Source organism: Halomicrococcus pelagicus (genome assembly GCF_050954125.1).
Genome location: NZ_JBPBWC010000011.1, coordinates 57,218 through 114,888, shown reverse-complemented (window position 1 = coordinate 114,888; position 57,671 = coordinate 57,218). Strand labels below are relative to the sequence as shown.

Annotated in this window: 51 protein-coding genes and 3 pseudogenes (2 of these 54 running past the window's edge); 27 read left to right on the top strand and 27 right to left on the bottom strand. The window is 54.9% G+C overall.

What is annotated here, in order from left to right:
* Positions 1-545: the 3' portion of a hypothetical protein gene (locus ACRYA2_RS18000; RefSeq protein ID WP_433631207.1), read on the top strand. Its footprint begins 589 nt before the window's first position; only the last 545 of its 1,134 coding nucleotides appear in the window; the start codon falls outside the window, past its left edge; the stop codon is at positions 543-545.
* A gap of 198 nt (positions 546-743) precedes the next feature.
* On the opposite strand, the gene ACRYA2_RS17995 is transcribed toward ACRYA2_RS18000, so the two are convergent.
* Positions 744-1,019 carry a HalOD1 output domain-containing protein gene (locus ACRYA2_RS17995; RefSeq protein ID WP_433631205.1) on the bottom strand — a complete coding sequence of 92 codons (276 nt, stop codon included), beginning with the start codon at positions 1,017-1,019 and terminating at the stop codon, positions 744-746.
* A gap of 858 nt (positions 1,020-1,877) precedes the next feature.
* On the opposite strand from ACRYA2_RS17995, the gene dndC reads away from it, so the two are divergent.
* Genes dndC through ACRYA2_RS17975 form a run of 4 tightly spaced genes read left to right on the top strand, consistent with a single transcriptional unit; the run spans position 1,878 to position 7,039 of the window.
* Entirely contained in the window at positions 1,878-3,380 is a 1,503-nt protein-coding gene (gene dndC / locus ACRYA2_RS17990; RefSeq protein ID WP_433631202.1) for a DNA phosphorothioation system sulfurtransferase DndC, read from the top strand.
* A complete protein-coding gene (dndD, locus tag ACRYA2_RS17985) occupies positions 3,377-5,461 on the top strand; it encodes a DNA sulfur modification protein DndD (RefSeq protein WP_433631199.1) in 2,085 nt (694 codons plus the stop codon). Before dndC ends, dndD begins: the two co-directional genes overlap by 4 nt.
* Entirely contained in the window at positions 5,454-5,843 is a 390-nt protein-coding gene (gene dndE / locus ACRYA2_RS17980; RefSeq protein ID WP_433631195.1) for a DNA sulfur modification protein DndE, read from the top strand. Before dndD ends, dndE begins: the two co-directional genes overlap by 8 nt.
* Positions 5,844-5,851: 8 nt before the next feature.
* A complete protein-coding gene (locus ACRYA2_RS17975; RefSeq protein ID WP_433631193.1) occupies positions 5,852-7,039 on the top strand; it encodes a cysteine desulfurase family protein in 1,188 nt (395 codons plus the stop codon).
* Between the two features lie 201 nt (positions 7,040-7,240).
* On the opposite strand, the gene ACRYA2_RS17970 is transcribed toward ACRYA2_RS17975, so the two are convergent.
* The 7 genes from ACRYA2_RS17970 to ACRYA2_RS17940 all read right to left on the bottom strand — a co-directional run bounded on the left by ACRYA2_RS17970 (position 7,241) and on the right by ACRYA2_RS17940 (position 14,560).
* A complete protein-coding gene (locus ACRYA2_RS17970; protein WP_433631191.1) occupies positions 7,241-7,750 on the bottom strand; it encodes a hypothetical protein in 510 nt (169 codons plus the stop codon).
* Between the two features lies 1 nt (position 7,751).
* Positions 7,752-9,725 (bottom strand): AAA family ATPase, encoded by a 1,974-nt coding sequence (locus tag ACRYA2_RS17965; protein WP_433631189.1) that lies wholly within the window; start codon positions 9,723-9,725, stop codon positions 7,752-7,754.
* 1 nt (position 9,726) lies between these two features.
* Positions 9,727-9,915 (bottom strand): DNA modification system-associated small protein, encoded by a 189-nt coding sequence (locus tag ACRYA2_RS17960; protein ID WP_433631187.1) that lies wholly within the window; start codon positions 9,913-9,915, stop codon positions 9,727-9,729.
* Between the two features lie 30 nt (positions 9,916-9,945).
* The gene (locus ACRYA2_RS17955; protein WP_433631184.1) at positions 9,946-12,153 is read right to left on the bottom strand and encodes a DEAD/DEAH box helicase family protein; all 2,208 of its coding nucleotides are present in this window, start codon (positions 12,151-12,153) and stop codon (positions 9,946-9,948) included.
* Positions 12,154-12,566: 413 nt separating this feature from the next.
* A complete protein-coding gene (locus ACRYA2_RS17950) occupies positions 12,567-12,911 on the bottom strand; it encodes a hypothetical protein (RefSeq protein ID WP_433631182.1) in 345 nt (114 codons plus the stop codon).
* Between the two features lie 70 nt (positions 12,912-12,981).
* On the bottom strand, positions 12,982-13,569 hold the full coding sequence (locus tag ACRYA2_RS17945; RefSeq protein WP_433631179.1) for a phospholipase D-like domain-containing protein: 588 nt from the start codon (positions 13,567-13,569) through the stop codon (positions 12,982-12,984).
* Between the two features lie 133 nt (positions 13,570-13,702).
* The gene (locus tag ACRYA2_RS17940) at positions 13,703-14,560 is read right to left on the bottom strand and encodes an FRG domain-containing protein (protein WP_433631177.1); all 858 of its coding nucleotides are present in this window, start codon (positions 14,558-14,560) and stop codon (positions 13,703-13,705) included.
* A 267-nt stretch (positions 14,561-14,827) separates the two neighbouring features.
* On the opposite strand from ACRYA2_RS17940, the gene ACRYA2_RS17935 reads away from it, so the two are divergent.
* Entirely contained in the window at positions 14,828-15,742 is a 915-nt protein-coding gene (locus tag ACRYA2_RS17935) for a DUF2971 domain-containing protein (protein ID WP_433631174.1), read from the top strand.
* Here ACRYA2_RS17935 and ACRYA2_RS17930 read toward each other — a convergent pair.
* The 5 genes from ACRYA2_RS17930 to ACRYA2_RS17910 form a co-directional block, all read right to left on the bottom strand.
* Positions 15,734-16,318, bottom strand: coding sequence for a hypothetical protein (locus ACRYA2_RS17930; protein ID WP_433631171.1), 585 nt, complete (start codon positions 16,316-16,318; stop codon positions 15,734-15,736). The two genes, ACRYA2_RS17935 and ACRYA2_RS17930, sit on opposite strands and share 9 nt — an antisense overlap.
* Positions 16,315-18,453, bottom strand: coding sequence for an AAA family ATPase (locus ACRYA2_RS17925; protein ID WP_433631169.1), 2,139 nt, complete (start codon positions 18,451-18,453; stop codon positions 16,315-16,317). Before ACRYA2_RS17925 ends, ACRYA2_RS17930 begins: the two co-directional genes overlap by 4 nt.
* On the bottom strand, positions 18,443-18,646 hold the full coding sequence (locus tag ACRYA2_RS17920; protein ID WP_433631166.1) for a DNA modification system-associated small protein: 204 nt from the start codon (positions 18,644-18,646) through the stop codon (positions 18,443-18,445). Before ACRYA2_RS17920 ends, ACRYA2_RS17925 begins: the two co-directional genes overlap by 11 nt.
* Before the next feature lie 994 nt (positions 18,647-19,640).
* Complete coding sequence (locus ACRYA2_RS17915) at positions 19,641-21,002, bottom strand: GIY-YIG nuclease family protein (RefSeq protein WP_433631164.1); 1,362 nt, start codon at positions 21,000-21,002, stop codon at positions 19,641-19,643.
* Positions 21,003-22,021: 1,019 nt separating this feature from the next.
* Entirely contained in the window at positions 22,022-22,435 is a 414-nt protein-coding gene (locus ACRYA2_RS17910; RefSeq protein ID WP_433631163.1) for a PadR family transcriptional regulator, read from the bottom strand.
* Between the two features lie 130 nt (positions 22,436-22,565).
* Between ACRYA2_RS17910 and ACRYA2_RS17905 the strand changes: the two genes are divergently transcribed.
* The 3 genes from ACRYA2_RS17905 to ACRYA2_RS17895 all read left to right on the top strand — a co-directional run bounded on the left by ACRYA2_RS17905 (position 22,566) and on the right by ACRYA2_RS17895 (position 24,255).
* Entirely contained in the window at positions 22,566-23,114 is a 549-nt protein-coding gene (locus tag ACRYA2_RS17905) for a DUF8170 family protein (protein ID WP_433631160.1), read from the top strand.
* A gap of 24 nt (positions 23,115-23,138) precedes the next feature.
* The gene (locus tag ACRYA2_RS17900) at positions 23,139-23,408 is read left to right on the top strand and encodes a hypothetical protein (RefSeq protein WP_433631157.1); all 270 of its coding nucleotides are present in this window, start codon (positions 23,139-23,141) and stop codon (positions 23,406-23,408) included.
* Positions 23,409-24,051: 643 nt separating this feature from the next.
* The gene (locus tag ACRYA2_RS17895) at positions 24,052-24,255 is read left to right on the top strand and encodes a hypothetical protein (RefSeq protein ID WP_433631154.1); all 204 of its coding nucleotides are present in this window, start codon (positions 24,052-24,054) and stop codon (positions 24,253-24,255) included.
* Positions 24,256-24,361: 106 nt separating this feature from the next.
* Here ACRYA2_RS17895 and ACRYA2_RS17890 read toward each other — a convergent pair whose 3' ends face one another.
* Positions 24,362-27,373: a PAS domain S-box protein gene (locus ACRYA2_RS17890; protein ID WP_433631152.1), complete on the bottom strand. Its 3,012-nt coding sequence runs from the start codon at positions 27,371-27,373 to the stop codon at positions 24,362-24,364.
* 236 nt (positions 27,374-27,609) lie between these two features.
* On the opposite strand from ACRYA2_RS17890, the gene ACRYA2_RS17885 reads away from it, so the two are divergent.
* Positions 27,610-27,894 carry a DUF7344 domain-containing protein gene (locus tag ACRYA2_RS17885; RefSeq protein WP_433631150.1) on the top strand — a complete coding sequence of 95 codons (285 nt, stop codon included), beginning with the start codon at positions 27,610-27,612 and terminating at the stop codon, positions 27,892-27,894.
* Between the two features lie 243 nt (positions 27,895-28,137).
* On the opposite strand, the gene ACRYA2_RS17880 is transcribed toward ACRYA2_RS17885, so the two are convergent.
* Positions 28,138-28,311: a hypothetical protein gene (locus ACRYA2_RS17880; RefSeq protein WP_433631147.1), complete on the bottom strand. Its 174-nt coding sequence runs from the start codon at positions 28,309-28,311 to the stop codon at positions 28,138-28,140.
* 155 nt (positions 28,312-28,466) lie between these two features.
* Entirely contained in the window at positions 28,467-28,694 is a 228-nt protein-coding gene (locus ACRYA2_RS17875; RefSeq protein ID WP_433631144.1) for a hypothetical protein, read from the bottom strand.
* Between the two features lie 402 nt (positions 28,695-29,096).
* On the opposite strand from ACRYA2_RS17875, the gene ACRYA2_RS17870 reads away from it, so the two are divergent.
* The 13 genes and pseudogenes from ACRYA2_RS17870 (at position 29,097) to ACRYA2_RS17815 (ending at position 38,860) form a co-directional block, all read left to right on the top strand.
* A complete protein-coding gene (locus ACRYA2_RS17870; protein ID WP_433631141.1) occupies positions 29,097-29,681 on the top strand; it encodes a DUF7437 domain-containing protein in 585 nt (194 codons plus the stop codon).
* Between the two features lie 14 nt (positions 29,682-29,695).
* The gene (locus ACRYA2_RS17865) at positions 29,696-30,238 is read left to right on the top strand and encodes a PIN domain-containing protein (RefSeq protein WP_433631139.1); all 543 of its coding nucleotides are present in this window, start codon (positions 29,696-29,698) and stop codon (positions 30,236-30,238) included.
* 148 nt (positions 30,239-30,386) lie between these two features.
* A complete protein-coding gene (locus ACRYA2_RS17860) occupies positions 30,387-30,611 on the top strand; it encodes a hypothetical protein (protein ID WP_433631136.1) in 225 nt (74 codons plus the stop codon).
* Positions 30,612-30,617: 6 nt separating this feature from the next.
* On the top strand, positions 30,618-31,061 hold the full coding sequence (locus ACRYA2_RS17855; protein ID WP_433631134.1) for a hypothetical protein: 444 nt from the start codon (positions 30,618-30,620) through the stop codon (positions 31,059-31,061).
* A 157-nt stretch (positions 31,062-31,218) separates the two neighbouring features.
* A complete protein-coding gene (locus ACRYA2_RS17850) occupies positions 31,219-31,932 on the top strand; it encodes a nucleotidyltransferase domain-containing protein (protein ID WP_433631131.1) in 714 nt (237 codons plus the stop codon).
* Positions 31,922-32,413 (top strand): DUF8154 family protein, encoded by a 492-nt coding sequence (locus ACRYA2_RS17845; protein ID WP_433631129.1) that lies wholly within the window; start codon positions 31,922-31,924, stop codon positions 32,411-32,413. The genes ACRYA2_RS17850 and ACRYA2_RS17845 overlap by 11 nt, the downstream gene beginning before the upstream one ends.
* Positions 32,414-32,996: 583 nt before the next feature.
* Positions 32,997-34,244, top strand: a complete 1,248-nt coding sequence (locus tag ACRYA2_RS17840) for an orc1/cdc6 family replication initiation protein (RefSeq protein WP_433631127.1) — start codon at positions 32,997-32,999, stop codon at positions 34,242-34,244.
* A 212-nt stretch (positions 34,245-34,456) separates the two neighbouring features.
* On the top strand, positions 34,457-34,576 hold the full coding sequence (locus tag ACRYA2_RS26670; RefSeq protein WP_472850132.1) for a glycine zipper domain-containing protein: 120 nt from the start codon (positions 34,457-34,459) through the stop codon (positions 34,574-34,576).
* Positions 34,577-34,983: 407 nt separating this feature from the next.
* On the top strand, positions 34,984-35,781 hold the full coding sequence (locus ACRYA2_RS17835) for a ParA family protein (RefSeq protein WP_433631125.1): 798 nt from the start codon (positions 34,984-34,986) through the stop codon (positions 35,779-35,781).
* A complete protein-coding gene (locus tag ACRYA2_RS17830) occupies positions 35,781-36,287 on the top strand; it encodes a DUF8160 family protein (protein WP_433631122.1) in 507 nt (168 codons plus the stop codon). Before ACRYA2_RS17835 ends, ACRYA2_RS17830 begins: the two co-directional genes overlap by 1 nt.
* A gap of 308 nt (positions 36,288-36,595) precedes the next feature.
* Complete coding sequence (locus ACRYA2_RS17825; protein ID WP_433631119.1) at positions 36,596-37,096, top strand: gamma carbonic anhydrase family protein; 501 nt, start codon at positions 36,596-36,598, stop codon at positions 37,094-37,096.
* Between the two features lie 129 nt (positions 37,097-37,225).
* A pseudogene (locus tag ACRYA2_RS17820) lies at positions 37,226-37,330 on the top strand (IS6 family transposase); the annotation flags it as partial.
* A gap of 120 nt (positions 37,331-37,450) precedes the next feature.
* Positions 37,451-38,860 (top strand): SLC13 family permease, encoded by a 1,410-nt coding sequence (locus tag ACRYA2_RS17815; RefSeq protein WP_433631117.1) that lies wholly within the window; start codon positions 37,451-37,453, stop codon positions 38,858-38,860.
* Positions 38,861-38,919: 59 nt separating this feature from the next.
* Here the strand turns inward: ACRYA2_RS17815 and ACRYA2_RS17810 are convergent, their stop codons facing one another.
* From ACRYA2_RS17810 to ACRYA2_RS17780, 7 genes and pseudogenes are all read right to left on the bottom strand, one after another.
* Positions 38,920-40,461 (bottom strand): class I adenylate-forming enzyme family protein, encoded by a 1,542-nt coding sequence (locus ACRYA2_RS17810; RefSeq protein ID WP_433631115.1) that lies wholly within the window; start codon positions 40,459-40,461, stop codon positions 38,920-38,922.
* Positions 40,462-40,948: 487 nt separating this feature from the next.
* Positions 40,949-42,283: a CoA-binding protein gene (locus ACRYA2_RS17805; RefSeq protein ID WP_433631113.1), complete on the bottom strand. Its 1,335-nt coding sequence runs from the start codon at positions 42,281-42,283 to the stop codon at positions 40,949-40,951.
* 89 nt (positions 42,284-42,372) lie between these two features.
* A pseudogene (locus ACRYA2_RS17800) lies at positions 42,373-42,504 on the bottom strand (IS1595 family transposase); the annotation flags it as partial.
* 44 nt (positions 42,505-42,548) lie between these two features.
* A complete protein-coding gene (locus ACRYA2_RS17795) occupies positions 42,549-43,436 on the bottom strand; it encodes an SDR family oxidoreductase (RefSeq protein ID WP_433631110.1) in 888 nt (295 codons plus the stop codon).
* Between the two features lies 1 nt (position 43,437).
* Entirely contained in the window at positions 43,438-44,937 is a 1,500-nt protein-coding gene (locus tag ACRYA2_RS17790) for an aldehyde dehydrogenase family protein (RefSeq protein WP_433631107.1), read from the bottom strand.
* A gap of 40 nt (positions 44,938-44,977) precedes the next feature.
* Entirely contained in the window at positions 44,978-45,190 is a 213-nt protein-coding gene (locus tag ACRYA2_RS17785; RefSeq protein WP_433631104.1) for a hypothetical protein, read from the bottom strand.
* 56 nt (positions 45,191-45,246) lie between these two features.
* Positions 45,247-46,701 carry a YjiH family protein gene (locus ACRYA2_RS17780; RefSeq protein WP_433631101.1) on the bottom strand — a complete coding sequence of 485 codons (1,455 nt, stop codon included), beginning with the start codon at positions 46,699-46,701 and terminating at the stop codon, positions 45,247-45,249.
* A gap of 883 nt (positions 46,702-47,584) precedes the next feature.
* Between ACRYA2_RS17780 and ACRYA2_RS17775 the strand changes: the two genes are divergently transcribed.
* On the top strand, positions 47,585-49,288 hold the full coding sequence (locus tag ACRYA2_RS17775; protein ID WP_433631099.1) for a thiamine pyrophosphate-requiring protein: 1,704 nt from the start codon (positions 47,585-47,587) through the stop codon (positions 49,286-49,288).
* A gap of 293 nt (positions 49,289-49,581) precedes the next feature.
* Here the strand turns inward: ACRYA2_RS17775 and ACRYA2_RS17770 are convergent.
* The 3 genes and pseudogenes from ACRYA2_RS17770 to ACRYA2_RS17760 all read right to left on the bottom strand — a co-directional run.
* Positions 49,582-49,704: pseudogene (locus tag ACRYA2_RS17770) on the bottom strand (biotin/lipoyl-containing protein); the annotation flags it as partial.
* 193 nt (positions 49,705-49,897) lie between these two features.
* Positions 49,898-50,443: a helix-turn-helix domain-containing protein gene (locus tag ACRYA2_RS17765; RefSeq protein WP_433631097.1), complete on the bottom strand. Its 546-nt coding sequence runs from the start codon at positions 50,441-50,443 to the stop codon at positions 49,898-49,900.
* 344 nt (positions 50,444-50,787) lie between these two features.
* Complete coding sequence (locus ACRYA2_RS17760) at positions 50,788-53,862, bottom strand: FAD-binding and (Fe-S)-binding domain-containing protein (RefSeq protein ID WP_433631094.1); 3,075 nt, start codon at positions 53,860-53,862, stop codon at positions 50,788-50,790.
* Between the two features lie 421 nt (positions 53,863-54,283).
* On the opposite strand from ACRYA2_RS17760, the gene ACRYA2_RS17755 reads away from it, so the two are divergent.
* Positions 54,284-54,682 (top strand): acyl-CoA thioesterase, encoded by a 399-nt coding sequence (locus ACRYA2_RS17755; protein WP_433631092.1) that lies wholly within the window; start codon positions 54,284-54,286, stop codon positions 54,680-54,682.
* Between the two features lie 17 nt (positions 54,683-54,699).
* On the opposite strand, the gene ACRYA2_RS17750 is transcribed toward ACRYA2_RS17755, so the two are convergent.
* Positions 54,700-56,130 carry a DUF3179 domain-containing (seleno)protein gene (locus ACRYA2_RS17750; RefSeq protein ID WP_433631089.1) on the bottom strand — a complete coding sequence of 477 codons (1,431 nt, stop codon included), beginning with the start codon at positions 56,128-56,130 and terminating at the stop codon, positions 54,700-54,702.
* A 279-nt stretch (positions 56,131-56,409) separates the two neighbouring features.
* Here ACRYA2_RS17750 and ACRYA2_RS17745 point away from each other — a divergent pair, with 279 nt between their 5' ends.
* Together ACRYA2_RS17745 and ACRYA2_RS17740 are read left to right on the top strand one after the other, a co-directional pair.
* Positions 56,410-56,802, top strand: a complete 393-nt coding sequence (locus tag ACRYA2_RS17745; RefSeq protein WP_433631086.1) for a universal stress protein — start codon at positions 56,410-56,412, stop codon at positions 56,800-56,802.
* Between the two features lie 310 nt (positions 56,803-57,112).
* On the top strand, positions 57,113-57,671 hold the start of the coding sequence (locus tag ACRYA2_RS17740; RefSeq protein WP_433631084.1) for a YjiH family protein. It continues 902 nt past the right edge of the window; only the first 559 of its 1,461 coding nucleotides appear in the window; it begins with the start codon at positions 57,113-57,115; its stop codon lies off the right edge, out of view.

The window sequence follows — 57,671 nt, the reverse complement described above, 5'->3', positions numbered from 1 at the left end:
ACACCTACTGTCTCCACCTCACTGATCGCGTTGCAGACGCCGAGCAGGAGCGAGGGAAAGAGCACATCCGCGAGACGTACACCAGCCTCGTCACCGACCAGCTCTACGAGAACCCGTCACCGACCGCCGATTCGTACTATTGTAGCACGGACCATCTCCAGACGCGGCTGCAGACGGAGATAGACACGGCTCAGTCTGTCGCCGAGCGCGCCGGCACCATCACCGACTTCTATACCTGGAAATCGACTGACGACGCCGACGAAGACGATGAAACCAACAACCTGCGAGAGGAGTGGCAGCGTGAGCTCGCCCGCTGGCTGACCGATATCGCACGCGCAAAACACGCTGGCCGCACGTACGGCACTGAACTCCGGCGCGGCGACTACGAGATCGACGACGCCGATGAGAGTATGACCGCGTTCGACGCGGTGCACGCTCGCCTACACGACGCACTCGAAGCAGTCGACGACTTGCCGACGAATGTGAAGGCCGAACTCATCGACCGACTCGACGACGCCGTTGTCACCGCCATCGCTGGCGACTAACCGAGGAAAGACGACAACGGAGTTCGCCCGAGTGCCCGTAGCGTCAGCGGTCGTCAATATACCGCAGTCTCATCAATGAGTAATCACCATACATCGAAAGGGCACCGATGAGCGACTTCTAAACAGACGTTTCTCTGGACAGAGTCACAACGTAAGAATTCGACTGGATTCGTTGGTGTGAACGGCAGGTGACGACGTCTATTTGAGGGGGTCGATGACTCGGACCGGAATGTCGTCGTTGGCCTGCGAAATGGAGACAGTGACATTGTCGATGTCGAACTCGATAGAGAGACCGGTGGTTTGCTGGCCGCTGAAGAGCGTATCGAGTGCGTCAGGGTCAACCACGTCGTAGAGTCGGAACTCGCTGTCGTGAGGGTCGATGCCATTGTATTGTTCGATCACTTCAATCACGGCGACGCTCGCACAAGAACCATATGAACAGTCAGCCAGCTTCTTAGCGGTTGTAGCGGCCATTACGTATACTCTATTAGTCCCTGTCGCTATAAGAGTGTTGCTCGATGAACACTATAGACTAAACAGACTATCTGTTTATATCCCCCAGCTCACATTTGAACGCGAGCACTGCTAACCGGTGAAGTAATTTCACGATGAGTCTATAGAGAATTATCTAGATAAGAAAAGGAGTGATATCACTGGACGGGTGTCAACAGCGGCCGGGACACCAGCTGTCGAATGAAACCGACGCTCATTACCCCGAGATACCCCCGGTAGCGAGTGATATCACAATCACCGCAGTTGTTCTCGTCCACGCTCCGCCACTAACCCATGGGGCCGGTGGAAGCAACAGGAGACGCTCACACCAGCTAGCCGTCGATTGCACGCAGAACAAGAAATCACATGAAGCGCGGTCGTATCGTCCCGTTCCGGACGACCCAGCGGTCGTCCGTCACTCCAACGGCTGTCGTACGGACGTCTAGAGTCACGAGCCATATATAGATTGCTCATATAGACAATTGAATTAAACTTCTACACACGAGAATAAGCATGTGATTTCGACCAGTGATACTGCAAACGACCGTGGTCAGTGGTGAGGTACACCCCTTCCGGGAGGTGTTGTTGGTATTGCTGGGACGACGAGAACACCTGGGGTTGTGATATCACTGCTAGTAGCGGCTGTCTCAGCGGTTATACAGGCAGCAACGAGTTCTGTTCGTCGACGGTGACAATGATGTTGAAACGGGGCGGCGAGCCAAACTGCATTACAAGCGCTTCCTAACTAGATTGCGGGTGGAGATTGGCAGATCACGTCGGGGTTCCTACTTTTAGAAGGTGAAAGCACTTAAGTGACTGCTCTCTCTAGCTTTGGTTAAGATGGGCACGAGTAGTGATGAGTCCGAGTCCGCAGATGCGAGTTCACAGCCGGACTTAGAGACATCTGTTTTCGAATATCGTGACCTCGATGATATCCGAGAGGAAATACAGGAGACGTATCTTGCCGATGACCGTCCCTGGGTGATTGGGTACAGTGGTGGAAAAGATTCTACAACCACGCTGCAGCTTATTTGGTACGCTATTGACGACCTTCAGGAGAGTAAACAGGACAAACCAATCTATGTCATTTCTAGTGACACTCTTGTCGAAACCCCGAAAATTGTCAACCACATCACATCTACGCTCGATAATATTAACGAATACGCCGAAGATGAAGACCTTCCGTTTGAAGCTCACAAAGTCTACCCTGACGTCTCTGATTCTTTCTTCGTTAACCTCATCGGCCGTGGCTATCCCGCTCCCAATCAGACGTTCCGCTGGTGTACGGAACGTCTCAAAATTGATCCTGCGGATAACTTCATCATGGATAAGGTGTCTGAGCATGGCGAAGTGGTTGTCATCCTCGGCGCCCGCAAAGCCGAATCTGCAACCCGTGAGCAGGTTATGAATCTCCACAGCATCGAAGGGTCGAACCTCTCGCGTCACTCTAAATTCGCCAATGCATTCGTCTTCACGCCGATTGAAGATTGGACAGTCGACGATGTCTGGGATTATCTCCTTCAAGTTGACTGCCCCTGGGGGAAAGATAATCGCGACCTCGCTGCTCTTTACCAGGAAGCTGACGACGAGTGCCCCATGGTGATTGACACAAGCACTCCATCTTGTGGGAATAGCCGCTTTGGATGTTGGACGTGCACTGTCGTCCAAGAAGACAAAGCGATGGAGAATATGGTCGATGCAGGGGACGACTGGCTTGAACCGCTCCTGCAATTCCGTGACCTGCTTAAATCCACGCAAGATCCCAACGATAAGCCTAAATACCGCGAAGTAAAGGGACGGCGTCATGGATATGTTCGTGAGAAGGACAACGGTAGTGATGGAATCATTCCCCGCGCCTATAAACTCGAGTTCAGGAAACACCTTCTTCGGAAGCTTCTCGAGACTGAGAAAGAAGTCAATGACCGGCGCGGAGATGATGAGGGGTATCTTCAATTAATCCGTGATGAGGAGTTGAAAGAGATTCGGCGGATCTGGCGGGAAGAAGAAGCTGACTGGGAAGATTCCGTGCCCCAGATCTATCACGATGTCAAAGACGACGATCTCGATTGGGTCCAAAATGACCTTGGTTCATTCAGTGCTGAAGAAGCAGCTGTCCTGGAGGAAGTTTGTGCAGAACATGACATCCCGCCGAAGCTCATGAAGCGTCTGCTTGACATCGAACTCCGCCATCACGGCATGAAGCGGCGTGCATCTATTTACAACAAGATCGATAAGGTATTTCGCGAAAACTGGCGGTCGATCGAAGAGATCACCGCTAACATCGAGGGTGAAGAGCCCGAACGGTGGGAATACGACCTCGAATACGAGGATCTCCAGCAATGAAGATCAACCGATTGGTGCTCACTAACTATGGCCCGTATGCTGGCCAGAATGAATTCGATCTCCGCACAACAGAGGAGAATCCCATCATCCTCTTTGGAGGCAAGAATGGCAGCGGGAAGACAACTCTATTCAACGCCATTCAAATCTGTTTACACGGCAGAAGTGCCTTTGATAGCCGTCTCAGCCGTAACGAGTACGAAGATCGCATGCAGTCACTGCTGCACGAATCCAGTGGAGAAAAGGCCACTACGGCCTCCATTCGGCTTGAATTCGAGTATGCCGACTTCGGTGAAACCGAGCACTATGCTGTAGAACGCAAGTTCCGAGACCGAGAGAAGAGTCTCGCTGAAACCGTCACAGTCCGCCGAGACGGCAAGAAGCTTAGCGATCTCGAAGAAGATCAGTGGGAGGACTTCCTGAAAGAACTTATCCCTCCCGGGATCTCGCAACTCTTCTTCTTCGACGGCGAGAAAGTCGAAAGTCTTGCGAGCGCCATTGGTGACGATGAGGAATTCACTGACTCGCTGATGTCGCTACTTGGATTGGATTTAGTTGACCGACTAGAAACTGATCTCACGATCTATCGGTCGCAGAAGCTCGACGAAGAAGGCCATGAAGAGCTGGCTGCAACGATCGAAGATGTCCGCGAGCGCAAACAGGCAGCCGAAGAAGAGCAAGACGAGCTCAAGTCGGAGATTAAGGAGAAGGAGGCGCGCATACAAGAGCTCGAGAAGCAAATTGAGCGAAAGGAACAAGCTCTCGCTGAGGAAGGCGGGACGTTCGCGGAGCGCCGTGAAGAGTACAAAGAAGAACGGACAAAGTTGGAGACTCAGATTGAAGAGATCCGGGACGATATTCGCGACCTCGTTACTGACTGCTATCCATTCGCTCTTGCGCCAGATCTTTGTCGAGAAGTTCTCGACCGACTTGAAAAGGAAACCGAAGCCGCGCAGCTCAAAGCCGCCCGCTCAGAGGCGGTAGAGGCCCTTGATGATGTCGCAACAGATGATAGCGTCTGGTCGGGTCTGGATATTTCAGAAGAGTCATCAGATGAGATTGTTGCCGAGCTGCAGGATGCGTTGAGTGATCGGCTTGCGCCAAAAGAGGATGCTGGATACGAGCTTGCAGCGGAGTTCTCTGATCGTGAGCAACAAGAGATGCGAGCCGTCGTAGATGAGGCTCTGAACGATATTCCAACTGAGATGCAGGCGTTGACAGAGGAATTGGAGGAAAAGACACGGCGGCAGCAAGAAGTTGAGAAGAAAATTTCCAACGCACCAAATCAGAGCGTGATCGAGCCGTTGCTCGGCAAGATTAACGACTTAAACAGCGAGAAAGGCGAGCTCGAACGCGACGTCGAATCCTGTAAAGAACGTTTGGAAGAAGTTGAACATAATCTTGGTCGGCTTGAGTCCGAACTGGAGAACAAACTCGAAAAGCAGGATGAACTCGAAGATGTCTCGGATCGCTCTGAATTAGCGGCTGATGTCCGGTCAACAGTCCAAGCGTATCAAGACCGATTGGTGGAAGAAAAGCTGGAGCGGCTCGAAAGTGTCCTTACGGACCGCTACCTGCAGTTATCGAACAAGGAGGACTTCTACGACGGTGTGGTGATCGACGAGGAGGATATTTCCATTCAGATCCGGACTACCCACGGGAGTCTCAAACACCAATCCCAGCTGTCGGCCGGGGAACGCCAGATTTTCGCCACTGCCCTTCTGTGGGCGCTCGCCGACATCTCTGGCCGCCCACTCCCGTTCATTATTGATACACCACTCGGCCGGCTAGACCAAGAGCATCGAGGCAAACTCGTTGAGAATTTCTTCCCCACTGCCGCCCATCAAGTCTTCTTGTTCTCGACGGATACCGAAATCACCGAGGAATACCGAGAGGCCCTACAGGACGATATCGCAGCTGAGTTCCACCTGTCGAATAGCCAGGATACTGGGCAAACGTCGGTCTCTCCCGGGTATTTCGATGTCTCGGCAACCGATGCGGCTCAGGAAACCGATCGCGTCCATGTCGATCACGACCACGATAGCGAGAAACAGATGAACATCGAGGGATTCGGGGATGACTGAAGACTTCAATCGCGTCAGTTTGGACAGCGACGTCACCAATCAGCTTGAAACACTCAAGCGCAACACAGGCTTGACACCGAACTACCTGGCCCGTATTGGCTTGTGTTACTCGCTGAACGAGCCACGCCCGCCTAACCCGGCAGAGTATGATACGGATGGCCAGACAATTAACCGGTATACGCTGCTAGGTGAACATGATGCACTGTACATGGCTTTGGTGCGCAAACGGATGCTGAACGAAGACCGTGATCCAGACGAGGGGCTCTACGATTATTTCCTTGCGCACCTTAACCGGGGCGTAGATCGGCTATCCGGCCGGGTGACGGATCTCAGTGATTTCCATGATCTGATTCCCGAAGATCTGAAAGCCGCCGACGCTTAGGAGACACTATGACTAGCGACGAATCGGACGGGATCTACTTTGATCATCATGCCACGACTCCCGTTGATGACCGTGTCGTCGATGCAATGGCGCCAGTTTTCACCGAAGACTACGGGAATCCAGCTAGCAATAACAATCACCGTGCTGGCGACACGGCCAAGCGTCATGTCAAGCAGGCTCGAGAGCAACTCGTCTCGACATTCAATGCAAACCGGATAGAGGAGATCATTTTCACCAGTGGCGCCACAGAGTCTAACAATCTTGCTCTCAAGGGTGTCATGCGGTATGCTCGCGAACAAGGCTATGGAAACCACTTAATTACAGGTGCAACTGAACATGACGCCGTAATCGATACTGCGGCTGCGCTTGAAGACGAAGACTTTGAGGTGACAATCCTTCCTGTGGACAAGTATGGGCGTATCGATTCCGATGACGTCCGCGATACGATTCGTGACGAGACGGTTTTGGTATCGCTGATGGCTGCGAACAACGAAGTTGGCACAATCACACCTATAGCGGAGATCGGACACATCACGAGCGAAGCCGATGTTCTCTTTCATACGGACGCCGTCCAAGCCGTTGGCTATCTTGATATCGACGTCGAGGAGATGGAGATTGACTTGATGTCGATTTCAGGCCACAAGATCTACGGGCCGAAAGGTGTTGGTGGTCTCTACGTTCGGTATGGTGCAACCCATATCCATCCCCTTGTCCACGGCGGTGGACACGAACGAGGCTGGCGGTCTGGAACTCTGAATGTTCCTGGGATTGTTGGGCTTGCGAAGGCCGTCGAACTCGCGGATGAGAATCGTGAAAGCCGGACTGCGCATGTTGAGCAATTGCGGGATCGATTCTGGGAGCAGCTTGACGAGTGTCTCGACAATATTGCCGTGAATGGGCATCCAGACCGTCGTCTTCCGAATAATCTCAACGTGAGTTTCCTGGGTGTCGATAATCAACGTCTCGTAGGCCGGCTTAGTGATTCTGGACTGTATGCTGCGACGGGGTCAGCTTGCTCAACAATGGAAACCACGGAGTCACATGTTCTTACGGCTATGTTAGAGGACGATGAACGAATTCAATCCTCGATCCGATTCGGTCTTGGGAAGGACAACACTACACAAGAGGTTGATGAAGCCGTAGAGATAGTCACCGAGAACGTTGACCGTCTCCGGAAGTTCAATTCTATGACTTAGGTTACATACAGAAATAGATTCGCTTGCGATTATCCTCGTTCACTAGGACGAGTACGAACAGTGCTGGTCAGGGATGTTTGTATGAATCCTGTGGATTCATGATGTTCGAAGTCGGCAGTACGCAGGTTAATCCTCAAGAGTTTATGGATATAACTTCCAATGATAGTGGAGTCGAAACTCGGGTCCTGCTGCGTGTTGACGTTAGATATGGTCGGCCAGCGCGACCTCAAGCCGTTCTTGCCAGGCGTCGCTATCCATTTCGGTGATTGTTCGAAGGAAATCGAAGTCTTCCTGGACTTCTATATCGGATTCAATCTCTGTGATTCCCTCATCGGCATATTCGAGGACGTGTTCCCAGGCACGCGACGAAAGCCATTCGTCTACTTCATCTACATCGTCTGGAACCTCGAGTGATAGTTCCATCTTTGCCAATTGGTGAAGGAACTCGACAGATTGCCGGTGTTCGTTTGATTCACTCAGGGTCCCGATTCGGAGGATATCTTGGCCCTTGTCGTCAGTTACGGTGAGATCATCCGGAGTATTATTCAAGAATCCAACAACTAAACCAAGACTGAAGAGTTCATATTGGTAATCGAAGACGAATTCACTGGGAATATCCCCAGTTTCTTCTTCGTCATCTTCCTCACTAGTACTCGCGACGAGCGTATTATAGATATCCTGGCGCCCCGTCCGTATCATTGGTGATGGCATCTCACTTCCCCCCGATTAGCAAAGGCTCAAGCGCTTGTGGAACAATTTCCGAGGCTGAGTCCATATCGTCTCGAATCCGTATCTCGTAGTGTTCAGCGACACGGTCTTGCATCTCGTCAAGATCCTCTTCGGACAACTCATTAGGCTGGTAAAGGATCAGCACTTGATTGCTAAACTCGTGATAGTGATCAATAAGGTTCTGCTTGTGTGTCGGGTCCAATCTGCCGATCGGCGTGTCGATAATGACTGGCGCGTCTCTGGTCGTATAGCGACTCAAGCCAGCAATGAAGGCATATGCGATAATTTGGCGTTGACCTGCGCTTGGCATCTGATCGGCGATGTCTCGCTTATTCCCATCGACGAGCAATTTGAGCTCGTAGTCCTCGGTAATGCATAATCCGTCATAGTAGTCAGGCCGGTTGGTCAGTTTCAGGAACGTCTCAGAGGTATGTTTTTCAACCTCTTTCCGTCGGCTCTCAACGAACTCGTCTTTGAGGCTCTCGAATGCTTGTCTCGACTTTCCAGCGATGTTAGTTAAATTCTGAAGCCGTTCCTCACGGTCACTCGCTCCTTCTTGGGAATCAATTCGCTGGCGGAGTTGTCCGCGCTGATTCCGGAGTTCTCCCACCCGCTCCCGTTTTCTGGCCTGTTTGTCTTTTAATTCTTGTATTTCGCGTTCCAATTGATCCTCTCGATTTTTCAATTCCTCGCTGAACTCTCGCTCGATTTCGTTGATTTCGCTCTCCAGTTTCTCTTCACGGTCTTCTAAGGATTCAATTCGGCTGCTGATCGATCGAATATCCGTCTGCAATTCCTGAAAACGGTCAATTCTCTCGGATACTTCTAGCGTAAACTCATCGGCAAATGCGTTGAGTTCGGACATCTCCTGGTTCTCAGGGCTTGTGAGTGTAGTTAGTCGGTCTCGCAGATGATCCATATGTCGGTCGCGAGTGTCGAATTCTTCCCCACAAATGCACTCGCCATCTTCAAGTACGCGACTAATCACTGAGACCTCCCCTTTGACCCCCTCAGCCTGGAATTCCTCACTCACGACGTTCGCCCCACGGGTCGCTGCTAACGGTCCAGCGAGCTTGCGAATCTCGTCTCGTTTTTCTTTTTTGCTTTTGAGCTTATCTCGCTCCATCTCCAGTTCGTCTCGTACTTCAGTGAGCTCTTTACGGTATTCATCAGCATCCTTCGCCTTCGCGAGATTTTCCTGTACTTCTGTGAGTAGGGCGCGTGTGTCCTCGATTTCGTCTTCGATTTCTCCGATGTCACCTTTGGAATCCGCATCGCCCGTCAGGTCGTTCAGTTCTGCGATCACTTCCTGCAACTCCTGTCGCTTCTCGTTGACCTCCTTGACGGTTGACTCGATTTGAGTGAGTTCACGTTCGTACTCACGCTCTCGGTTGTCAAGATCTGAAATGGCGTTTTCTATCTCACGGATTCCAAGTACGGTTTCGATTGCGTCTCGGATCTCAGCGTCGTTCCCTTCCTCAAACCGCTGGAGTTCCTCTGCGTCGAAAAAGAAGTAATCCGCTGCACTCTCTGGGATGATGTTGTTAATGAACGTATTATATTCGTCACCGCTATCATCTGGTGCAATAATCGTTTCATCGGGGGTCTTGACTGACCGCGACCAATCAACGGCCGCTCGATCTGCCTCGTCAGTGACTTGATTGAATTCAATGACTCGTTCTAGAATATAAGTCGTGCCCTGGTGCTGGAAGTCTAGTTGAATACGGGCTGTTCCGTCTCCTTCGACTGCCGCGTCTCGGTTGATGAAACTATTACGCTGTGCTCGACTCTCCGCCCCGTGAAGGCAATATCTAATCGATTTATAGAGTGACGTCTTGCCTGTATCATTCTCTCCCCGAAAGAGAATAATCGGCTTGGCTGACTCCGGCCGTGGGTTTACTTCGACCGTTCCATAGTACGGGCCAAAGTTTTCAAGTGTAATTTTTGTAATCAGCATCTCACTTGACCGCCTCAATATGCTCTTCGAGAAGTTCGTGAACCCGTTTGTAAATCCGCGATCGCCGCTCCATATTCACCACTCGCTGTTCAGCTGCATAGATATTCAGCAGAAGTTCCGGTGGAAGATCAAATTCATCAGCTTTCTCCCTAATTGTGTCCGCAATCTCCTGATCAATTTCGTTGCTCATACATTACTCTCCAATTCAAGCGAAGGTTAATCAATTTACGGCTTCGTCATCGAAATCGACGTACGCTAGTGCCGGAAACATTTCACCATAGCTTTCTAAGGCCTCACCGAGCTGCCGTTCTGCCTGGTTTTTGTTTGTTGCGTGCGCCATCAGTATCTTAGCCCGCCGGAGCTCCTGCTTAATTAGGTTAAACGACCGATCACTCCCATACTCGGCACTAACCCCTGGAAGCACCAGTAGGTCATATATCACCGCATGTTCCTTTTGGTCACTCAACCGCAAGACTCGGCCACGCCGTTGGATGAATTGCCGCTTATTGGCATCGCTCGAAATGATGACCGCGGATTTCGCATCCGGCACGTCAAGTCCCTCATCTAGACAGTTAATCGCTAAAAGATACTGGCAATGGCCCTCTCTGAAATCGTATAGCGCTTGCCCTTGTTCGTTTTCCCGAGCCGAGACGTAGACACCGTAGGAATCCGGATACCGCTTATCAAGTTCCTTTTCGATCGCCTCGAGTTGTACCGTATCCTCGCAGAAGATGATCGCAGGCGTGGGAACACCCTCATCAAGCAGCTGGCCGAACCGCTCCGGCTTCGCTCGGGCGCGTTTCTTGATTTTAGCGCGATCACGGAGCAGACGCTCGAAGCGATCCAATGCCGACGCTGACTGGCTAGTGCTGGACTGGAGTTGGGCGCTCAACTGCTCAATTTTCGTGCTGAGTTCTGCATAGTCCTCATACTCATCGGGAGCTAGATCACAGATGACTGGGTGATACTCATACTCACTCAGATACCCATTTTCGATCGCGTCAACAGTTTTGAACTCGAATGGATCATGACCGCCAAAGTACCGGAAAATGGTCTCGGTCCCTTCTTGATCCCACTGACGCTCGGGCGTTGCCGACAGGCCGATTCGCCGGCCGGCATCAATCTCGAAGATTCGCTGGAACGTGGGGGCACCGTAGTTATGCACCTCATCGGCGATCAGCTGAAGCCTGTGTGAGTCGATACCCTGGACTGCCATTCGGAATGCTTTGGAACCTCCAGTATGTGGGGTCGTCAAGAGTACGGTCGGTGGTCGCTTCCGGAGCTTCTGTTCCGGGGCCGCCCGGTATGGATCAACCACCATCGATATCTCTCGTTTCCAGTCTGTACGCCCACTACACTCGAGGATTTGTGTATCTTCAGGGAAAACAGTCTGGAGATCTTCGCGCCACTGATTGAGGAGTACCTTCTTCGGAACAACGATGACCGTTAGACGCGTATCAGCCCCAAGACGAGCTGCTCGCAGTGCTGTCCAAGTCTTTCCAGTCCCTGTTGCCATCGCAAGAATTCCTCTGAAGTCGTGATCCTTCCACCATTGGATGGCCTGTCTCTGATGCTTCCAGAGCGTAATCTCGTCCTTTTTGGCTGTTGTTGGGTTAGTATCTCCCTGCTGGGAATACTCGAATTCCGGGTCTTGAAAAACTGGAAGGTCCGGTAAGCCATCTTTCGTCCCCGGACTCCGGTCACAGAGACCAATTTCTACCGCCTCGGGGAGGGCACGGACAATAACGTTAGGGTGCTTGTCCGTCCAGAGTCGCTCGAATCGGCCCTCTTTTAGTTCGACACGTTGCTCTTGTTCCTCTGATCCCCAACTCCGGAAGACATCAAACGACTCGAAGTTCCCCTGCCACCCCTTGGCGGTCTCGTTGATAGACCCTGAGAACGCGATGCGGTTCTTTTCTCCGTCTTCGAAGATTCCGAGCTTCTCATGATAAATAGACGCATCGCCAGTGTCCGTATCGGGCATATAGGCGATCCGAATCTCCAAGTAGCCCTGCTCCAACATCCAAGCCAGACATTTGAATCGGTCTTCCGCTAACTCGGAGGCGAACTCCGTCGAGGAGAGCTCTTCGAGAAGTGCTGCTTCTACTACCTCCTCCGCTTCCTCCGGAGTTGTACAGTCCCGTAGCACCTTGAGATCTCGCTCATCAAACTCGTAGCTGCAAATGAGCCGCATTGACCCTTCATTTTGGATAAAATCCTGAATCCCACGGGCCGCGAGTGAGAGTGATCCACTTGTGAAGTAGCCTGCAGCGCGGTCATATCGAGTAGCTCGCGAGAGGCATGGAATATAGAATTCCGAAACAAGGTCATCACCAGTCTCGTATTCGAGTTTAAGCGGAACCTCGGAGAGCAATCCCGGTGATACCCGTGAGTCGCTTGCTTCTGTATCTGGATGCTCCTCGGACATTTCTTACTAATGTGTAGGGAGAACCACACACCTAACTGTTGCTGTGGCTCTCGTCTCCTCTTGGTTTTTGTCATCAACTGTTGGACCTATTCAGCTGAACCACGAACTGGACGGCGTCAAGTTGGACGGCCTGAAGAGAGGTTTCAAATAACACAAACATCAGTCCCATCAGAGTAGAGAACAAGACTCCTCTGAAGAACCTCCAGCCCGAAATTGCGATGTTAGTCTACTGCCGATACTACCGGAAAGATCGTAGCACCTCACGCCTTCAATCCATTTCTGACGACGATGATATCTGGCATAGCGCCATCCGCTTCGGATTCGGGAAAGCCAACACCAAAGAAGAAATCGAATACACCACCGACCAAGTGATCTAAAATGTGACCCGGCTCCGAAAACTAAACTTTTAGCGGTTAGTCGTCGTCGCCTCCGACCTGTTGCTCCTCCGGTGCCTGCCTATTGTGCATGGTAACCACTTCCGTCCGGAGAGTAGACAGAGTGTTGTTCAGCCCCTTTATGACATTGTTGTCGATGTACTCAAAGCCGCCATTAGCGTACTCTTGGGCGATATAAGCGGCCTGCGACCCGTCCTTCAGAATATTCGGGTCCTCGGCCTGCTTAACTGCGACTGACTTGATCACCCACTGTTCATTACTTGTGAGAGCGCTCCACGGTATGCTACCGGAACGAGAGTCGAGCGACTTCTGCAGTCCTTGATCATAGCCGACTCCCAGAGCAAACATGAATAGTTTGCTCATTTGGAGGCCAGCAAACGGCGAGTTGCTGTCCTCGTCCGTCAGTTCCTTGTAACGGTCCCGCTTTTCCTCCTCAATTGCTAGGTCGCGTGGAAGATTCGTCTCGTTCGCATTCCCAATCGCAGAAGACTTTGTAGGATTCGTAGTTGTAAAATCCTTTCTGGCTGTCGTTCTGAGAGCCGTGGAACGCCAGTTTTCCACCTGCGATACCGATGACGATTCCCCATTTGTCGTGGAAGTCGCCCTGGAGGTAGCGGCCGTCTGGGATAGCGAATTTAATTTCGAGAAGTCCGTCGGCAATCATCCAGGCGACGGTGTTCAGGGTGTCTTCTGGTCCTTGTTCTAGTTCTTCGATACTGCGTTCGAGGGATTCGTACATCACCTCGTTTTGTTTTGCTTCTTCGCCCTTCTGGAAAGCTTCCCAGTCGTCTTCCTCTAATATCGGACTGATAATCCATTTCGCTCGCCCACCGTTGGAGGCGAGTCCGGCGATGTCTCGGGCAGCGTTTTTGAGCCAGCCGCTGGTGAAATAGCCGACGCCGCGTTTGTATTCGATAGCGCGCGAGAAAATCGGGTTGTAAAAGTCGTGGATAAAGTCCGTTTCTGAGGTCTCGACTACAGGTGGGAGTTCCAAGTCGCTGAGTTCGTCGCCAGGGTTCATATCTGAGAGTTTCATGGTCCTACCCTTGTTAGTTACCACCGTCTACCCGTCAAGAACGTATAAAACACCTAGCAGAACAAAATAAGTATACTACAATTTGCGTGCCTATATTCTTATTAGCAATATAAGTAAACTAGTCCGGGTTTCGGGTTTCGTTTTCAGTAATCGGGGTATAGTATCGTGTTAGCCAATTCGCAAGCCCATCTAAGCCGGGGAATAATACACGTTCAGTAATATTTGATGCGTCTAATTTATCTCGTATTTCCATCTTGGCATTTGGTTGAATAATTACCTTTTTGTAAAGATTTGGATGTTTATCCAACCAATCGTCGAAATACTGCTCCGAATCAGGAAAAATAGAAAATAACGCGAATTGATTCACGATACGGCCATCAAGTGAGGGTGGCTCAAAGAAAATTGGTGATTCTTTAATACCTTTCTCGTTGAATAAGTCATCAAAGTCGCTGAGTGAGTCGGCGACATCATTCAACTCGTCAATGGTGAATACATGACCACCCATCAGGTCAGCTAGCTCATCAGGAAGCTTTTCATGGACAGCATCAATATTGACGACCCAGATCTCTCCTGGTTCGTCCAGATGTGATAAACCACTAGTTGCGAAATGAAGAGCAACGAGTGGTGAAAACGTCCAATCAAGAATCCGGGTTGGCAACCCGTAGTGCTGGGCCACAGAGAGTTGGTGCCACTCTGACCGTGAGGACAGCGATTCCTTCTTAGCGTATTTTATAAAATTCCGCAAGATATCTGCTTCAACATCAGCTCCATGACTCGTTTCAAAACGCTCTGTCTCTTGTTTTCGCCCAAGCCGAATCAGCGAGGTCGGCAACGAATCATATTCCCTGGAAATCCCGCGGTATGCAAACGGTGGCCGGAATCGATTAATATCATCACGCCAAGAATCAAGAAATAACTCTTCCTGGGCCTCACACCACGAATCAACCGTCACACGTTCTTGAGTAAATGAATCCATACAACATATCTTACGCTAACCCTTAATAATATAATATTCGTTAGTTGGCCTATATTGTAGAATAATTATAAATTTGGCGAGAATGTAGAACAGAACGAGCAGGTTCGTGTTTCGCATTACTAATGACGTCTGATCTTGTCCTTCATCCCTCAAAGATGCTAATATGAATTTCATTTTCAGGAGTATCTACTCGTAGTACTTAGGTATATCCCATAGATCCAGCCGATGCCTAGGAACCTATAATGTGGGACGTCAACCACTTCTACAATGGGCACTGTCGATTCAGAACATCTTGAGGATGTCTGTGAGGATTGGAAGTTATGGCGGTACATGAGCTTCGCCAAGTTCATGAACCTCCTGATGACTGACAACCTCCATTTTCACGAAGCAGCCGATTTCACCGACAATTTCGAAGGAACAGTCCCTGAGGCCGTGAAAGACGCGATGAAGGAGGAGTATGAAGAAGCTGCCGAAGCAGGCGAATTCTCGGAAGACGGGCTAGACGAGCACAAAAGACTGGTCGGTATTCTCCGGAAAAATACGTATCTCAGCTGCTGGCACCACAAAACCACCGAGTCAGCAGCGATGTGGGCATACTACGGGGATCAGGATGGATCTGTCGCGATCGAGACGAACGTTGGACAGCTGAAACGAGCGCTGCTGCCAGCTGACCCGGATATCCACTTAGCGGAGGTCGAATATACCATCTTCAAGGAAGAGAATCGAGACGAGAACGAGGATATCAATGATGTCGATGTGGAAGAACTCAATCCTAAATTCTTCCTCACCCGTGACAAATCGAACACATTTGCCCCATTCCTCTACAAGCGACAGAGCTTCGACTTCGAAGAAGAAGTAAGAGCGATCATCCAAACACCGTCCTACACTGACGATCCGGACGATAAGGACGCCTTAGATATACGAATAGATATCGAGGGAGAAAGCAAATACCTTCTAGACGATACTGACACTAGTCGGAAGGGATACGACGTCGACATTATGCTCGAAGATCTTATCGAGAAAATCCACGTCTCCCCGGGATCCGGCGGCTGGATTCTGGATACGATTCGTGCAGCCGTGGAGGCAAAAGAGGGTCTACCTTCGGATGAGGACGAAATCAAAGACTTGGTTGTGAAATCTCAGCTGGACGAGAACCCAGTATTTGGCCCAGACTCAAAATGACACCGATCTATCTCTCCCCGTCGTAGGTGGCTGAGTCAGGTCATCCTCGAACTCTTCTAACCGATCTGCTACCACGGTTTCTATCGATGAGAAGTACTGTGGGAGATCGAACTTGCCTTTATCATTCCATTCTCCATAGAGTATGACGACTCCTTTGTCCGCATAGGCAACTATATCGTCCCAGGTAACAACGGGTTTCTCTGATTTTTCTTCCTCCTCGGTATCTTCTGAAGCATCGTCTTCCGAGTCGCCCTCTTCTACCTCGGTTTCACGTGCTTTATGTTCCAACTCGATAAGCTTCTCAATCAAATTGATACACGCTTCGTGCTCTGGATTATTCCCTGCAACAGGAGTCAAACGCGTTACTTCGTAATAATCGCCTTCACCGTCGTACTCACCGTCGAATTTCTCACCCTCAATATAGCCGACTACCAATCCTGCTGTGAAGAATTCGAAACCGGACTCAAACGGGTAGACGTCGTGGTCCGGTTCCTGATCTGTTGGATCAGACATATTCTTAACGAGCAATCTGTAGATGGTCTCTCGCTTCGTCTTGATTGATCTGGATCCATTCACGAGGAATCACCACACACGGACTGGTTTTCCGGCAACGGACAGATCTCAGATACCTCTGGATCGTCTCCTTTCCTTATCTCATAGTGGTTCTGTATGATCCCGTCGTCCTCGAAGTCTTGGATGTCACCTTTGTTCATCTCTCGGGGCTGGTAGAGTACAACTATCTGATCGCCGAAATTCGAGAGATTATCAAACAGATTCGTCTTGTGCTCGTCGTCCAACCGGCCGGTCGGAGTATCGATTACGAAAGGAGCTTTCCAGCTCGCAGACCGGGCTACACCAGCGTTAAATGCGTAGGCTATGATCTGACGGGCACCCTGGCTAGGGTCCTGTTCGGACAGGTCCCGAATATCCTCACCTACCTTGAGCCTTAGCTGATAATCCTGGTCAATATCAAGACCATCATAGACACCGGGTTTGTTCGTCATATCCATGAAAAGATTGGACGCCTCGTCTTCCACCATTTTTCGTTGATCATCAACGATATGATCCTTCGCCAGTTCGAAAACGGTCTTCGTCTGTTCTGAGGCGTTCATCAACTGCTTGTAACGCTTCTCCCTATCCGTAGCTCCCTCTATATCATCCAGCCTATCATCCAACTCTCTCAATCTTTCGCGCGCATTTTGGATCTCCACCCGTTTTTCACCCTTCTCTTCCCGGAGACGATCAATCCGGTTTTTCAACTGATCCCGGTGCTCTTTCAGGGCTTCTCGTTTCGTTTGATCCATCGCCTTCTCCAACTCGTTTTCTAAACGGGCAATCTTGTTTTCTAATTTTTCACGTTGCTTCTCAAGATCGGAGTAGTGTTCCCCCAATTGAACAAATCTCTGCTCCAACGCTTGCTGTGACAGTTCATATTCGTCCTCCAGATCCTGGACTTCATCAACAATATCCGAAAGAATCAGAGCATCATCTGTTGCATCCTGTCTCATCTCCTCTAATCTGTCCTTCAGGTCTTCTCTCGTTACATGTGGTCGTCCACAATGATCACACACTCCACCATTCGTCGCGGCTATTTCAATCGATTGACCGCATACATGGCACTCATCAGACCTCTCCATAATTGTTTTCTTGATCGTGTCAGGAACCAATGTATACTGATCGGGGATATCGCTCTCAATAGACTTAGCCGCAACAACGGCAGCGGCTGGACCAAATTTCGAGTAGAGTTTTTGCTGCTGAACCCGGACCTCTGTGATCTGATCGAGAACACAATCATCTAACTCTTCAATTGTCGAACCGTCCAACACTTCCTCAGCGTTCGGAACCTCGTCGAGTCCTTTGAGCTGGACCTTTGACTTCGTCAATCGCTTGTATTTCTCCTCTTTGTTTCCGGCCTCTGCGAGATCCTGGCTGATAGATGAGTGCTCTTCCTCTGTTTCCCGGATATCTTGGTCAATCTCCTCCATCCGGACTTCTAAAGAATTGATTTTCCCCGCCACCTCTTCTCGTTTTTCTTTTGTTTCTCTGTAGACCTCGGCTTCGGATGACGCATCGTTGTAGAGGTCTCTATAATGTGAGATAGCAATGTTGTCCATGTCTTGGATGGCGTATTGAATTTCTCGGATCCCTAAGATCTGTTCGATAGCATCCCTTATCCCTGGGTCTGAGCCTTCCAGCTTCTTAGCAAATTCCTCGATGCGATCCCCGTCAAACATGAAGAACTGGACGGTGTCTTTGGGGAGTAAGTCTGAAACAAAATCTTCAGCGTCGTCTATTTCGTCGTCCTCCTCGGTGTCGATATAAATATATCCGTCCTCAGTCCCCGGAGCGACAACGATCTTCATATACGGGTTTTCCGCTGTCCGGTCTTCGGGTGCCGATACTTCGTCGAAATAATGGCCGCGGATTATCCTGTAGGACTGGCCGTCGTGGTGGACCTCGAGAGAAATAGATGTCTGTCCTGACCCTTGGACAACTGCTTTCCGGTTAATGCACTGGTCGCGCATGTCCTTGGGATCATTCGACTCAAATCCGTAGAGACAGAACCTGATAGCCTCCAAGACTGCGGTTTTCCCCACATCGTTTTTCGCACACACCAGGGTCAGGGGCTTATCGCTGTCAGGATCGAATTCCAACGACTCCGTCTGGTAGAACGGCTTGAAGTTCCGGATGTGGATGCGTTCAAATTTCATCGGTATCTACGTGGGACTCGATTAGCTGTCGGACGGCTCGGGTAATACCTTGCCGTCGCTCCATCGTCGAGTACTCCTTTTCCTTATCGTAGAGCTCCTCGACGAGTTCCTCCGAGACTAATCCTTGGTCCGCTGCATGCCGTTTCAACTCCTCTTTTATCTCGTCCTCCGTTGGTAACCGGCGTTCGTCCATTTGCTAGGATATTACTGAGAGAAGTGTAGAAGTATTTTTGGAAAGGTCGCTTGGTAATTCTATTATAAGTATTAGTTATCCCGGCTTGTGAAACCCGGCGAATAAATGCTTGATACGTGCAATGAAGGGCAGAACAGCACCGTCAACACGGAGGAAGTGTAATCTGTTTATCCTACGTCACCCTAACCGATTGAGTTGGTCCTTGCTGTCAAGCACCTCTTCAAGCGTCATTCACCGGTCCGGTGGTACACCTTTCGCATTTTCCTCGCCTACTACATGATGAGGACGAACGTGATCAGAGCGGAGTAGAGGTACAGTTCTTGGATGGAGAGGAGCATCACGGCATGCGTGCTGCCGCTGCCCCGGAGACCCTCGAGCATCACCTGGAAGACGTACGCGGGCCCTGAGTGGTGATGAAGGCCGCACCGATAGTAATCACCTTGCTCGCATTCTCGCTCTTGACGAAGGGCCGCCAATCAACTTTGCGAGCAGGTACGTGATCCCAAGACGAACGAATCCTCCGCTTCAGGCCCTTTACGGCCAGACACAAAGATGTCAGCTTGAATCCCATCGCCTCACTCCTTCAAACTCTTATCTGAACCGCCCTGTGATTTCGGATGCATCAACTGAAGTTCGCAATCGAGGGCCTTCTCCATAGGAATCGAGTGATATCCGGAAGTCCGGACCCTAATCCGAGAATTTCCATCTCGTGGATATCAAATGTAGTATGTAAAATCGGTCTACCAGTCAATACCAGTAACTAGGACACGCTCCGTACCAGGGATACAAGTATATTAAACGTTCAGACGTAACATAAGGAGTCACGGGAAGAAAACTCCAGTGACAGGGCTTCATCCGCTGGAATCCACGCCCACGGTCACAATTGGGTGGGTACCATTGACGGCTCCTTATGAAAGGAGACTTTCGGGCCGAGGAAACACGGGACCTTGGACTCTTCTTCGGAGAATCCTCGCCCGTCAGGACGGGGAGGGTGTCAATTAGATGCAGGTCGAAATCGGAACTCCTCCTTGTTAGCAGGCGCCTCACCTGGGACTTCGTTATGATTGAGGAGGTGATGGGGGTGCGTTTCGTAGACCAATCCAATCAACAGCGCTTCCACTTCAGCTAAATATGCTGAATAACAGTATGGGTCGGGGTATTTTTGCAGGTCCCATGCACGTATCCACAGATACGTTTGTTCTTTGAGCTGGTGTGTCCCCTGTTCGAACAGCTCGCTAGCCCAGCTGAGTTTCTTCGAATCTTCACCAAACACTGTCTCTGATAGCTCCCCGACGTGCCAGCAGCTTCCATCACCCCATCGAGCGAAACTCCGTGTTCCAGTTCGATCCTTTGCGATTTCCTCGAAGTTTGCACTTAGTTCGTTCTTTTTCCCGTATGCCTCTGATTTGCCGATATATCGAGGGATGATGTCCTCTGGTGACGGATCGTCGGATGCAAGTTGGTACATGACGTACAGCAATCCATTGGGTCCGTCTTTCACACCATTTCTGTGGACACAGCGCTTCCCTTCTTGGCGGATACGAGTATCGATTGCGTCACTCCGCTTAAGTACCGTAGACGAACCTAGATCCGTGAGTTCAACGACGAGATTTCCGTCTGTTTCGAAAAGCGGGATCGGGTCCGCCTCACTGGAGTCGTGAATCTCCCGATAAATCGTTTGTTCAACCCAGTCGTACCAGAGATCTGCTTTACTTTTGCCGCTCAGGTCGTGACCTACTTTGTCAGCAGCTATCTTCGCTTCTTCGTTCGGTTTATCGTTCTCCAGATCGACCCATTCGAGCCCCACTTGCCCCATCTCGTGTGGGACCCTGTTCGGAACGAAATCTCGGTTCGCAAAAACCCGATTGAATTGCGGATTCGAATGGACGAGGCCGACGGTCTTCGCCTCGAGCTCTTGTCGATAAGTGGGATACCCGTACGGGCCAGTGTCGATCTCGTCGACGTCAACCACCCATGCATAAAGCGGTGAATCCGCTCGATCGTATACCGTCGCGATGTGATCGTACTTCCCGTAACTCCCCCACGATCCATCGTCTTCCCAGTCTGAGATCGGAAGAGCATCGCGTACTTTCCTGAAATGGTCCATGAGTCGGCTTGCAATACGACTCGTTTCTCCGATATAGACTGGAATGATATCAGACGACTTCTCGACGGGATCGTCGAGGAGATACAACAAATACAGGTAATCGCCACTGCCCCGCCCCAATCGGTACGAGTCATATGCATCAGTCATCTCGAGCTCTGCACCGGAATCGTCGATCATTTGGACTGGGTCCGGAGTGTCAACTGCATCGATGTCCGCGAGGACAGTCTGTGAGACCCACTCGTCCCACACCCCAGTTTTCGTTCGATGATTCGTCATTGGTCGGTTAACGGAAGTTGAACAGAAACGCTACCTCAAAGTATCGATTTCACCTGTTGCAACATACATCCGTTGTATCTATCGACTTGCTTTACAAGGTGGCGTAACCCAGTTGTGCCCATCACGATACCCGCTGGATCGCCCACGCTGCTCGTTCTCTGACCGTTTCATCTGGGTCATTCGTCCGGAGATCTCGGAGTCGTTTGCGTCGAAACCGGTGCCTCAGAATTCGCGATGAGCGCACAGGCATTCGCCCGCACCTCGGGACTAGCGTCGTCCAGCGAAGCCTCCAACTGGTCGTGTTATGTCCGGACAGCCTCCGGATCGGCTTCTCCGGCGCGGAGGAGGGCAATCGAGGCGTTGATACGAGCTTGGGTGTGGGGGTCGTCAAGCCGTTCCGCGAGAGCGTCGGCGGAGTCGATTACGGCAGTCGAATGTTGTTGGGCGATATCCGCTAGGAGGCCGACAGCATTGTTCCGGACACGTTCGGCATCGAGGAGGTCGGCGAGGTCGCTGACAATTGGCTCGGCCGCGTCCGGGTATGACGAGGCAATCCGCCTGAGGGCCGTGGATGCATTCGTCTGAATCGTGTCGTCATCTGCCCAAGACGTAGAACAAGAATCAGCACGCAGAGCGGCGGTGCCGTGCCGTTCCGGACTCCCTGTAGTCGTCCGTCACTCCAATGGATGTCGTACGGACATCTAACTTCACGAGCCGTATAAAGATTTCTCGTATGGATATTTATATTAAATTTATATATATAGTAAAATAAACGCAAGATTTCGACCGGTGGTACTGCAAACGACCGTGGTCACCGGTACGTTACACCCCCGCCACGGAAGTGTTGTCGGCGTCACTGAGACGACGAGAACACCCGGGGTTGTGATATCACTCTCACCACCGGTGGATAAATATCGCTGGCGTGGGTCCAGCTTAAAGAGGTGAGAGAACGAGCGATCGAACTGTATCAGCAATCGTGACGTCGAAGCGGGTTACTTTGGTTGAGGACGAGGAGCGTTTTCGTATTTGATCATCTTGTCGGGTTTATCGGAGATTGTGTCGTAGATTCGCTGCAGCGTCTCTTCGGCTGCGAGAAGATTATGTTCCCCGAGGAAGTCGCGACCATCGTCGGTGAGTCCGTAGAATTTCCAGGGGTAGCCTTGTCGACGGTCGTCGGTGGAGAGAGCAACCTCCATCACAATGCCGGCGTCGATCAGCTTCTGAATATGCTTGTAGACGGTGGCGTCACTCACGCTTGGATTGAGCTGCTCGAGTTCGTACATCGAGGGCAGTTGCTTGGGGTGCTGGAGGATATTGTTGATGAGCGCGAATCGCGTCTGTTGGGTGACGAAGTGGACGAGTTCGCGGGTTTTCGTTTCGTCAGCAGTCCCCAGGTCAGTGCTCATACGACTACCTACGTTGTGATGCGTGAAGTAGTTTACCCTAGAGTAAACTACTGTAGAGTAAACTACAGCGATTGTTGACTTGGTAATTCACTTGGTAAACTATATCCTAAGTCTGTGAGAACCAGCGAACATGTCCGATGAGGAGTCGCCTGTTCCCGAGGAGATCCTCACAAGTGCCACTGACACCCTTGATCAAGAGGAGATCTCATTAGCAGACAACGAGGAGATATTGTATTCGCTGAGCGAACTCACACCGATCTACGAAAACGATCGGTCGTATTTCGTCCTTGGAAACTACGACCGGGAGCCAATTCGTCGACTGAATCTCGTAGTTGACCGTCTAAACCGGCAAGCAGACGCCTATGCGTTCCGAATGGTCGATATTCGAGGTGAATGGGATAACAGTATTCAGAAGTTCTGTCTAATTGCCGATATTGTCTCGTATCTCGTTGGTGTTGCTGAGAAGGAGCCAAGCGATTTTCTTGTAGAACAGGGCTTACTCGTTGGCACAACTGAATACTTCTCGAAGAGTTACGTCCTCAAGCGAGAGTACGTGAACGAAGAGCATCCGTTCGGTTGGATGCAAGATGGCGTCTTTGACCTGTTTGACCGAGAAGGCCGGCTATATCGATGGCAAACTGAAGACGACCTCGTCAAAGTGACTGACGAACTACCGTGACGATAGATCATACAGCGGTTTCAGATGGAACTCCCAACACACCAACAGTTGACGTCCACTCTCGACACACCACAAACTCGCCACTGTGAGCCTGGCCGCACGTACGCCACTGAACTCGGCCGGGGCGACGACGAGATCGACCATGCCGATGAGAGTGTGACTGCATTCGACGCGGTGCACGCTCGTCTGCACAATGCGCTCGAAGCGGTCGAGGATCTGTCGGCGGATGTGAAGACCGATCTCATCAACCGGATCGACGACGCAGTCGTTGCCGTCATCACTAACAACGACTGATCGAAGACGCTACGCCACCGGAGTTCACCTCAGTGCCCGTAGCGTCAGCGGTCGCCAATAAAACGCAGTCTCAGCGATATGTACTTAGAGTACCTCGACGGGCACGGATGAGTGACTGCTGCAGCGACGTGTCGCTGGACAGAATCACAAAGTAAGGGTCCAGTCAGAGTTGTTTGTGTGAACGGCAAGCGGTGTCATTCGAGGGTGTCGATGACTCGGACCTAAATATCGTTGTGAGCCTGCGAGATGGAGACAGTGACGTCGTCGATGTCGACCCCGACAGAGAGGCAGCGAGGGCGGCGGACCGTTGATGGCGGTGGTCAGTCGTACGTAATTTGTTCGGGTACCCTCGCTATGTGGTACAATACTACTCATAGGTAAATAATTTTGGGTAAGCAATGTAATATACCTAGTAGCGCTTCCATGGAACTGTTTACTTCCTAGGAAAGCCCCGACTAGTTTAGAGACTGTTTTGCGTATTATTTTTCTGATTAAGATCGAGATATTAAAACCCGGGCAGGCACCCCAAACCAGTTGCTATCTTTAAGCCAATTTGCCAGAAGAGGGTCCATCTTCGGCGGAGATAGCGGTTGAATGCACGAGAACAGAGCATCAGTCCGGTATCACCGAAACAGTTGCCGATATGGCGGGCCAGAAGAATCCGGACGACCGCCCGGGAACGGTCTGGGACGAGATCCCGCTTATTGAGGAAGATCGGGAAGAGGGGGAGCTAACGGCATATGGGCGCCTGCTCGCCGAATCCATGTTCGATGAACGCTATGGTCTCGGGGGAAGTGATCTGACCGATGATGACGTTGAACGCCTCACTCCAGCCTTGGAGTACTAATTGTAGTTCGCAAAAATTCCCATACTTTCGCTGGAGTCCTACTCAGTGATTGGTGGCTCAGTCGTGCTCATACAGGGAGCGTATTCATCGCTTTGGCCTGAGGCGATTACGCCGGAGTCTCGGACGAGAGTAGCGATTTAAACACCTTCTGTTCGGCTTTCCGGAGGTGCTGAGAGAACGTCGGGGGCGCGATCCCGAGTAATTCGGCGAGCTCCTTTCCAGTCGCTTTACGCGGCCACTCGAAGAAACCTGAATACACGGCCACCTCAAGCGTGGCCCGTTGGCGGTCGGTCAGGTCGTCAGTTACTGCTCGCTGGACCTGCGTGAGCGTGTCGTCGCTTCGTGTGATCTGTCGACGTTTCAGTAGGTTGGCCGTCGGGTATGCGTCCTTGACTTTGTCGATGACTTGACGGGCGGCAACGGTGGGGGGAAGGTGGATTCCTATGTAGAGGTCGCCGTCCTCGATCCTCGACTGCTGCAGATACCCACCATGAGCCGCCACGGCCGACACAACTGGGGGTTCCGACAGCCGAAGTTCGAACTGGGCCGTGTCTGCCCCCCGGTCGACGATTGTCATCTTCTCGAAGTGAGAAAGCTGATCGACGAGTGCCTCCAAGGTATCAATCGCGTCCTCGTCGACGGTCCCGTACTCAAGAAAGTCCCCGTCACCGATCGGCACCGTCCTGTCGAACGTGATCGTCCCGTCGACATCTGAATCGAGGCCGATGGTATCGAGAATGTCGAAGGCAGCAAATTCGAGCGCGGTAACCTCGTCGCTAATCAGAGCCTGTTTGCGGTCGACAGCTGCGATGGCGTGGCCAACGATCTCTCCAAGTTGTGCGATTACGTCCCGCTCCTCGCCATTGAACGCCTTCGGACGATCTGCGTAGACCCCAAGCACCCCGTAGAGGGTGTCATCGTAGACGACGGGAATCGCAGCCGACGACCGGTAGCCGTACGTCTTCGCGGACTCGCGCCAGATCTCAAAGCTGGAATCTGTCAATGCATCCTGGACAACTTGTATTTCCTGTGTCCGAATGGCCCTGCCAACAGGTCCCCGTCCTGCCGGATCGTCCGCATCCATCGAGAGAGTAATCTCCTCGAGATAGCCGTCAACGCCAGCCTCGACGCGTGGGATAATCGACTGTGCGTGGAGGTCCACCTCGGCGAACCAGGCGAACTCGTAGGAGTCCACGTCTGCGAGGCGCTCACAGACGACCGCCTCGATCTCCTCGCGAATGGACTGGTCAATGACCATATCATTGATGTCCCGGACGACATCGTTGAGGTTGTTGAGTGCGGCCAGTTGCTTGCGCTGACGTTCGAGTTCCCGTTCGTGCGCTTTGCGCTCGCTGATATCCCGGACGACGCCCACATGTCGGCGGTCCTCGCCGGGAAGCATCGCGAACGTCGCCTCGGCCAGTATCGTCTCCCCATCGGCCGTCTGTACGTCCACCTCCAGACTCCCGCGCTCGCGCTCCCCGGCCATGAGTTCCGCCTCGAGTTGGCCGGCGGCCGCCTGCGTCTCCTCATTGACGACCATCGCGGCCGACGACCCGAGCAGGGCCTTGTGGTCGTAGCCCGTCAGCTCGCAGAACGCGTCGTTGACCAGAATGAATTGGGCCTCGGCATCGAGGACGTACACGCCATCGTTCACCGTCTCCACGATGGTCTCGTACTGTCGTAGTTCACGTTCGCGCTGTTTGCGCTCAGTCACGTTCCGGAAATACACCGACACCCCGGATTCTGAGGGATAGATGGCGTTCTCGAACCACGCGTCAAACGGCTCGTAGTAGTCTTCAAAGACGACCGACCGCCCCTCCTCGACGGCCTCAACGAGTGACCGTTCGAACGAGTCTGTCAGGTCGATTTCGTCTCCCACGTAGCTGCCTATCGCATCCGATTCGGACAGGTCCAGCAGTTCTACCGCGTGGTCGTTGAGATAGCTGAACCGAAGGTCGCTGTCAAGCCCGTAGAAACCATCAGAGATCCGATTGAACACGTTCTCGAGTTCGCTTTCGAGGTCATCGCGCTGGCGTTCCAGACGGTGGGCCTGCTCTTTAAGCGGGGTAATATCCTTGACGGTGGTGATAATCTGGTCAATTTCGCCCTCTGGGCCTTCCAGCGGTACGGCATTCATCGACAACCAGCGGCGGTTACCGTCCGGATATTCGATCTGACACTCCCAGTTGAATACTGGCTCACCAGTTTCCAGTACCTGTGCATACGGCCGCTCGTCTGGAGGTACTAGATTGTCGTCGACGTCGTATATGTTGCGCTCTCCGGCCCTGTATTCGTCGACTTCGTCCTCAGCGATGCCCAGAATCTCAATGGCCCGCTCGTTAGCCTGGATAATATCTCCAGTGGTCGAGAAGAGTCCAATACCGACTGGAACGGTTTGCAAGACCTCCTGGAGGCGGTCCCGCTCATAGCGGAGTTCCTGCTCGTGCTCCCGTCGGTCCGTCATGTCACGTGTGACCTTCGCGAATCCCTCCAGGTCGCCATCGTCGTCGCGGATCGCCGTGATGGTGACATTCGCCCAGAAGCGTGCCCCGTCGGCGCGAACGCGCCACCCCTCGTCTTCCACCGAGCCTTCTCGAGCAGCGGTTGCCAAATTGTGTGCCGGAATGCCTACCGCCTGGTCTTCGTCTGTGTAGAATGTCGAAAAATGCGTGCCCAGAATCTCATCGCCGTCGTAACCCTTGATTTGTCTCGCCCCTGGATTCCACGTCTGGACGTGACCCTCTGGGTCGAGCATGAATATGGCATACTCTTCGACCGCGTCGACGAGGGACTTGAACTGCTCACGGTCCGTCTGATGGGTACTCTTCTCCCATGTCTGGTCGGACATGTCGTCGGTCAGGGTCTCGGCTGCTGCCTCTCCGTCGGGACTAGTGCGGTCGCGGTCCTTGCGCGGTCGCCACCACACACGTCCATTCCCCCCGACTTTCTTGGTATTGAGTCGACCTTCATCGACGAGACGCGCCAAGCGTTCGTACGTGCTTCGTCGGCCAAGGTCAAGGCGGTTCGCTACCTCCGTCGTCGTCTGTGGAACTCCGCCTTTCTCGAAGAGCGCGAGTGTTTCCCGAAGCGCCCTGGTTAATGAGTCTCTGGCCATTGCACCGTTTATCACAGTTTATCCGTATCAATCCTCCGGTGTTGGAGGGCAAATTATTATCAAAAAGGTATTAGTCGTGTTTTGATCTAATATAGTGGGTACAAGCAGGGGCAGTATGTATTTTTCTTTATCTAAGTATTATTAGATACCTAATAATGTAGGCGTCTACATTATGCGTAACAGGCTTCAATTGAAGGCTACACCAGCCATCCCCGGCTGAAAGGGAGGATCCCACTATGAACCAGTTAACCGACAGCGAGTACTTCCAATTACTCTCGGCAGACCGACGGAGAGAGACGCTCGATGTTCTCGCGGAACGGACCGCCCCTATCGAACTCGATGCCCTGGCGGCGGCTGTCGCTGCCCGAGAAAAGGACGTAGATACGGTTACCGAAGAGAAGGTAAACCAGGTTTCATTAACACTCCACCACGTTCATCTTCCGAAGATGGCTGATTTCGGTGTAGTGGACTACGACTCAGACGCATGCCGTGTCGAGTCTTGTCCGTCGAACCGCATCTGACCGAACTCAAACCGGCAGTTCACGGCGTTTGTAACGCAATTGTTTCTCCGGGATTCGCTACTTTGGTTTGGTGATGAGTTGGCCGCGGTCGTCCCAGTCGTCAGGATCGAAATCCGTGTTCTTCGCCCAGGATACTCGGATTCCCGTCCACTTCTTCGGGTCTTCAGTTTGCGGTGGGAACGCCCGTGATGGGACGCCTGGGTTGCGGTCTTTCAGATCGTCAATCACGTCTCCATGAGAAGATTATGCATCGGAGACGATGGCTCTGTCTCGCTCCTCATCGCGAAGCTGGGCGACCTTCTTCAGGCCCATCCATTCGCCCGTGACGCGAGTCCCGTTGTAGAGTCGTTCTTCGACGACTTCGATCGCTTCCTCGTAGGTGGCGTCGTCGGGAATGTCGACGGATGTCGAGACCATCATTAATCCATGCCCAATCGACCACGAAATAGATTCGGCTGAGTATAGTCCACACCGGATTTCCGCTGCTTTCTTCATTGTTCGAGTCAGTGGTCGGCCAGCCTGTACAGTCGCAACGTAGAGCCCTATCTGATGGTCATTCGAGTGTCTGCCGATTACGGCTCGGTGAGCCGAAGCTCGCCTTCAACCTCATAGAGATAGCCCCGCATGAGCAGCCGTTCGAGGATATCGTCAGCGGCAGGGTGACTCAGATCTTCCGCTTCGGCGAGAATCGTATAGGCATGGTCGTAGCTGAAACTGTCGTCGTGCGGCGCGGCAGAAATGAGTGCATCAAGCGCGTCTTGGGCGAGTGGTGATAACGACGGTTCACCATCCGAGACCATGTATATGTCTATGTGCGAGAAGCCAACGGGTAAACCCTCGGTCGCAGTCAGTTTTTGAACGAGGATCATACGCTAAGACAAGGGAATCAGAACCAGACGACATGTCATGCTGAGCTTGGGTTGGCTACGGCAGTGTCGTCTGGTATGCCACGGCGACTGCATTCCACTGTTTGAATCCGATGGTAAAAGACGTGAGCCAGCCAGAGCAAAAGTGAAACTATCCCCTCTACCTGCTAGCGATGAGAAAGCACGGGCAAAACTCGGGTGGTTAGTATACTATACTAACCGCTAATAACCTTGGACACAGCTGCAGTAAGGCGACTGCAGTGACGACGGAAAGTACATTCTCGGAACTCGGTCACTCCCGAAGCGTTATTACTCATTACACGAATCATGTATTGTATGTCGAAGGCGACGGGAGACCCAGAACGTGCGATCAACGGCTTTCTATCGGTGGCACAACTCCTCGAAGAGCCACGGCTCGCTCGTCTCTACACGTATATCCTCCGCAACGGCGAAGTGACGATCGACGATATTGTCGCCAACACAGATACGCCTCGGACGACCGCGTACTCAGATACAGGAACGCTTGTCGACCTCGGCGTCCTCAAACGCGACGAAGCAGAGAAAACTCACACCTATACGGCCACGCCGATCACGCTCACTGCCAACCTCGATGGCGACACGTACACTATCACGCCGACGCTCATCGAGGTGATTGGTCGGTCGCCACAGGATCAGGATCTCGACCTCCTCATCGAGAAACATGGCATCGGGAAACTCGCGGCAGCACTCACGTACGCCATTCCGTATGTGGAGGGCGGCATGACCGAACGCGTTGCAGCACGCGAACTCGGTCTCCAACCGGCGTTCGGGATTGCAATCCTCCAGGCACTCCGCGAGGTAATCCTCGACATGCAGGAGGATGATCCCTACTTCGACCAGATTCGGAATGCCCGTGACGAGCCGATCACCGAGGACGCGTAGAAACCGCTCAATCCATGGAGGAGACGACTCAGTCGATCCCTGAGGATGCGGTGTGGGTTGCTGACTCAGGAGTCTTCATCGCGTGTGGCCGCCAGCAGGGAAGCAAGTATACAGCGCTGGAGCGATTCGCCCAACGGAATGGAATCACGTTCGTGATTCCACAGCGAGTGTACGAGGAGCTTGGCGGTGCGCCAGAACGGAGTACACCCGGCCAGTCGCCGATCAACAGTGCTATCGACAGCGGCTGGGTGACCGTCGCTGATGAATTAGATTACACGAATGCGACGGTGTCAAGTGTGATGGACGATATTCGGAGCTTCATTGCAAGTAACTCAAATCGCTCTGAGGACGCTATCGAGAAGGCGGATACTGCACTTGGTGGTGTTGCAGCCCAACTCTTAATCAGCGAGAGCGCCTCCGCTGTCTGTATTCTCACGACAGATGTCGATGCAGGGACCGGTGTCGTGGCTGTACTCGAAGCTCACGGATTCGAGGGTCAAATCTCGTTCAAAGATGGATTTGAGCTGATTGCGGAATTAACCTCCTCCACGCCGTGAACGACGTGGAATCCGGCCACCGGATTTCGGCGGTTGAAGCCTTCGAGGTTCCAACCCGCACTCAGAGGGAACCGGCAACATAATGCTAAATACACTCCTGATCTCCACCTCAAACTGGCATTTCACTGTCTCCAATCGACGAAAGAGTATGACAACAGCAGATGATATTCTTTATACAGACGAGTTCACGCTTGCCTATGACCACGAATGGACAAGCGCCTCGTTTCAGGGTACTTCGAAGTGTGAGGAAGGAATCTCTGAAAGAGATTTCTCAGGACAAATTCTCTATGACTTCACAAGCACGGACATGTGGTCCACTATTGCTGCAGAACGAAGGCGAGACCAGGCTTCATTAGTTAGTAGACTGTACTAACATCTGATGGCGAACCAGATTAAGGAGTCCGGGAATGGTCTCGCCCTCCAGGTCACGAAGCCGGCCAGAGCAGCCGGACTTGTGGAGGAGACCGAAAATGGCGACGTAGAACGGCGTGCTGACGTCCGTGTATTCGCGTTCGACGACCTCCTTCTCATCGCGGATACTGATCGCGTTGATGCCGATGAGATGGCAGAGTTAGCGACGTCTGCCGCGCGCGACACCTCATCGGTACATCGGGCAATGGACACCTCGATTCAGATTGCCGGCAACGGCTATCAAGTCCAACTTCCACCCGCTGCAGACGCCGGGTTTCGCGTCGGTGATCAACCAGCCTGCACGGCTGCACCCAACATGCTCGTGCTCGCAATGCGTGACACGGAACGGTTGGCGTCGGATCTCGAGACGATTCGGCACGAGCAGCTTGTTGAGGCGAACAGTGGCGATTAGCATACAGTACTAGCCTCAGTGAGTCAGTTGAGGGAGAAACAGGTGCTACAACTACCAGGTTGAGACTGATCAAACAAGAGCGGATACGGTGCGAGTATTTAGCGTCTTGGCAAGATAGCATATAAAGTTTTTACGTATGTGGATACTAAGGGTATCTATGGGTAGTGAGAGTAGCCAAGAGTCGATTTCGACGACAGAAGGAGAGGCGTCTATAGCGACGATAAAGGTGCCAGTGCCAGCAAATGATCCGGATATATACCGGCATACGGCGACGGACGAACTCCTACAGTTTTTAATCGACCGCCCCTTCAACGAGTATACGCTGCGAACGTTAGCGTCGATCGTTGGCGTTACGCACCGAACTGTTGGGAAGGCAGTTGATGTTCTCGAAGCCAACGGACTCGTCATAGTCCAGCGTGAAGGCAACAAAAAACTCGTCCAAATCAACCGTGATCGGGTAACAGTTCCCGACGATCCCTTACTCCGTATCCCCCAGTCGGAGTTCCACAGACCCGTACAGACCGCTCTTAAAGACCTTCAGGATGAACTCGATGACATTCTCGGCATCGTCGTCTATGGAAGTGTCGCACGCGGTGAGGCAGATCGGCAAAGCGATATCGACCTCTGGATTCTTATCCGAAACCATCGCGGTCGTAATCAGCGGCGAGCAACACAAATAGAGAACAACCTCGCTGAACAGCCAATCAACGACGAACGGTACGACTTCCACATCGTCGTAGAGTCTCCCGACTCCGTGCCGGCACATACAGAAGATATCGCAGAGATCGTCGTGTCCGGCATCACGCTCATAGAGACTGAAGAATTCACGAAATTCCAGTCGATCATGGAGGACATGGTCGATGACGAGTGATCCGGATGCTGTCGCCGATGCGCTTGCCACGGCGAGTCAGGCCTTCGAACGTGGCGGAACCCCTGAAGACGGACTTGCCGAACTATCTGAGGACGAAGCCCAGCTCCGGAAAGCATGCCGTCTGATAGCTGCTGCACGGACACTCCAGAACCACAACGGCTACCACACAGCTGTCGTCGAGCTTACGTTCGGTGCAATCGAGCGCTCCTTCGAGTTCTACGCGATTGCACTGGGCAACGACGCTGTCCGCGACTTCATGGACCACGAGTACGCCTACCAGCGCGTATTCGAACTTGGTGCAATCAGTGAAACACTGAAAGAGGACTTTCAAGCGCTCTACAACGAAAACCGGGCGGCGTCATACTATTCTGGCCGAGCGGTGACCGCCGAACAGGCGAATGCTATGCTCGGACTCGCTGTCGAGGCGCACGAGTTCCTTCGCGATCATCCCCGGGACCATTTCAACTGCCTCTGCGAGTAATCTGTAGTCGTTATGCGGCCTTGTGCTAGAAAGGACTGTGACAGCGTTGTTAGTTCGTCAACTGCTTTCAGGTGAATATCTTCTCTAGAGGGGGAGAGAGAGTGGCGTTTCCAGTGCTTCGAATCTAGGGCAACCGATAAAGCTCGAAGCCAGTTATTAACACTATCTAATCCACGGAAACTATACCTATAGTTGTAGTGCGGACTAATACAATAGCTTCACTATTAAACCTTTCCGTCGTACAGTTCGATATCTCGAGTCCCAGTTCAAATAGAGAAAAGCACTGGAAACACCACTCTCTCTGTGTGGGTTGACCACCGAGCAGAAATCACGGAAAATCTATATCCAGTATAGAGCAGCTCTACTTTCCTATAGCCTCGGATAGCACTGGAAACACCACTCTCTCTTCCACCCTATACTGCCCGAGCACTGGAAATGGTGGTGGGGTAGAGCACTGGAAACGGTGGTGTCTGACGGAATGAAAACATCTATTATCTCAGCACTGGAAACGATGGACTAACCAATAGCACTGGAAACCCCGCCCCCAATATAGCACCGGAAACCCTGCCACTACGTCACAACAATGAACGAGATCAGCTTCGAACCCGACGATTCACTCTACAAAAACCGCGACAGTCTATCAGAAGACTACACGCCCAACACGATTGTCGGGCGCGATGAAGAAATATCGCAGTATCATACAGCCCTCCAACCAGTCATCAACGGCGAACGACCAAGCAACATCTTTCTCTATGGCAAAACTGGCGTCGGGAAAACCGCCGTAACGAGTTATCTCCTGAACCAACTAGCAGATGACGCCGACCGGTTCGACCTCGACCTCTCGATCATCTCGCTCAACTGTGAAGGTTTGAACAGCAGCTACCAGGTCGCGGTCAACCTCGTGAATCGAATTCGATCACCAGAAGAGCAAATCAGCAAAACCGGCCACCCCCAGTATGAGATCTACGAATTCCTCTGGCGTGAACTCGACAATCTCGGCGGCACTGTACTCCTCGTGCTTGACGAAGTCGACAACATCGGCGAAAACGATAGCATCCTCTACCAAATTCCACGCGCACGAAGCAACGGCAACATCTCGGACGCAAGAGTCGGCATTATCGGCATCAGTAATGATCTCGCGTTCCGCGAAAACTTATCGGCGAAAGTGCGATCATCGCTCTGCGAGAAATCGATCTCATTCCCACCCTATGACGCCACCGAACTCCGCAGCGTCTTAGAACAACGAGCTGACGTTGCCTTCCACGACGACGCGCTCGAAACCGACGTTGTCCCTCTCTGTGCAGCATATGGCGCCCAAGATGCCGGTGACGCCCGGAAGGCACTCGACTTACTCCGCGGCGCTGGCGACATCGCCCGAGCAGATAACGCCGACATTATTACTGAAAACCACGTAAATCAGGCTCGAGATGAACTCGAGCGCGAAGAATTAATGGATGGCATCGCTGATCTGGCTGACCACCAACAACTCGTCCTGTACGCTCTCACCACACTCGAAGCGGAGGAAGAAACACCTGCCCGTTCCCAGACAGTTTTCGAACGGTACAAACAGCTCTGTACGTTCGCTGGCATTGAAGCCCGGACAAGCCGTCGTGTTCGCGATTTCCTTGCCGACCTTGCAAAGCTCAGTATCATTCTTTCCTCGCAGCGGAACGACGGCCTCTCCGGCGGCCAATATCGCGACCACGAACTCGATCACGATCTCACCACTATATTGAATGCCATGAGTGAACTCATCGAACGAGTGGGCATTCACCAAAGCGTTCGTCCACATGTTCAGGAATCAGATAGCATAGTCCTCTCCTCCGAATAATCCCGTTTCTTTTGGCCTTGTTGAAACCCTCAATCGGTAACCGGTTCCAGGAGTCATGCTGAATAGATAGTGCGTGTCTTCCAGTGTGGCGATGTAAATCGCTCCCGTCGTGGTGAACGTGTCTCTACTCCGTTCACAGTGTTTCCGGTGATCAACCGAACTGGGGAAGAGGGGCCTTCCAACGAAAGATCAGCAATCAATCGTCATCGCCATTGCTCTCGGGGGCGGGTATCGGGGTTGCGCTCGGAACTAGGATGGATAATCTTGGATTGGGGCTGGCGATCGGGATTGCGGTTGGAGTCGCTATGGGTATCGCATTATCTACTCAATGAACAGCGATACCAGCAATTCGGACGAACTCTCCCATCTAGATCAGTGTGCGCTGAGCCTGTATTATCCATTCAGAACTCGATACTGACGCATGGATTCTCCGTCCAGCACCCGGCTCCTATCAGCTTTAAGTGCCCCAATAGGAAATATGACTTACTATTATAATACTAAAATAAAAGTAACTGGAGGAATAGGACAAGTTCCTCGGGGCTTGATCCTGAAGCGGTTCACCCTGTTCGACGAGTCTCGCATCTTCTTTCACATACGGCAGGTATCTTAGATATGTAGGTTCTACAGGGTACAGTAGATACATCAGATACAACAGACTGCCCAGATATAAATGATATCCTAGATACGTCTGACATACTATTATGGGAATGGGATAAGATACGTCAGATATAGTTGGAACATGACTCAGGTACTGGCCGTCTCGAACCAAGCCGGTGGTGTCGGAAAGACAACAACCGCAATCAACGTCGCCGGAGCGTTGAACGAGCTTGACTACGATGTCCTCCTGGTCGACGCTGACCCGCAGGGAACTGCTACGGAGGGCGTTGGGTTCCGCGAGCTGTATAATCAAAAGATTCCGAGCTTGCATCAGGTAATGGTTGATCCATCCCGGACCAGTGAGATCAACGATATTATCCAAGAACACGAGGAGTTCGACGTAATCCCGTCGAACAAGGCGATGGATGCCTTGAAGGATATGTTGCTGACGCAGGTAGCAAATAGTGAAATGCGGCTAAAACTCGCATTAGCCGAACTAGATACAGACTACGATTACATTATTATCGACTGTCCACCCGACCTTTCGCAGATACTGGATAACGCTTTGCTAGCAGCTGAGAACGTGGTGATCCCAGTTGAACCAACCCGTCGCAGCATCCGTGCCATTGAGAAAATGAATGAGGAGATCGACTATCTGGAGTCGAGCTTCCCCAGTCAGATAGATCAGATACAGATCCAAGGTATCATAGTGAACTCAGTCGAAAGCACACCGAACAACGATACAAAACAGATGTTGGAGTTCTTCAGTGATGCTCCATACCCTGTTTTTCAGGTGCCGGAGCGTGTCGCTATCCGTCGAGCGTGGAATAACGGCGTTTCCGTATTCCAGCATGATGATCCGGCGAAGCTCAATGATGCCCGTGACGCGTACCTCTCAATTGCCGAGGAACTGACAGCGGAGACGGAGGTGACTGCGTGATGACAGACGATCTTGACGAACGGAAGGAGGAGACATGGGGAATGAGTGAAGTACGTTCAACCGGGGCAAGCTCAGAAACAACAGATCCGTCACCCACGTCAGATACAACAGACACGGAAGATCAACAAGATAGTTCAGACACTCAAGGTACTGATGATGGCTCGGATACAGAAAGCAGCGCTGATGCCGAAGACACCGCGAACACCAAAAATACAGAACAGAGATCAGATAGCACAGATACATCAGATATAGCTAAAGGCGACACTGTTCGAGCGATGGCGGTTGACGCCGAAGCGAAAGGGTTCGCTGTCCGCGATCTCCACAATGTCAACGTCTATCTCTACGAAGACATCTATCAGGAGATGATTGCTGAATTTAAAGATCTGGATTCGGAATACTTCCAAGAGCACGGTGACGAACTCTCGAAAAACAAGGAGTTCTTCAATGCAGTGTTCCGAGCGGGGCTACAGAGCTCACAGCTACGAGAAGAACTGGAGTTAGAGTAGGCGTTCACGACGAACGTCGAAAAGTAGTTCACGATCGGGTATATACCCAGTTCTAACGGTTTTACGGCTAACTCGTAGGAGACGGCGTGCTCCCGTTTTGTGCTGTACTCGGACAACAGGATGGTTGCAACGCTCGTCGTGCTATCACTCTCCTTCGGAAAGTCGATGCTTTCGCTCGTGAATTCAAGGGCCGTGATTCACGTACCGCCCACCGGATACGTAGCTTTCTTTCTGACTTCGAGATACTCAGTCTCACCTCCCAGCGATGGAATAGTAGTTTTATGATGCCTGTCCGAGAGTGGTGAGATATGATACGGTCGTTTGAAGATCACACGCCAGAAATAGCGGAATCGGCGTACGTCGACGAGGCGGCAGTCGTGATCGGTGACGTCGTAATCGAAGCCGACGCGAGCGTGTGGCCGAACGCAACGGTTCGAGGTGACAGTGGACGGATCGTCATCGGGAAAGGGGCAAATGTCCAGGACAACGCGGTCCTGCACGAAGACGTGGTCCTCGAATCGGAGACGACAGTCGGTCATAGCGCGATTGTCCACGCGGCAACAGTTGCAGAAGGTGCACTCGTCGGCATGAATGCGGTTGTCCTCGACGACGCTCACGTCGGTGAAGAAGCGATCGTCGGGGCTGGTGCTGTCGTCACTGAGGGGACCGACGTCCCACCCAGCGCACTTGTAACAGGCACACCGGCTGAACTGAAAGCCGAACTGGACGATCTAGATACCGCAGCAACGGCCGAACATTACGCTGAACTCGCAGCCCGACACGAGAATACATCTAAACGGATCAAATGACACCGAGCAATATCAGATCAGACGTGAATAAGAGTTTTACTAGAGAAATTAATATTGTGACTTCCTCAATATCACTGGCACTGTTCAGATACAGTCTGAAGACGGAGACGGTTGGAATTCTAGGTGTGCATGCCAGAGTTCGACCGCCTCACCGATTTTAGAGACTGGATTGAGTTAGAGTTTGTTGAGCGAGAGGCGACACCGGAGCCGCTGATGAAGTTCGGTATCCACCTCCTCGACCGCTACGGTTACGTCGACCGTTGGTTCCGAAGATCGCATCGGCTGGAGACTCTCGGGTGCCGGAGAATTAGTCCAAAAGAGTAATTGCACTCAGCCGTGAGCACCAATTCACCAATGGCAGACGGAATACGCCGGTTCGAGGCTAATACTTCTAATATCGATCCCGCGTGGCTGTCCCTCCCCGCCGGACTGCTTGCGGCCGTCGGTATCTTCCAGTTCGCACCGCTAACGGCCGACACGGCGCTCATGCTCGCGATCACGGTGTTCTGCGTCATGTTATGGATCGGATCGCCCGTTGAGCCGTGGTTTACGGCCCTCATCTGTATCGGGTTGATTGGGGTCGCGTTCTCGTCTAAACTGGCGTTGACCGGTTTCCGCTCGCCGGCTACGTGGCTGGTTGTTGTCGGGATCCTCATTGGTGAGGCCGCCCAACAGAGCGGACTGGCGGAACTGGTTGAGCGACTCGCCCATAACCGGATGTCCGACCGCGTCCTGAGCGATGCCGTGGTCGCGTACCGCTATTTGCTCGTCGTCTTCTGCTTTGCCAGCCTTGGGCTAGCCGTCCTGATCCCTTCCTCGCTCGTTCGGGTGCTCATCCTCGGTCCGATCCTGATCTCGCTGGGCGACCTGTTCACTGAGCGCCGTGCGAAGGTCGGTCTCTTTCTCGGACCGCTGTTCGCAACGTTCTACGGCTCCTCGGGCGTCCTGACGGGGTCGCTTGCGAACATTATCGTGACCGGGTTAGTTGAGTCCAGCGGCGGACCCTCAATCTCGTGGACCGAGTGGCTGCACTGGCTCGGCCCTGTGATGGGCGTCGGCCGGGTCCTGCTCGTCGTCGGCATCACTTATCTCCTCTACCGGCCGCGCGAGCGGGACGGCATCATCGCCCCCGAACGGACCGAACGGGCGACTGTGTCCGCGGACGAGTTGCGCATGTTCGGATTCCTCCTCCTCGGAGTGGTGATCTGGGCAACAGATTTCATCCATGGCCTGCATCCACTGTTCGGCGCCCTCGCGGTCGCACTCCTCGCGTTCGCTCCCCGAATCGGCGTCGTCAGGTCCGATGCCGTCAGTGAAGCCGACTTCTCGATTCTCTTTTTCCTCGGCGCAATTTTTGCGATCGCAGAGGGCCTCCAGCGGACCGGATTCACCGACCTCGCGGCTGGACAGTTGCTGTCGTATCTGCCAAGTGACGCATCGCTGCTCGTCGTGCTCGGGTTCGTGGTCGTGGTTGCCCAGCTGCTCACGCTCGTGATGGAGGGGCTTGCTGTCGCGAGTGTCCTCACGCCGGTTCTCATCTCCTTTTCGACCGGGGCCGGCGTCCCGCTCGTCCCCGTGGCGATGATCGAGGCGGCGGCGCTCAATACCTACTTCTTCCCCTACCAGTCGGCCGTCCTCGTCGCCATCCTCGGAATGGACGTGGTCAACAGCGTGGAACTGACGCAAATGTCTGCTGCCGTCGCCGTCACTACGCTGCTGCTCCTCATCCCGATCCAGATCAGCGTGTTCGTCGTCTTTTTCTGACCGCCACCGTCCGTCGTCGTGATCGATGATCAACGGTGGGAAATCCGGTGGGGCCCGATTCACTCAAAGTACTGCTCGATGAGTTCCTGCCGGGCAACCGTCCCAGTGGCGGTCTGCGGGAGTGGCTCCCCGATAATGCAGTACTCACGCGGGCGCTTGAAGTTCGCTAGCCCATCGCTCTCCTTACAGTGAACCGAGAGATCGTCCGCCGAAAGATCCGCCGAGGTGACGACAGCGGCGGTGACGACCTCTCCCCAGTGGTCGTCGTCGAGTCCGAACACGCAGCATTCCTCGACGTCGGGGTGTTCCTTGAGGGTACGCTCGACCTCTGCCGGATAGATGTTCTCACCGCCGCAGACGATCATGTTGTCCACACGATCGATGATGTGAAGGTAGCCGTCCTCGTCTACTCGTGCAACGTCACGGGTGCGAAGCCAGCCGTCGAAGTAGGTCTTCGATTCGGCCTCATCGTTGTCGATATAGCCGTCGGACATCCCGGGGCCGCGGGCGATAATCTCTCCCCGCTCCCCGGGATCAACCGTCGCCTCCGGATCGGGGTCCTCGTCGAAGGGCGTCTCCTCAACGATTCTGATCTCCCAAGTGAACGCTTCTTTGCCGACCGTTCCCGGACGCTCCTTCTGGACGCTAGGGTGCGCGAAGGTCAGGTCCGGCCCCGCCTCGGTCATACCATAGGTGTTCCACACCTGATCAGTGAGTTGCTCGGACGTCTCCTCGATGAGGTCCTCGCTCACGATAGAGCCGCCGGTCCGGATGTATGAGAGGCTGCCGACATCGTAGTTGGCTTTCCGCTGGACGCCGTTTATCGCGCTGAGCTGGGTCGGCACTGCGAGCAGACCTGTAATCTCATACTCCTCGATGAGTTCGAGGGCCTCCTCAGGATCGAACGACCGGTGGAGGACGACGGTCGCACCGGCGACGAAATGGGGATAGAGCCAGGCGTCGGTCGTCACCATGTGGTGCCACGGTGTCGTGCATAGCGCTGTGTCGGTCTCGTCGATACCGTGCTCCATCACGCCCTGGACGGCACCGTACCACAGTTGCTCCTGATCGAACGAGACGGCTTTCGGCGTGCTCGTCGTCCCGCTGGTGTACAGCACCGCGCACTCGTCGCCTACCGGGAGGTCGTCGTCGAGCGTATCCGCTGCTTCGGCGAGCACAGTCTCATAAGAATCCACACTCTCGTGGTCCACGGATTCGGTTCCGGCGTGGATCGCCGTTTCGAACAATCCACAGTTGAGCATCTCCAGCGCTGTCTCGGCGTTGGCGTCGTCGAACACGAGCGCGCGGGCGGCGGCGACCTCGGCCATCTCGACGAGTTCGGCCGTATCCGCCCGAAACGAAAGCTGCACCGTCCCGGCCCCGCGCTTGTCGCCGGCGATCATCGACTCTACTGCGGCCGGAGAGTTCAACGCGAGGACTGCACAGCGGGCTGATCCGATCCGCTCGAAGAGGGCATTAGCCAGCTGTGTACTCCGGCGGTCAAATTCCGCGTAGGTGAACTCGCGGTCGTCGTCGGTGATGATAGCCGTCTTCCCAGGGTAACACCTGGCAGTCCGCTTGAAGGCCTCTCTGAGTTTCATTGTGAGACACGGGATGTGATATCTGGTACCAGACTAAGTACAGTATTAATTGTTGTGGTGACGGTTGAACTTAGTCGGACTTGACGACCGATATCTCGCGACGATCTCATACGACCGGTCGCGGCTCAGACACGCGTGTCCAACGCCCTAGGGAAACGGCGGTCATGGACCGAATCCCGGTCGCCGGAGTGTTTGCAGCCGCCCCCGACGTTCGTGCTTCCGGCGGTCAGCACGTCGCTGTATGGTGGGACGCTGACGCCCCAATTCGACTTGCGAACCGGCCTTCGTTCACGGGATAGCCGTTGCGGTCCCGCTGTTCATCGCGTATCTTCGGGATGGGCTACGTCAACGGGTGCGTCCGCAGCGAGAGACTGCCAATCCCCCGGTGGACATGTTGTACCGCGACGTCCGCGTCAGCACTCCCGACGACGTTCGATATCAGCTAACGAAACGATCGAGCAGTTGAACTGGCTCACCGTCGAGCTTTCTACACATTGTCGGCGACTAACTCGATTAGCGCTGCGACCGCGCTCGCCCCGCGTTCCGGTGCTTGGAACGTCGGGATGCCGGCCTCCTCCATCTGCAGCCGTTCTTCTTCGAAGCTTTCCGGGCCGGCCACCGTGAAGATGATCGGCTTGTCGATCTCTTCGGCGAGCGTCTCCAGTTCGTCGACCGGGTAGCCCAGCGAGTCCTCGTAGATCTCGTAGACAATAACGATGTCGACGTTGTCGTCGCGGGCGACGGCGTCGATGACCTGACCGAACTCGGGCAGCGGTCGGCCTGTGTCGACCGGATTCTCCGTGTAGGTGATCCCCTGCAGCAGATCGTCGACTCGCTCCTGAGTCTCCTCGTCCAGCTCGGGTAACACGGCGCCGCACTCGTTGAGTTCGTCAGCGATGATGATCCCCGGGCCGGCCTGGGCCGTAACGAGGCCGACGTTTTGCCCTGCCGGGATCGGCGTGTCCGCGATCGCACGGCTGGCATCGATGAGTTCGGTCACCGATGAGACGAAGACAACTCCCTCGCCGGCGAGGGCGTCTTCGTAGGTCTCGCGAGCCTGAATCGGTGCACTGGTATGTGACTCGACGAAGTCACTCAGCTCCTCGCTACCGGCCTTGTATGCGACAATTGGCGTCTCCGCCTCTCGGCAGACCTTGAGGACCTTGTCGATATCTTCAGTACCCTCAATGTGAAGTGCGATCGCGTCGGTCAGTGGATCGTCGTCGAGCACCGGAACGAGTTCGGCAAAACCAGTGTTTGCTCGGTTCCCGAGACCGAACATGGCCGATACACCGTACTCTTCACGGTCCAACTGAAATGCGGAGGTGATTCCGACTCCAGCGCTTTGGGTGAGTAGGGCAACGTTCCCTGTCTCGACGTCGCGTATCTCTGGGACGAACGAGCCATAGAGATCCAGATGCGGGATACAGTATCCCGCTGTGTTGGGCCCGAGAATCGTCATGTCGTATTCGTCTCCGATACGAACGATTTCGTCCTGGCGTTCTTGGCCCTCCTCATCAACTTCTGCGAAGCCACCGGCGAAGATCACTGCCGCACCGATGCCTGCTTCACCGCAGTCTTCCAAGACCTCCGGTACAATGGGACTGGGTACACAACATAGGGCCAGATCGGCGTCAACCTCATGGACTGATTCAACGAACTCGTAACCGTAGACTTCCCCTGAACTGGAGGGATTGACCGGGTAGACATCTCCCTCGTAGGAATGAATATTTGTCATCGCGTCGTTCCCGAGCTTCCCCGGAGTTTTTGACGCGCCGATGACGGCAATTCCGTCCGGATCAAAGAGGTCAGTTACACCCATATTGGAGTATTATCGAACTTTGTAATATAAATTGGGGGGATAAGGATTTGATATCACAAAATTAGGTACACTCTAGACTCTTGCATAACTCAGCGAAACACGTTGACGACGAAACAGTCAAGAAGTCCGTGTAGCGGTGCTCCAGCGAAATTCAACGACCGTCCGAACCTATGGGTTCGAACGGACTGCTCTAATCCGGGCTTGGAGAGGCCCCGGAAGCGGGTTTCGACGAAATCACAAGCGAGAGGTCGCCCTACCGGAGCACCTAGAAGTAGTTCTCAGTCCGCGTCAGGTCCGCGTCGTCCGCCACGTCGTCGAACTGCTCCGCTAGGTCCGATAGCGACCACCCGCCGGGGTTCACGCCGACTTGGTCAAGTTCTGGATCCGAGAAGACGCCGATACGGTCGCCGCCCGCGTACAGCGTGCAGCCCGTCACGTCCGCCGCGGCGTCACTGGCGAGGAAGGCGACGAGCGGCGCCACCTTCTCGGGCGGCATCTCCTCGCGGGTGTACGGCCGGTGCTCCTCAGGGACGGTCTCAGTCATCCGCGTGTAGGCGTTCGGCACGAGCGCGTTGACCCGGACATCGTGACGGTGCATCTCCGTTGAGACGGAGCGCACCATGCCGAGGATGCCGGCCTTGGCGGCGGCGTAGTTCGCCTGCCCGAGGTTCCCCTTCGCCGCGTAGGAACTTGCGGCGAGGTACGACCGCTCCGCGTCGAAGCCGTCCTCGCCGGCTGCCTCCCGCCAGTGCCGGCACGCCGCCCGCAGGAGCGCGAACTGGCCGGTAAGGTTGGTCTCGACGACGTCGCGCCAGTCTGCCTCGCTCAGCTTGTAGCTCATCCCGTCACGGAGGACGCCGGCGAAGTTCGCAACGAAATCGAGGCAGCCGTACTCGTCGACCGCGTCCGCGACCAGGTCGACCGCGTAGTCGAAGTCGGAGACGTCGCCGGCGTGAGCGACGGCTTCGCCCCCGTCCTCACGGATGTCGGCGGCGACCGCTTCCGCCACCGACGGGTCCTGGCCCTCGCCGTAGACGTCGGTGCCAAGGTCGTTGACAACGACACGAGCGCCGTGGGATGCAAGTTCGCGCGCGCTCGCCGCACCGAGTCCGTTTCCGCCGCCGGCGACGACGCAGACTACATCATCGAGCATCCTAGAACGGGAACTCGCGGGGCTCGTGCTGGAGCGAGATCCACTTCTTTTCGGTGACCTCGTCCAGGAAGTCCTCGCTGTTGTAGCCGCCTAGGCCGGACGCGCCGGTGCCGCTGAACGGCACGTGCGCCTCGTCGTTGATGGGCTGGTCGTTCACGTGGACCATTCCTGTCTCGAGACGCTGGGCGATGCGCTTGCCGGCGCCCACATCGCCGGCGTGGACCGACCCGGAGAGCCCGTACTCGGTGGCGTTGGCCAGTTCGACGGCCTCATCGGCATCCGAGACGGGAATCACCGGCGCGATGGGCCCGAAGTGCTCGTTACAGGCGGCGGCCATGTCGTTCTCGACGTCCGAGAGGACTGTCGGCGCGACGACCAGCGAGTCGTCGACGCCGTCGACCGGTACCGTCTCGGCGCCGGTCTCCAGCGTTGCGCCGGCCTCGACCGTCCGCTCGACGTACTCCAGCATCTCGTCGCGCTGGGACTCATCAATGATCGGGCCGACGGCCACCTCCTCGTGGGCGCTGCCGGCGGGCAGATTCGCCGCCCGTTCGGTCAGTTTCTCGACGTACTCGTCATACACGTCCTCGTGGACGAGGTGGCGGTTGATCGAGATACATACCTGACCCTGATGGACGAAGCTTCCGAACACGGCGGCGTCGACCGCCGCGTCGACGTCGGCGTCATCGGTGACAATGTGCGCGTTGTTCCCACCGAGTTCCATCGCCGGCACCGCGAGGTTCTCGCCCGCGGCCGCGGCGAGCCGCCGCCCGACCTCGGTCGACCCCGTGAACGCGACGACGTCGCTATCGGGGTGGCTCGCGACGCGATCGCCGATCTCGGAGCCGCGGCCGGTGACGACGTTGATCACGCCGTCGGGGAGGTCGGTCTCCTCGAACAGGCGCGCGAACAGCAGGCCGCCGACGATCGGCGTGTTCGTCGCGGGTTTGAGGATGACGGCGTTCCCGGCGGCGATCGCCGGTGCGACTGCCCGCATCGTGAGGTTGAGCGGGAAGTTCCACGGGGTGATCACCGTGACGACTCCCTGCGGTTCGCGCTGGACAACGTTCTCCTTGCCGGGGATGTTCGACGAGACGTGCTCGCCTTTCATCCGCCGCGGCAGGGTCGCGGCCTCGGCCGCCTGGTCGGCGGCGAGGTGGATCGATGTCTCGCCCATCCCACGAGTACCGCCGGCCTCGTGGGCGAGCAGGTCGATGATCTCCTCGCTGTGTTGCTCCAGCGCGTGGAGCAGATCCTGAATAACTTCCTCGTGAGCCGCGGGCGGCGCCTGTTCCCACTCGGTCTGCGCTTCGACGGCCGCCTCGTAGGCGGCGTCGACGTCCTCCTCGGTGCCTGCCGGTACGTGCGCGACCGTCTCCCGGGTCGACGGATCCTCAACCGCGATGGTCTCGCCGTTGGACGCCTCGCGCCACTCGCCGCCGACGTACAGTTCATTCCAGTCTGCGTCGATACTATACCGTGACTCGTTCTGCTGTGCCATGTAATGGCGGAGCACTCGGTCGATATTGAATCTTCGGGAACTAACAGGACAATATAGCGTGGCAGACCGACCGCTGCTCGAGGTTGATGTAGTGGTCGCATGTCTCGCTAATCCGGTCCAGCTGATCGTCGAAGAGTGGGGACGTCTCCGCGGGGGCGCTGTACGTGAGGAGCCTCTCCGGTACCGTCTGGTCCTGCAGGACGACGGCGTTAGCGGCGACGATGCAATCGAACTCCACCGTGGCACTGCCCATCACGCAACTCCCCCATCCCGATGAAGGAGTGGTCCTCCTTGGAAGAAAAGTCGGTGTCAGGAGAGGAGTCCGAGCATATTGAAGCCGTGCATGAGGACTGCAGCAATCGGAACCAGCACGGCCGTCCGTAGACAGAAGATGACGACGAGGTCACGGAACCGGATGGGGATTTCTTTGAACATGTCGACCATCATCGGTGCTGATGCGGCAAAGAAGATGATCTGTGAGATAGAAACGACTACAACGAAAAACCGGGTAAGGGTATCTGAACCAGCAACGACCGCGGCAGCCGAGATCTGTTCGACGCCGCTAATGAGAATAGCGGATGCAGCCAACGACGGGTTTGGAACACCAAGAGCGGAGAGTACTGGTGTGATTGGTGCCGATATAAGTTGGAATACGTTAGTTTGATCGATAAGAAGCAGGGTCACTGTGCTGATGGTAACGACCGTTCCGAGGATAACTGCAATGACTTTAACTCCATCAATGAGGCCTTGGATTGCGGTCGTGATTATTTTTCCATCCTCAGCTTCGTCCATCGCCTGGCTGAAGGCGAAGCGGACGTATTCGAGAGGGGAGCCAGTAAATACGGTTTCTGGGTCGGGTTCGGTAATATACTCCGTTGAGATGCTATTCAGTGGCGGAATTCGAACCAGAATAGCGCCCGTCACGACTGTCGCGATTATCCATGAAAGGAGGATGAGGGGGAATATATCTAGTAATCCAAGCGTTGATACGATGACGCCAACGAACCCGATACTAACTGGGGCAAAACAAGTAGTGATGATGAAGACGTCTCGTTTGTGATATCCGCCGCGGTGGAAAACATTGTATGTGACATAGTAGCCGACGGTGAATGCACCGATCCATGAGGCCAGCGAGTCAAGGGCTGCCCGACCAGGCAAGTTGAAAAGTGGACGCATAAACGGGCGGGCGAGCGTGCCGACGAACTCGAGCCCACCGAGTTCGACGAGGAGATTTACGAAGACAGCACCGAGTGGGATGATGACTACGATACTTAGGACGATTGTGCCCCAGACGAGACCCCCAATGTTTGGTTTGTGAATGACGCTTGGACCGAGATTGAGGAACAGGATACTACCGACGAGTAATCCTGAAATGCGGAGTGTGAGGAACAGCGGTGAGGTTTTCCAGTATTGGAGGTTGAGTCGAGTTATCGTCTCTTCGTTCATCGAGAGCATACCACGCCGGTAGAATTCGGCCATTATCGACATGCCGGCTCCGAGTGCGAGAATTGCGATACCGACGGCTCCGACTAAGCTGGGAAATCTTGCAGTGATTGTGCTAGCCGCAACGTCGAACGGAACCGTGATCTGTCCGTTCCATGTGACTGGAACGAGGAAAAAGAATACGCCGAGCCCGAACGCGAATAGGAATCGGAGTGCAGGAAGCAGCTCGAATCCAGCTAATTCGATATCTTGGATTGTCGTTGCATTCTCTGGATTCAGGTCCTGCTGGTTCGAGGACTGCAATGATTGTCCATCAGCCATATGGTCCCTCTTTAGCTTTATGATATATAAGTGTATTCCCAGTTCAGAGTTGGTGCTATCTAGGGAGGCAGTGAAAAGTAGGATCTTTGATGCGTTCTTAGAGAGCATGAAACAGTCGGCAGAGAAGAAACTCGACGCGCTAGTGCCACTCCCGCTAACCCACTCTATCCATGGCGGGTTACGAAGCTACGAAGGGACGCAACTGGTCAAGCAGCGTCTTTGTTCCCACTGCGGGGAAAGCGGTTGCCACAAGCACGATACACTCCCATGGCGGTTTGCCGTCCTCATCACTGAGGACGGCTTCGAGGACGTGACAGTCTCCGTCTAACGCTACTGGTGCAAGCAGTGCGAGAAACCGGTTGACGCAGACATGTCCGAGCGGTTCTACGAAGACTGTCTCTACGGCAACCGGTCGTCTATCTCTGTCTGTACCCAGCACTGTGGGACGAAAAACGGAGACATTCAGTGGTCCAGTCAGTATGAACGCAATCGAGGGCGGCAACTAGCGGGTGAAGTACGGGTTCCAAACGCCGTACGCGCGGTGCCAGGGGGCACTCGCGCGTACGGCGCTATTTGCACTCCACGATTCGATGTACGTGTCCCACAATAGGCATCCTCACGTGAATTTCGCCCGACGGTTCGGAACCTCTCCTATGAGGACGTGATGGGCCAGTCGGTGGCGCCGACTGGCCCGACTCTTCGACACCGTCACACGAAAGTAGCAGCATAACGGCCTGGATCAATCAAAAACAGGGAGACTAAACTTTCCACCAACTGTTATTGCACCACATTCTCCCTCCCCAATGGTTATATAATCTCCCTCTGAATCTGGCAATACCTCGCGAGATCGAGTACCGGGGCCTCTAAAACTTGACTGATCGACATGACGCACACACCCGACCTCAGCGACAGTAGTGATAGCACAGTAGCCGAGTCCGTACTCCACGCTCTTCGCGACAACGGCGTGGACTACATCTTCGCGAACTTCGGGACCGACCATACGCCGCTCATCGAAGCGGCTGCGCGCCTCCGGGACGACGGCGAAGAGGACTCGTTCCCCGAGTTCATCCCCTGTCCCCACGAGTACGTTGCACTCTCCGCCGCCCACGGCTACGCAGCAGTAACTGGTGACCCGCAGGCCGTCCTCGTCCACGTGGACGTCGGGACTCAGAACCTCGGTGCGGCGATGCACAATGCCCACCGTGCGAACGTCCCGATATTTGTGATGGCCGGCCTTTCGCCGGTTTCCGACGCTGCCGGCCTCGGCGGCCGCGACCATCCCATTCACTACTTCCAAGACGTATTTGACCAGACGAGCATCGTCTCAGAATACTGCCGGTGGACGAAGGAATACCAACCGCCCGCCGACCCCCGAGAAGTCGTCCGCCGCGGTCTCGAACGCGCGGTCTCAACGCCCTCCGGTCCGACTTATCTCTCGTTCGGCCGCGAGGCCTTCGAGGCGTCCGTGCCCGAACCAACGCAGGAGATCGGAACTGTCCGACAGACGCGCCCCACGGGTGCGGACCGCGAAACCGTCGCCGACCTCACAGCACGAATCGAAGCGGCTGACCGTCCCCTCGTCATCACCAGCGACTCCCTCGGTACGGACAGCGTCAATACTCTCGTTTCGTTCGCGGAGGCGGCCGGCGCGGGCGTCGTTGAACACGTCCCGTCTGCGCTCAGCTTTCCGCGCAACCACGACCTGCACGTTGGCTTCGACGCGACAGAGGCGCTCGCGCATGCTGATCTCCTTCTCCTCCTCGAGACCGACGTCCCATGGGTACCCTCAGAAACGGACGTTCCGTCAGACCTCAATGTCGTTCAGATCGATACGAACCCAACCAAGGCCGCGTACCCGCACTGGCCGTTTGTAGTCGATCATACCGTAATGGCCGACCCCGGTGAGACGCTTCGAGCCGTCACCGGCCGAATTGATGAGGCTGCCGACGATTCGGTCTGGCGTGAGATGCACCGAGAGCGCGTTGAGGCAGCTTCCGACCGTGTTGTTTCTGACCGCGCCGACGGTCGGCTGACGCCAACCGTTCTCTCGAACGAGATCGGCGAGTACGTGGACGAGGACACTATCGTAATGGAGGGGGTTGTCACAAACCGGCGAGCGACGCTCCACCAAATTCCGCTCTCCGAGCCGGGATCGTACTTCTGGCGCGGCGGCGCTGGCCTCGGCTGGGCTGTTCCTGCTGGCATCGGCGCGAAGCTCGCCTCCCCTGAGAGCCGCGTCATCTCCCTCATTGGGGACGGCGGATACCTCTTCAGCAATCCCGCATCGAGCGTCATCGCCGCCGAGAACGCGGCCGCGCCAACGCTCACCGTTATCTACAACAACGAGAGTTGGGAGGCAGTTCGCGAGGCGACGCGCAGCCAGCACGGAGACGGCACGTCCGCCACGCACAGTGTCCCGGAGGGGTCCTACGGCCGTAGCGTCGATTTCTCACGCATCGCGACGATGAGCGACGGGTACACTCGTGCCGTAGACGACATCGCAGCCGTCTCGGAGGCTCTCAGCGAGGCCGTCGACGCTGTCGATAACGGCACTGACGCCGTTCTCGATGTACGCCTTGACGAGTGACTGCTTTCCGGGTGGCACTACGGATCCCGATTGATGTGGGGATGATCGTCTTTTAGTTTCTCTTTGACGACCGAACGTTCCCTGCTCACGAACCCCATCTATTATTACCCGAATTCCGAACAGGATGTTATGATCCCACAATGGCGGACACTTTGAGACCATGGGATCACCGATTGTCTTCGCTGCGTCCGCATCGGCAACCACTTGGAATACCCGCGTCTCGGCACCGTCTCGGCGAGCAGCCATGTCCCATCAGTCTCGTTAGCGCCGTCCGCTCGTCCTCCGGGCGGCCTCGCCTTGTCGGTCTTGACTTCCGCGATCGGTTGGTCTTCTTGGACGTAGTCGCCCGGCTCGACAAGCCAAGTGACGAGTTTGCCCTCGGCGATACATTCGCCGATGTCGGGAAGTGCAAACTCCGTTTACACCATATACCACCCACTTTCACCCACTTCTGTGAGAGGTAGGTAGCGGCCAACAGTTGTGGCTGATCACGGGCGCTGTCAACCGGTCCCGAAGTCAGGGAAGCCGATTCATGAATGTCAAGAAGCTCTCTCGGTACGACGTGGTAGATACACTGACAAGCCACGTTCCACCGTGTGGGCATTTGACTTAGTCCTCATGCTCAAGGTACTGTCGTCCCTCTTCTGTCTCTGCGAGAATATCGTCGAACACTGCTGCCTCAGTTCGGAATTTATGGACACTATGGAGCATTGTATTGTGGAAGTCGGAAATTAGATCGCCATGGGATTCAAAAAGCTCGTGCACCCAGCGCTCCATATATTCGTCCGATCGGAATTGGGCAATAGCGTGCCACTGATAGTCGGTGTCTGCAGTGAAGAACATCAGAACATGGGGATCATTCTGGAGTTTATCGTAGCCGTCTCGCCAATTATCCTTGAAGTCCGGGAAGTTGAATGAGATCCGAAATAGGTAGTGGCGGAACATTTCCCGGTTTGGAAGAACCATCTCGCGGAAGATTTCCTGCTCAGACATCATTCGTAGAATCTCGTTGATTCGATTGTGGGAGAGTGAGATTCCGTACTTCTCTTCGACAATCTGACTAAGTTCCCGCGTGGACAAGGTCGGGTTATCCACTCTCGCTTTCAGTATAGCGATATCACGGGGAGAGACATCGAGGGATTCGTCTTCAACCATTGTAACTGTCTGTGCGAGATACGTCGTAAAAAGCTTACCTGATATCTTACGAGAGCAGCAGTGGATTCGCCAACGAGAAGCCCACCGCTTGGCGACCTTCGCCTGCGGGAAACTCGCAATGGTTCGACTTCCGATTCGACGTATCTTCGTTTCCGTCCGCGGGGTATCGGACAACGAGACGTGAGACGGGTACGTCAAAACCCTACCGTGCCACAGTCGTTATCGGATTCGACTGAGTTCTCGCGACGCGTGAATACGGCTCTCACGCTATCGCCTCGTACTACTTGACTGAGTCGTTACGGAGTAACAAGGCGAATTCCCCCGCCTTTAGGTGCAGGAGGAGGTCAACGCGGGAGCGCGTAGGATAGCAGTTCGACCGGAGTCGGTGGCTCCTCACTGTCAAGTCTACTGCCGGCAAGTGAACTCTCCGCTGGGACCGGCTTGAGACGCTTGTCACCGAGCTGAGTGCGACAGGAAGTTCCTGGAGCAGTAACGACGGTCGCGTCGCTATCCTCGATCTGATCGACGAGAATTTCACCAATCGACTGGCTCAGTGAGTAGTGCTCGGTCTCGTAACCGAAACTACCGGCCATGCCACAACAGCCAGAGTCGAGTGGATCGACAGTGTAGCCCGCGCGTCGAAGTACGCCGACAGCGTGGTGGTCCTTCTTTGTCGCCTTCTGATGGCAGTGACCATGGTAGGCCAGCGATTCGGACGGGGCGTTCCAGTCGATGTTCTCGTCCAGACGGTATGTATCGAGGTATTCACAGACGCCATACGAGTTCGACGCAACGGATTCGACGCCCTTCCCGCTCAGCAGATCGAGCGCGTCGGACTGGAACATCACCGCATCTGAGGGCTCCGCGAGGACAACGTCCCAGCCTTCGTCGATACGGGGGGCGAGTTCCGTGACGTTCGCCCGCATCGTTTTGCGAGCCTCGTCGACGAACCCCTTCGAGAGCGCCGGTCGGCCGCTGTCAGTCCGGCTCGCAAGGTCGACGTGAACGCCGGCGGCCTCGAGGACGCGGACTGTCGCTTTTCCGACCGTGACATGGCTGTAGTTGGTATAGGTATCCGTGAACAAGACCGCCTTCCGCTCGGCCTCGGCTTCGGGGACTTGTGAGCCATCGCGAGCCTCGAACCAGTCCTGAACCGTCTCACGGTGGAACTCCGGCAATGACCGCTCACGGGCGATGCCGATGGTCTTCTCTGCGATAGTCCCGGCACCGGGCAACGACTGGACGAGGTTCGAGAGGGGAGCCAGCGCACTGCCGAGCGGCGCGAGGCGGTCGAAGTTGGCAAAGAGCTTATCTCGAAGGCTGGCACCGTGTTCCTGGTGGCGGGCGTGCATGATCTCCGTCTTCAGTTTGGCCATGTCGACCTCGCTCGGACAATCCCGCGCACAGCCCTTGCAGCCGATACAGAGGTCGAGGACCTCCTCGACGAACTCATCGTCGGTAGGATTGTCGGGCAGATCACCGCTCATCGCGTTCCGGAGGAGGTTCGCGCGGCCCCGCGTGGCCGTGATCTCTTCCTCGGCCGCGCGGTAGGTTGGACACATCACGCCGCCGGTGGTCTCCTGACTGCCGCGACAGCCGCCGCAGCCGTGACAGAGTTCAACCATCCCCTGCATGCCGTTCTCGTTATCCCAGTTCAGCGACGGCTCGAACCCGGCGTCGTACTCGTATGCGTCGTCGTACCGGAGGTTCTCGGTCATGTCGTGGTCGCCGCAGACGTTCCCCGGGTTCAGCAGCCAGTCTGGGTCGAATGCCGTCTTCAGGTCGCGGAACGTCTCCCAGAGGTCCTCACCGTAGAGCTTGCGGTTCCACTGGGTGCGGGCGTGTCCATCGCCATGTTCACCCGAAACCGAACCGCCGAACTCGACGACCATATCCGTCACCGCGTCAGCGATCTCAACCATGTCCTCACGGTCGCGGTCCGCTTTCGTGTTCACCAGCGGCCGAACGTGCAGCACGCCTGGCCCGGCATGGGCATAGAAGGCTGCGTCGACATCGCGGTCCTTCTCGACGAGCAGCGACTGGAACCGCTCGACGAATTCGGGGAGGTGTTCCGGCGGGATGGCGCAGTCCTCAATGAAGCTGATGTGCTTCTCGTCGGACGTCCGCGAGAGCAGGATTGGCAGCCCCGCTTTGCGGAGCTTCCAGAACTTCTCGCGCTCAGCGTCCGCGTGGGCCTCGAGGCCCTCGAAGGCGTGGGTCTCCTCGATAGTGGGCCGGTCATCAGGCGGCGCCGCTTCACTGTCGCTGCCCGGAACCCGGTCGGCGAGGAGGCCGGCAGTCCGTTCCCGTCCGTGGTCGTCGGCGGCGGCGTAGAACTCGACAAGCAGCGCCGCCTGCGCGCCCTCGGGGACGAGCGCTGCGATCTCCTCGAATTCCGCGGTCTCGCGGGCCAGCCCGATGAGCACGTCGTCGATCAGTTCGACTGCTGCGGGCTCGTGCTCGAGGACGTGCTGGACGTCCGTCACGGCCTCGAGGCCGCTTTCGTAGAACAGTAGCGAGACTGCCTTCGTCTCGGGGACTGGCTCGAGGGAGACCTCAGCCTCCGTCACCACAGCGAGGGTGCCCTCGCTGCCGGCCAGCAGCCGCCCGAGGTTGACGGTACCGGTCTCGGCCTCCTCGACGAGCATATCGAGGTTGTAGCCGGAGACGTTACGCTTTAGATCGGGGAACCGCTCACGGACCGCGTCGGCCTCCTCGTCGATGATCCGGATGACCTCCGCATAGACGCGCTCGAGGAGGTCGCCGTCAGGGTCGGCCCGCTCGCGAAGGTCATCGACCGCGATCTCGCCGAATGTTGCAACAGTGCCGTCGGCGAGAACGACCTCGCACTCCTCGACGTAGGCGTCAGTCTTGCCGTACTTCAGCGAGTGAGCGCCTGTCGAATTGTTCCCGATCGCGCCGCCGATGACGCTGCGGTTGCCCGCGGCGGGATCCGGCGCGAACTTCAGCTCGTACGGGGCCAGCACGTCGTTGAGTTCCTCGAGGACGACCCCTGACTGGACGCGGGCACGCCGGTCGTCGGGTGCGACCGAGACGATCCCGTCCATGTGGCGGCTGAAGTCGATGACGACAGCCTCGTTGACCGCCTGGCCGGCGAGGCTTGTTCCACCGCCCCGAGGGAGGACCGGGACTTCGTGTTCGGCGCAGTAGGAGACAACGGCGGCCACATCCTCGGTCGACCTTGGGAAGACGACACCGATCGGAGTCTCCTCGTATGCGCTCGCGTCGGTCGCGTACTGCTGTCGGGTATAGGTATCGAACCGCACGTCGCCGTTGATCCGCTCGCGGAGGGCGACGACCAGCTCCGGCCGTTCCACGTCATTAGAAACGTAGTCGTACGTCGCTCGCTCGTCGGCGTCCGGTGCGTCGACGTCGAGGGTGTTGGGATTCGCAGTCATAGCTTTTCAGACGCCTGTCCCAAAAGAACCATCAGGGTTCTCGCCGCGATCGCGCATTTGAGAAGGTATCAAGCTGTTCCAGTGAGAGTGATTTACGACAGCCGGTTCGGAAACAGCACAGGTATCGTTGGCGATTTCGGTTGTGGATACGTTACCAGATTTCTCCGTCCGATGTGTCTCGACCCATCTATCGATGTCCATTCGTCATCACCTATTTGAGCGCTCCTCCTCATGAATGTTTTCTCGTAGGACGATATCTTGCACTTCGATTCCTTTGGGACTACTGAGAGCGTGAAAGAACCCACTCGAGATACTCAAGACGATCTCGACCGGTCGCTGTCATCGAACAGTGAACGAAAGACCGGCAAGTGCGAAGTCGGAACTACCTTTATATTATTCGGCACACTCGTCCCGGAACGCCATGAGTTTCACACGGATTTGGACCGTCAGATTCTCGGATACGGACCCGTTCGGTATCGCGCACTATCCGCGAATAGTCGACGCGATTCACGAAACCTCGGACATGTTCATGGAGGAAATTGGATGGCCGTTCTGGGAGCTAACGGAGGAACATGGCGTCGGACTGCCGCTCGTCTCGATGGACTTTGACTTCGAGGGACAGGTCGGCGGCGGCGACGAGATCGCGATCAAACTGACACCGGATGTCGGGGAATCGAGCGTCCAATTCGATTATCGGGCGATCCACGACGGTGAAGTCGTCTTCAGCGGGACCGAGTTCCGCGTCTGCGTCCCCGTCGACGGCAACAGCAGCGTCCCGATCCCCGATGAATTGCGTGACGCACTCGAAACGAGTGTCTAATTCCCCCGTCGTGACGGCTAGTTTGGCCCCACGTGGACCGTCTCGTACTGTGCCCGAAACGCAAAGAAGAGCCCGTGACGACCGGAGAGACGAGAGAGTCGTTGGTCGTCGTCTTCGCTGATGAGTGCCTCGCGCGTGAGCCGCCAGCGCGTCCCGTCGTTGTCGACAAGTGTATCGCCGTTGCGGTCGACCGGTGTTGGCGGCGCCTCGTAGACTGCGACGTCGTTCGTCTCGTCCCGGAGTACGACGACGGATCGATCATCGATCTCGCCGGTCTCGACGGCGTCGTCACCGATTTCGCTGACCGGATAGACGTGGACTGTCGATCCGTCGTTGGTCGTCACGCCATAGACGTCGGTCTTCTCCGGGAGTTGCCCCTCGTCGGTCTCGACGCCCGGCTGAACGGCGTCCGCGTTATTCCAGTAGTGGCGGAAGAAGCCGATGTCGTCCTCGTAGAAGTGATAGTCGTAGTCGTAACCGGTATCGATATCGAGCGCGAGGCTCTCGGGATAGGCGTCACGCCACTCCGCCCACGTCGTCTGCGTGACGGCGCGGATGTCGAGTCGCAGGTCGCCCTCGCGCTCGAGGTAGTCACCGGCGATCGGCACACCGCGGTGCTGGCTCCACAGGCTCTCCGTCTCTTCGTCGAACATGACCTTGTTCCCCTCGAGGAGCATCCCCGTACTGGAGAAGGTCAGGGTGCCGTCGCCGGCGCGCCGATCGTACAGAATCGGTGCGTTACAGAGCGTACAGTAGGTCAGCGAGAGCGGCGTTCCCTCGACGGTGAGATTCGCCAGCTCGTGGGGGAACAACACCCATCGCGGAACGGCGTACGCAGTGTCGTTAACGGTGAATCCGAAGACGGTGTCGTCCGACTCGAGATACCGCTTGTCCGCGTTCGTGTCGTCGCCTTCACCGTCGACCGAAACGGTGTCGCCGGGAATGAAGTCCGGTTCGTTGCACGCCGTGAGGAACGACGGGTCGCAATTTCCCCAGCGAATATCCTGCAGGTCGAACGTCCGCGGTTCAGTGTCGAGTAACCGCCCCACCGGCGGGAGATACGACCGATAGAGCTGTAGTTTCCACCCGTCGAACCCCGCGAGCGGCTCGATCTCCTGCTGAGAGTACCAAGTCTCCCACTCGACCCAGGCGTACTCCGAGTCGTAGTCGGGCTCGGCGATGGCCTGGATCGTATCCCGAATGCCTGGCCAGCGCGCCTCCGGAAGCTCGAGATACCGAGGTGGGCTGTGGTCCCGGAGGACTTCCGGAAAGCCGAACTGCTCCCAGTTACTGGTGATCTCGTGGATCATCAGTACCTCGATCAGATGCGGGATCGCGCGCCGATCCTTTGTCGTCGCGATCGCTTCAAGCGCCGCTTCATGAATGTCCGCGTCGCGGACGAGGAGGTCTGCGACGAGGTCCTCAAGGGGCTCGGTACTGGATGACATACGCGACCATGGCACACTCGCCTACAAAAAACTACGCAGAGCGGCGAGCTTCGACATCCGCGGCGCCGCGTTCGGCGTTCCATTCACGGTGGCTGACCGAAAGTGGGGGTGGCGACCACCTCTCGTCGGCGGAGTCGCTCACCGAGGGACTGTGACAAAAAGGATATAATGGTCCGAATTAGTGGTACACGATACCCCGACTGGTCCAACGACGATGACTCGATCGGTAATCGACTCGTCGACCATGCCGGGAGCGATCACCGCGCACTCAATCCCACCATGAAAACGGTATTACTCTGCATCGACACGGACGTCAAACGGGCGAGAGAACAGGTCGCGTCGCTGACTACGCTACCGCTTGAGGCCGACCAGGTTCGCGTCGTCGTCTACCATGTCTTCCGAGCCGACGACAAGGGCGTGAGCGCCAAGAACCTCAAATCCGTCCAAGAGGCGACGGAGCGACTTGAGGCAGCGGACTTTACCATCGAGGTCGACCAGTCGAGCGGCGACGCCGTCCAGAATATTCTGGACAAGGCCGCGGAGATTGACGCCGACGTACTCAGCCTGGCTGGTCGAAAGCGATCCCCCACCGGCAAGGCACTGTTCGGGAGCGTCACACAGGACGTGATCCTGAAATCGAATCGCCCAGTGTTGCTGAGTACGACTGAGTGACGACGGTCGGGAGGCCGGATTCCACCGCTGCCAACCTCATTTCGCCCTGGCCGCGATGGATTCGACGGTACGGCTACTGGCCGACGGAGAGCATCTCCTCGGACATCGCCTGTCCTCGAGAACTCTGGGTCAGTACGTTCGAAGTTGTTTTGCCGGGACCACATCTCTGACGGTATCTCGCCTGTTATCCCCGCCTGGTTAATTATTTCATTCTAATCTCTAACGGTATCATATGTATCATTATTGTTTTTCATACTTATCCATACATATAATCGGTATTTTTAAGGTCTATGCTAAGATTTGTCGAACCATGTTCGGTGGTCAGAGCTGGGAAGATGACGATCACATATTAGGGGAATCGGTAAGCCCCGAGCAGAAGTCGATCGACGACGTGAACATGGGCGAGAAGCAATTGCGACCAACGCTCAAATTCCTCCTAGCGTTCACGACTGGCGCCTTCTTCTTCCTCTTCCCGGTTCAATATCAGGGACAGACAACAATTCCGCTCGACGTTCTAATAGGGTACATCAAGTCGACGTCTTTGCTCGCCGTCGAAGTGTTCGCGCTGCTCGTGCTGTTTGCCGGTGGGATCCTGACGACGATCACCATGTTACACTATCAAGGCGTGATCACGCTGAACGAACGCACGCGGAGCGTCGTCCAGCCCCAGTACTGGCAGACGTCGAAACCGTTCTGGGCGTTTCGTGTGATCGGGGTCGGTCTCGGGCTCTTGATGTTCTTCAGCGTCGGTCCTGACTGGTTGCTCTCCGACGCTATCGCAGGCGTCTCCTGGGACGTGCTCATGGTAACTATCGTGCTCGTGATCCCGGTCGGCGGAATCTTCGTCAATATGCTGGCTGAACTCGGTG

Bases quoted from the DNA above. Each gene is read 5' to 3' on its own strand.
- ACRYA2_RS17895 (WP_433631154.1), top strand. From the start codon at position 24,052: ATGGCGGGCCAGAAGAATCCGGACGACCGCCCGGGAACGGTCTGGGAC.
- ACRYA2_RS17965 (WP_433631189.1), bottom strand. From the start codon at position 9,725: ATGCTGATTACAAAAATTACACTTGAAAACTTTGGCCCGTACTATGGA.
- ACRYA2_RS17780 (WP_433631101.1), bottom strand. From the start codon at position 46,701: ATGGCTGATGGACAATCATTGCAGTCCTCGAACCAGCAGGACCTGAAT.
- ACRYA2_RS17975 (WP_433631193.1), top strand. From the start codon at position 5,852: ATGACTAGCGACGAATCGGACGGGATCTACTTTGATCATCATGCCACG.
- ACRYA2_RS17860 (WP_433631136.1), top strand. From the start codon at position 30,387: ATGACAACAGCAGATGATATTCTTTATACAGACGAGTTCACGCTTGCC.
- ACRYA2_RS17875 (WP_433631144.1), bottom strand. From the start codon at position 28,694: ATGGTCTCGGATGGTGAACCGTCGTTATCACCACTCGCCCAAGACGCG.
- ACRYA2_RS17920 (WP_433631166.1), bottom strand. From the start codon at position 18,646: ATGGACGAACGCCGGTTACCAACGGAGGACGAGATAAAAGAGGAGTTG.
- dndE (WP_433631195.1), top strand. From the start codon at position 5,454: ATGACTGAAGACTTCAATCGCGTCAGTTTGGACAGCGACGTCACCAAT.
- ACRYA2_RS17945 (WP_433631179.1), bottom strand. From the start codon at position 13,569: ATGAACCCTGGCGACGAACTCAGCGACTTGGAACTCCCACCTGTAGTC.
- ACRYA2_RS17750 (WP_433631089.1), bottom strand. From the start codon at position 56,130: ATGTCATCCAGTACCGAGCCCCTTGAGGACCTCGTCGCAGACCTCCTC.
- ACRYA2_RS17890 (WP_433631152.1), bottom strand. From the start codon at position 27,373: ATGGCCAGAGACTCATTAACCAGGGCGCTTCGGGAAACACTCGCGCTC.
- ACRYA2_RS17790 (WP_433631107.1), bottom strand. From the start codon at position 44,937: ATGGCACAGCAGAACGAGTCACGGTATAGTATCGACGCAGACTGGAAT.
- ACRYA2_RS17815 (WP_433631117.1), top strand. From the start codon at position 37,451: ATGGCAGACGGAATACGCCGGTTCGAGGCTAATACTTCTAATATCGAT.
- ACRYA2_RS17940 (WP_433631177.1), bottom strand. From the start codon at position 14,560: ATGGATTCATTTACTCAAGAACGTGTGACGGTTGATTCGTGGTGTGAG.
- ACRYA2_RS17865 (WP_433631139.1), top strand. From the start codon at position 29,696: ATGGAGGAGACGACTCAGTCGATCCCTGAGGATGCGGTGTGGGTTGCT.
- ACRYA2_RS17805 (WP_433631113.1), bottom strand. From the start codon at position 42,283: ATGGGTGTAACTGACCTCTTTGATCCGGACGGAATTGCCGTCATCGGC.
- ACRYA2_RS17900 (WP_433631157.1), top strand. From the start codon at position 23,139: ATGGAACTCCCAACACACCAACAGTTGACGTCCACTCTCGACACACCA.
- ACRYA2_RS17855 (WP_433631134.1), top strand. From the start codon at position 30,618: ATGGCGAACCAGATTAAGGAGTCCGGGAATGGTCTCGCCCTCCAGGTC.
- ACRYA2_RS17755 (WP_433631092.1), top strand. From the start codon at position 54,284: ATGAGTTTCACACGGATTTGGACCGTCAGATTCTCGGATACGGACCCG.
- ACRYA2_RS17955 (WP_433631184.1), bottom strand. From the start codon at position 12,153: ATGTCCGAGGAGCATCCAGATACAGAAGCAAGCGACTCACGGGTATCA.
- ACRYA2_RS17840 (WP_433631127.1), top strand. From the start codon at position 32,997: ATGAACGAGATCAGCTTCGAACCCGACGATTCACTCTACAAAAACCGC.
- ACRYA2_RS17825 (WP_433631119.1), top strand. From the start codon at position 36,596: ATGATACGGTCGTTTGAAGATCACACGCCAGAAATAGCGGAATCGGCG.
- ACRYA2_RS17950 (WP_433631182.1), bottom strand. From the start codon at position 12,911: ATGAGCAAACTATTCATGTTTGCTCTGGGAGTCGGCTATGATCAAGGA.
- ACRYA2_RS17925 (WP_433631169.1), bottom strand. From the start codon at position 18,453: ATGAAATTTGAACGCATCCACATCCGGAACTTCAAGCCGTTCTACCAG.
- ACRYA2_RS17995 (WP_433631205.1), bottom strand. From the start codon at position 1,019: ATGGCCGCTACAACCGCTAAGAAGCTGGCTGACTGTTCATATGGTTCT.
- ACRYA2_RS17795 (WP_433631110.1), bottom strand. From the start codon at position 43,436: ATGCTCGATGATGTAGTCTGCGTCGTCGCCGGCGGCGGAAACGGACTC.
- ACRYA2_RS17850 (WP_433631131.1), top strand. From the start codon at position 31,219: ATGGGTAGTGAGAGTAGCCAAGAGTCGATTTCGACGACAGAAGGAGAG.
- ACRYA2_RS17745 (WP_433631086.1), top strand. From the start codon at position 56,410: ATGAAAACGGTATTACTCTGCATCGACACGGACGTCAAACGGGCGAGA.
- ACRYA2_RS17775 (WP_433631099.1), top strand. From the start codon at position 47,585: ATGACGCACACACCCGACCTCAGCGACAGTAGTGATAGCACAGTAGCC.
- ACRYA2_RS17845 (WP_433631129.1), top strand. From the start codon at position 31,922: ATGACGAGTGATCCGGATGCTGTCGCCGATGCGCTTGCCACGGCGAGT.
- ACRYA2_RS17765 (WP_433631097.1), bottom strand. From the start codon at position 50,443: ATGGTTGAAGACGAATCCCTCGATGTCTCTCCCCGTGATATCGCTATA.
- ACRYA2_RS17910 (WP_433631163.1), bottom strand. From the start codon at position 22,435: ATGAGCACTGACCTGGGGACTGCTGACGAAACGAAAACCCGCGAACTC.
- dndD (WP_433631199.1), top strand. From the start codon at position 3,377: ATGAAGATCAACCGATTGGTGCTCACTAACTATGGCCCGTATGCTGGC.
- dndC (WP_433631202.1), top strand. From the start codon at position 1,878: ATGGGCACGAGTAGTGATGAGTCCGAGTCCGCAGATGCGAGTTCACAG.
- ACRYA2_RS17810 (WP_433631115.1), bottom strand. From the start codon at position 40,461: ATGAAACTCAGAGAGGCCTTCAAGCGGACTGCCAGGTGTTACCCTGGG.
- ACRYA2_RS17835 (WP_433631125.1), top strand. From the start codon at position 34,984: ATGACTCAGGTACTGGCCGTCTCGAACCAAGCCGGTGGTGTCGGAAAG.
- ACRYA2_RS17905 (WP_433631160.1), top strand. From the start codon at position 22,566: ATGTCCGATGAGGAGTCGCCTGTTCCCGAGGAGATCCTCACAAGTGCC.
- ACRYA2_RS17970 (WP_433631191.1), bottom strand. From the start codon at position 7,750: ATGCCATCACCAATGATACGGACGGGGCGCCAGGATATCTATAATACG.
- ACRYA2_RS17880 (WP_433631147.1), bottom strand. From the start codon at position 28,311: ATGGTCTCGACATCCGTCGACATTCCCGACGACGCCACCTACGAGGAA.
- ACRYA2_RS17960 (WP_433631187.1), bottom strand. From the start codon at position 9,915: ATGAGCAACGAAATTGATCAGGAGATTGCGGACACAATTAGGGAGAAA.
- ACRYA2_RS17885 (WP_433631150.1), top strand. From the start codon at position 27,610: ATGAACCAGTTAACCGACAGCGAGTACTTCCAATTACTCTCGGCAGAC.
- ACRYA2_RS17760 (WP_433631094.1), bottom strand. From the start codon at position 53,862: ATGACTGCGAATCCCAACACCCTCGACGTCGACGCACCGGACGCCGAC.
- ACRYA2_RS17785 (WP_433631104.1), bottom strand. From the start codon at position 45,190: ATGGGCAGTGCCACGGTGGAGTTCGATTGCATCGTCGCCGCTAACGCC.
- ACRYA2_RS17935 (WP_433631174.1), top strand. From the start codon at position 14,828: ATGGGCACTGTCGATTCAGAACATCTTGAGGATGTCTGTGAGGATTGG.
- ACRYA2_RS17870 (WP_433631141.1), top strand. From the start codon at position 29,097: ATGTCGAAGGCGACGGGAGACCCAGAACGTGCGATCAACGGCTTTCTA.
- ACRYA2_RS17830 (WP_433631122.1), top strand. From the start codon at position 35,781: ATGACAGACGATCTTGACGAACGGAAGGAGGAGACATGGGGAATGAGT.